The sequence below is a fragment of the Thermoflexus hugenholtzii JAD2 genome, from assembly GCF_900187885.1.
Classification (GTDB): Bacteria; Chloroflexota; Anaerolineae; order Thermoflexales; family Thermoflexaceae; genus Thermoflexus; species Thermoflexus hugenholtzii.
Genome location: NZ_FYEK01000029.1, coordinates 1 through 53,276, shown reverse-complemented (window position 1 = coordinate 53,276; position 53,276 = coordinate 1). Strand labels below are relative to the sequence as shown.

Annotated in this window: 52 protein-coding genes, 1 tRNA gene and 2 pseudogenes; 34 read left to right on the top strand and 21 right to left on the bottom strand. The window is 66.9% G+C overall.

Annotated elements, in window-relative coordinates:
* Positions 1-94 precede the first annotated feature (94 nt).
* From CFB18_RS08970 to CFB18_RS08955, 4 genes are all read left to right on the top strand, one after another.
* A complete protein-coding gene (locus CFB18_RS08970; RefSeq protein ID WP_143597567.1) occupies positions 95-337 on the top strand; it encodes a YLP-box putative sorting motif-containing protein in 243 nt (80 codons plus the stop codon).
* Complete coding sequence (locus tag CFB18_RS08965) at positions 331-1,053, top strand: CAP domain-containing protein (protein WP_088571475.1); 723 nt, start codon at positions 331-333, stop codon at positions 1,051-1,053. The genes CFB18_RS08970 and CFB18_RS08965 overlap by 7 nt, the downstream gene beginning before the upstream one ends.
* 34 nt (positions 1,054-1,087) lie before the next feature.
* Positions 1,088-1,930 carry a hypothetical protein gene (locus CFB18_RS08960; RefSeq protein WP_088571474.1) on the top strand — a complete coding sequence of 281 codons (843 nt, stop codon included), beginning with the start codon at positions 1,088-1,090 and terminating at the stop codon, positions 1,928-1,930.
* A gap of 215 nt (positions 1,931-2,145) precedes the next feature.
* Positions 2,146-3,567 carry a hypothetical protein gene (locus tag CFB18_RS08955; RefSeq protein WP_143597566.1) on the top strand — a complete coding sequence of 474 codons (1,422 nt, stop codon included), beginning with the start codon at positions 2,146-2,148 and terminating at the stop codon, positions 3,565-3,567.
* Between the two features lie 93 nt (positions 3,568-3,660).
* On the opposite strand, the gene alaS is transcribed toward CFB18_RS08955, so the two are convergent.
* The 7 genes from alaS to recJ all read right to left on the bottom strand — a co-directional run bounded on the left by alaS (position 3,661) and on the right by recJ (position 12,164).
* Positions 3,661-6,417 (bottom strand): alanine--tRNA ligase, encoded by a 2,757-nt coding sequence (alaS, locus tag CFB18_RS08950; protein WP_200808143.1) that lies wholly within the window; start codon positions 6,415-6,417, stop codon positions 3,661-3,663.
* 154 nt (positions 6,418-6,571) lie between these two features.
* Positions 6,572-6,805, bottom strand: a complete 234-nt coding sequence (locus CFB18_RS08945; RefSeq protein ID WP_088571472.1) for a type II toxin-antitoxin system MqsA family antitoxin — start codon at positions 6,803-6,805, stop codon at positions 6,572-6,574.
* Positions 6,802-7,086, bottom strand: a complete 285-nt coding sequence (locus tag CFB18_RS16525) for a DUF4258 domain-containing protein (RefSeq protein WP_088571471.1) — start codon at positions 7,084-7,086, stop codon at positions 6,802-6,804. The genes CFB18_RS08945 and CFB18_RS16525 overlap by 4 nt, the downstream gene beginning before the upstream one ends.
* Before the next feature lie 229 nt (positions 7,087-7,315).
* Positions 7,316-8,254 carry an ABC transporter permease gene (locus CFB18_RS08935; protein WP_088571470.1) on the bottom strand — a complete coding sequence of 313 codons (939 nt, stop codon included), beginning with the start codon at positions 8,252-8,254 and terminating at the stop codon, positions 7,316-7,318.
* A gap of 3 nt (positions 8,255-8,257) precedes the next feature.
* Positions 8,258-9,334: an ABC transporter permease gene (locus CFB18_RS08930; RefSeq protein WP_088571469.1), complete on the bottom strand. Its 1,077-nt coding sequence runs from the start codon at positions 9,332-9,334 to the stop codon at positions 8,258-8,260.
* Positions 9,335-9,420: 86 nt separating this feature from the next.
* On the bottom strand, positions 9,421-10,413 hold the full coding sequence (locus CFB18_RS08925) for a lysylphosphatidylglycerol synthase transmembrane domain-containing protein (RefSeq protein WP_088571468.1): 993 nt from the start codon (positions 10,411-10,413) through the stop codon (positions 9,421-9,423).
* Between the two features lie 26 nt (positions 10,414-10,439).
* Positions 10,440-12,164 carry a single-stranded-DNA-specific exonuclease RecJ gene (gene recJ, locus CFB18_RS08920; RefSeq protein ID WP_159461665.1) on the bottom strand — a complete coding sequence of 575 codons (1,725 nt, stop codon included), beginning with the start codon at positions 12,162-12,164 and terminating at the stop codon, positions 10,440-10,442.
* 190 nt (positions 12,165-12,354) lie between these two features.
* Between recJ and CFB18_RS08915 the strand changes: the two genes are divergently transcribed.
* From CFB18_RS08915 to CFB18_RS08890, 6 genes are all read left to right on the top strand, one after another.
* The gene (locus tag CFB18_RS08915; RefSeq protein ID WP_088571466.1) at positions 12,355-12,786 is read left to right on the top strand and encodes a DUF4870 domain-containing protein; all 432 of its coding nucleotides are present in this window, start codon (positions 12,355-12,357) and stop codon (positions 12,784-12,786) included.
* A 261-nt stretch (positions 12,787-13,047) separates the two neighbouring features.
* Positions 13,048-14,346: a BMP family lipoprotein gene (locus tag CFB18_RS08910; protein ID WP_088571465.1), complete on the top strand. Its 1,299-nt coding sequence runs from the start codon at positions 13,048-13,050 to the stop codon at positions 14,344-14,346.
* A 194-nt stretch (positions 14,347-14,540) separates the two neighbouring features.
* Positions 14,541-16,004 carry an ABC transporter ATP-binding protein gene (locus CFB18_RS08905; RefSeq protein WP_088571464.1) on the top strand — a complete coding sequence of 488 codons (1,464 nt, stop codon included), beginning with the start codon at positions 14,541-14,543 and terminating at the stop codon, positions 16,002-16,004.
* A gap of 34 nt (positions 16,005-16,038) precedes the next feature.
* Positions 16,039-17,124, top strand: coding sequence for an ABC transporter permease (locus tag CFB18_RS08900; protein WP_088571463.1), 1,086 nt, complete (start codon positions 16,039-16,041; stop codon positions 17,122-17,124).
* A complete protein-coding gene (locus tag CFB18_RS08895) occupies positions 17,114-18,109 on the top strand; it encodes an ABC transporter permease (RefSeq protein ID WP_088571462.1) in 996 nt (331 codons plus the stop codon). Before CFB18_RS08900 ends, CFB18_RS08895 begins: the two co-directional genes overlap by 11 nt.
* A gap of 248 nt (positions 18,110-18,357) precedes the next feature.
* A complete protein-coding gene (locus CFB18_RS08890) occupies positions 18,358-18,882 on the top strand; it encodes a DUF8743 domain-containing protein (protein ID WP_088571461.1) in 525 nt (174 codons plus the stop codon).
* A gap of 93 nt (positions 18,883-18,975) precedes the next feature.
* Here CFB18_RS08890 and CFB18_RS08885 read toward each other — a convergent pair whose 3' ends face one another.
* The 5 genes from CFB18_RS08885 to tpiA all read right to left on the bottom strand — a co-directional run bounded on the left by CFB18_RS08885 (position 18,976) and on the right by tpiA (position 23,040).
* Complete coding sequence (locus CFB18_RS08885; protein WP_088571460.1) at positions 18,976-19,380, bottom strand: hypothetical protein; 405 nt, start codon at positions 19,378-19,380, stop codon at positions 18,976-18,978.
* 538 nt (positions 19,381-19,918) lie between these two features.
* Positions 19,919-20,007 (bottom strand) — tRNA-Ser (locus CFB18_RS08880).
* A 51-nt stretch (positions 20,008-20,058) separates the two neighbouring features.
* Entirely contained in the window at positions 20,059-21,174 is a 1,116-nt protein-coding gene (locus CFB18_RS08875; RefSeq protein ID WP_088571459.1) for an ABC transporter ATP-binding protein, read from the bottom strand.
* A gap of 21 nt (positions 21,175-21,195) precedes the next feature.
* The gene (locus CFB18_RS08870; RefSeq protein ID WP_088571458.1) at positions 21,196-22,266 is read right to left on the bottom strand and encodes a ketopantoate reductase family protein; all 1,071 of its coding nucleotides are present in this window, start codon (positions 22,264-22,266) and stop codon (positions 21,196-21,198) included.
* Between the two features lie 9 nt (positions 22,267-22,275).
* Positions 22,276-23,040: a triose-phosphate isomerase gene (gene tpiA, locus CFB18_RS08865; protein WP_088571457.1), complete on the bottom strand. Its 765-nt coding sequence runs from the start codon at positions 23,038-23,040 to the stop codon at positions 22,276-22,278.
* A 650-nt stretch (positions 23,041-23,690) separates the two neighbouring features.
* On the opposite strand from tpiA, the gene CFB18_RS08860 reads away from it, so the two are divergent.
* The 5 genes from CFB18_RS08860 (at position 23,691) to CFB18_RS08840 (ending at position 27,359) form a co-directional block, all read left to right on the top strand.
* Positions 23,691-24,044 (top strand): 4a-hydroxytetrahydrobiopterin dehydratase, encoded by a 354-nt coding sequence (locus CFB18_RS08860; protein WP_088571456.1) that lies wholly within the window; start codon positions 23,691-23,693, stop codon positions 24,042-24,044.
* A 26-nt stretch (positions 24,045-24,070) separates the two neighbouring features.
* Positions 24,071-25,252, top strand: a complete 1,182-nt coding sequence (locus CFB18_RS08855; RefSeq protein ID WP_143597565.1) for a CpaE/TadZ family protein — start codon at positions 24,071-24,073, stop codon at positions 25,250-25,252.
* Between the two features lie 3 nt (positions 25,253-25,255).
* A complete protein-coding gene (gene nfi, locus CFB18_RS08850; RefSeq protein ID WP_088571454.1) occupies positions 25,256-25,957 on the top strand; it encodes a deoxyribonuclease V in 702 nt (233 codons plus the stop codon).
* A gap of 25 nt (positions 25,958-25,982) precedes the next feature.
* On the top strand, positions 25,983-27,062 hold the full coding sequence (locus tag CFB18_RS08845; protein WP_088571453.1) for a response regulator: 1,080 nt from the start codon (positions 25,983-25,985) through the stop codon (positions 27,060-27,062).
* A 69-nt stretch (positions 27,063-27,131) separates the two neighbouring features.
* Positions 27,132-27,359, top strand: coding sequence for a hypothetical protein (locus tag CFB18_RS08840; protein ID WP_088571452.1), 228 nt, complete (start codon positions 27,132-27,134; stop codon positions 27,357-27,359).
* Between the two features lie 133 nt (positions 27,360-27,492).
* Here CFB18_RS08840 and CFB18_RS08835 read toward each other — a convergent pair.
* The 8 genes and pseudogenes from CFB18_RS08835 to CFB18_RS08800 form a co-directional block, all read right to left on the bottom strand.
* Positions 27,493-27,687 (bottom strand): annotated as a pseudogene (locus CFB18_RS08835) (SelT/SelW/SelH family protein); the annotation flags it as partial.
* A gap of 104 nt (positions 27,688-27,791) precedes the next feature.
* Positions 27,792-28,256, bottom strand: coding sequence for a GtrA family protein (locus CFB18_RS08830; protein ID WP_159461664.1), 465 nt, complete (start codon positions 28,254-28,256; stop codon positions 27,792-27,794).
* Between the two features lie 32 nt (positions 28,257-28,288).
* Positions 28,289-29,674: an O-antigen ligase family protein gene (locus CFB18_RS08825; protein WP_159461663.1), complete on the bottom strand. Its 1,386-nt coding sequence runs from the start codon at positions 29,672-29,674 to the stop codon at positions 28,289-28,291.
* 90 nt (positions 29,675-29,764) lie between these two features.
* The gene (locus CFB18_RS08820) at positions 29,765-30,706 is read right to left on the bottom strand and encodes a UDP-glucuronic acid decarboxylase family protein (RefSeq protein ID WP_088571448.1); all 942 of its coding nucleotides are present in this window, start codon (positions 30,704-30,706) and stop codon (positions 29,765-29,767) included.
* Positions 30,707-30,766: 60 nt separating this feature from the next.
* Positions 30,767-31,426 (bottom strand): TIGR01906 family membrane protein, encoded by a 660-nt coding sequence (locus CFB18_RS08815; protein WP_088571447.1) that lies wholly within the window; start codon positions 31,424-31,426, stop codon positions 30,767-30,769.
* A 130-nt stretch (positions 31,427-31,556) separates the two neighbouring features.
* Positions 31,557-32,393, bottom strand: coding sequence for a DegV family protein (locus tag CFB18_RS08810; RefSeq protein WP_088571446.1), 837 nt, complete (start codon positions 32,391-32,393; stop codon positions 31,557-31,559).
* A 30-nt stretch (positions 32,394-32,423) separates the two neighbouring features.
* Positions 32,424-34,094, bottom strand: a complete 1,671-nt coding sequence (locus CFB18_RS08805; RefSeq protein ID WP_088571445.1) for a DAK2 domain-containing protein — start codon at positions 34,092-34,094, stop codon at positions 32,424-32,426.
* A 66-nt stretch (positions 34,095-34,160) separates the two neighbouring features.
* Positions 34,161-34,529 carry an Asp23/Gls24 family envelope stress response protein gene (locus tag CFB18_RS08800; protein WP_159461662.1) on the bottom strand — a complete coding sequence of 123 codons (369 nt, stop codon included), beginning with the start codon at positions 34,527-34,529 and terminating at the stop codon, positions 34,161-34,163.
* Between the two features lie 350 nt (positions 34,530-34,879).
* On the opposite strand from CFB18_RS08800, the gene pdxS reads away from it, so the two are divergent.
* The 19 genes from pdxS (at position 34,880) to CFB18_RS08700 (ending at position 52,153) form a co-directional block, all read left to right on the top strand.
* Complete coding sequence (pdxS, locus tag CFB18_RS08795; RefSeq protein ID WP_088571443.1) at positions 34,880-35,779, top strand: pyridoxal 5'-phosphate synthase lyase subunit PdxS; 900 nt, start codon at positions 34,880-34,882, stop codon at positions 35,777-35,779.
* Positions 35,780-35,814: 35 nt separating this feature from the next.
* Positions 35,815-36,408 carry a pyridoxal 5'-phosphate synthase glutaminase subunit PdxT gene (pdxT, locus tag CFB18_RS08790; protein WP_088571442.1) on the top strand — a complete coding sequence of 198 codons (594 nt, stop codon included), beginning with the start codon at positions 35,815-35,817 and terminating at the stop codon, positions 36,406-36,408.
* Positions 36,405-37,229 carry a hypothetical protein gene (locus CFB18_RS08785; protein WP_088571441.1) on the top strand — a complete coding sequence of 275 codons (825 nt, stop codon included), beginning with the start codon at positions 36,405-36,407 and terminating at the stop codon, positions 37,227-37,229. Before pdxT ends, CFB18_RS08785 begins: the two co-directional genes overlap by 4 nt.
* A 105-nt stretch (positions 37,230-37,334) precedes the next feature.
* Positions 37,335-37,868, top strand: a complete 534-nt coding sequence (locus CFB18_RS08780) for a hypothetical protein (protein WP_143597564.1) — start codon at positions 37,335-37,337, stop codon at positions 37,866-37,868.
* Positions 37,865-38,968, top strand: a complete 1,104-nt coding sequence (locus CFB18_RS08775; protein ID WP_088571439.1) for a CpaE/TadZ family protein — start codon at positions 37,865-37,867, stop codon at positions 38,966-38,968. Before CFB18_RS08780 ends, CFB18_RS08775 begins: the two co-directional genes overlap by 4 nt.
* 68 nt (positions 38,969-39,036) lie before the next feature.
* Positions 39,037-39,885: an SDH family Clp fold serine proteinase gene (locus CFB18_RS08770; RefSeq protein ID WP_088571438.1), complete on the top strand. Its 849-nt coding sequence runs from the start codon at positions 39,037-39,039 to the stop codon at positions 39,883-39,885.
* 247 nt (positions 39,886-40,132) lie between these two features.
* A complete protein-coding gene (locus CFB18_RS08765; protein WP_088571437.1) occupies positions 40,133-41,305 on the top strand; it encodes a cysteine desulfurase family protein in 1,173 nt (390 codons plus the stop codon).
* Between the two features lie 305 nt (positions 41,306-41,610).
* Positions 41,611-41,856 (top strand): DUF2283 domain-containing protein, encoded by a 246-nt coding sequence (locus CFB18_RS08755; RefSeq protein ID WP_088571435.1) that lies wholly within the window; start codon positions 41,611-41,613, stop codon positions 41,854-41,856.
* A 29-nt stretch (positions 41,857-41,885) separates the two neighbouring features.
* The gene (locus CFB18_RS08750; RefSeq protein ID WP_159461661.1) at positions 41,886-42,299 is read left to right on the top strand and encodes a Uma2 family endonuclease; all 414 of its coding nucleotides are present in this window, start codon (positions 41,886-41,888) and stop codon (positions 42,297-42,299) included.
* A gap of 72 nt (positions 42,300-42,371) precedes the next feature.
* Complete coding sequence (locus CFB18_RS08745) at positions 42,372-43,688, top strand: RNA-guided endonuclease InsQ/TnpB family protein (protein ID WP_088571433.1); 1,317 nt, start codon at positions 42,372-42,374, stop codon at positions 43,686-43,688.
* A 5-nt stretch (positions 43,689-43,693) separates the two neighbouring features.
* A complete protein-coding gene (locus CFB18_RS08740) occupies positions 43,694-43,963 on the top strand; it encodes a hypothetical protein (protein ID WP_143597563.1) in 270 nt (89 codons plus the stop codon).
* The gene (gene mnmA, locus CFB18_RS08735) at positions 43,960-45,087 is read left to right on the top strand and encodes a tRNA 2-thiouridine(34) synthase MnmA (RefSeq protein WP_088571431.1); all 1,128 of its coding nucleotides are present in this window, start codon (positions 43,960-43,962) and stop codon (positions 45,085-45,087) included. Before CFB18_RS08740 ends, mnmA begins: the two co-directional genes overlap by 4 nt.
* Positions 45,088-45,165: 78 nt before the next feature.
* Entirely contained in the window at positions 45,166-45,927 is a 762-nt protein-coding gene (locus tag CFB18_RS08730; RefSeq protein WP_088571430.1) for a dolichyl-phosphate beta-glucosyltransferase, read from the top strand.
* Positions 45,881-46,573 carry a ribonuclease HII gene (locus tag CFB18_RS08725; RefSeq protein ID WP_088571429.1) on the top strand — a complete coding sequence of 231 codons (693 nt, stop codon included), beginning with the start codon at positions 45,881-45,883 and terminating at the stop codon, positions 46,571-46,573. The genes CFB18_RS08730 and CFB18_RS08725 overlap by 47 nt, the downstream gene beginning before the upstream one ends.
* A gap of 7 nt (positions 46,574-46,580) precedes the next feature.
* A complete protein-coding gene (locus tag CFB18_RS08720) occupies positions 46,581-47,747 on the top strand; it encodes a glycosyltransferase (protein WP_088571428.1) in 1,167 nt (388 codons plus the stop codon).
* Entirely contained in the window at positions 47,744-48,430 is a 687-nt protein-coding gene (locus CFB18_RS08715) for a YveK family protein (RefSeq protein WP_088571427.1), read from the top strand. The genes CFB18_RS08720 and CFB18_RS08715 overlap by 4 nt, the downstream gene beginning before the upstream one ends.
* Positions 48,431-49,127: 697 nt before the next feature.
* The gene (locus CFB18_RS08710; RefSeq protein WP_088571426.1) at positions 49,128-50,429 is read left to right on the top strand and encodes a YveK family protein; all 1,302 of its coding nucleotides are present in this window, start codon (positions 49,128-49,130) and stop codon (positions 50,427-50,429) included.
* Between the two features lie 13 nt (positions 50,430-50,442).
* Positions 50,443-51,045 (top strand): CpsD/CapB family tyrosine-protein kinase, encoded by a 603-nt coding sequence (locus CFB18_RS08705; RefSeq protein WP_088571425.1) that lies wholly within the window; start codon positions 50,443-50,445, stop codon positions 51,043-51,045.
* Positions 51,046-51,091: 46 nt separating this feature from the next.
* A complete protein-coding gene (locus CFB18_RS08700; RefSeq protein WP_088571477.1) occupies positions 51,092-52,153 on the top strand; it encodes a glucose-1-phosphate thymidylyltransferase in 1,062 nt (353 codons plus the stop codon).
* Positions 52,154-52,655: 502 nt separating this feature from the next.
* On the opposite strand, the pseudogene CFB18_RS08695 reads toward CFB18_RS08700, so the two are convergent.
* Positions 52,656-53,276 (bottom strand): annotated as a pseudogene (locus CFB18_RS08695) (tetratricopeptide repeat protein); the annotation flags it as partial.

The following is a 53,276-nucleotide window of genomic DNA, read 5'->3' as shown; positions in this document are numbered from 1 at the left end:
GATGAAGCAGGAAGCGGCCGGTCGTTGGTTTCACCCTTCGGGGTGAAATCAATGACGATGCGCTGCGGAACGGTTGAAGGGGGTGATCATCGGGATGCTGATCCTTGCCGGTGGGTTGGGGAGACCGGCCCCCGGTCTGGGCGCCCGGGGGGCTGCGGAGAGCACGCCCTCCTATCGGGTGTTCCTCCCCTTGGTCATGCGGTCCCCCGCGGTCACCGCCCCGCCTCTGGAGTGGCTGCCCCGACTGAACGCCTACCGGGCCATGGCCGGCCTGCCGCCGGTGGTGGAGAACCCCGACTGGGGGATGGGTGCGAGAAGCAAGCCCGCTACATGGTGAAAAACGATGTCATCACCCATGCGGAGGACCCCGCTAACCCTTGGTATACCCCGGAGGGGGACGCCTGCGGACGGCACGCCAACGTCATGGTGAGCTCGAGCGCCACCGCCTCCGACGCCTATGCCATCGATGTCTGGATGCAGGCGCCTTTCCACGCCGTGGGCATGCTGGATCCCCGTCTCCTCCGGGTCGGCTACGGCGCTTACCGGGAGGCGGACGGCGGATGGCAGATGGGGGCCGCCCTGGATGTGCTGCGGGGATGGGAAGGGATCCCAGAGGGGATCGCTTTCCCGATCCGCTGGCCCGGGGAGGGGACCACCACCTTCCTGCGGGCCTTCGAGGTCGGCGAGTATCCCGATCCCCTGGCCCATTGTGGGTACTCGGCCCCCGCCGGGCTCCCCATCCTGATGCTGTTCGGCACCGGCTCCTTCACACCTTCCATCACCGCGCATCAGCTGCTGCGAGATGGGACGCCGGTGGCGCACTGCGTTTTCGACGAGACCACCTACACGCACCCGGACTCCGCCCAGCGATCCCTGGGCCGGGCCATCCTGAACAGCCGGGACGCGGTGGTGATCCTCCCGCGGGATCCCCTGGGCCCCGGCTCACGCTACACCGTCTCGATCACGGTCAACGGCCGGAGCTACACCTGGTCGTTCTTCGTCGCCGCCGGTGCCTCGGCGACCGCCATCGTGCCCGAGGCGCAGGTTCGCTGAAGATCCCCTGCGGAATCCACAAGGAGGGTATACGATGGACATCCGGAGAAGGTCATGGATCACCGGCCCGGGAGGACTGGGAGCCATCGGTGGGATGATCCTTTTCACCCTTCACGGTCTGGCAGGTGCCCCAGCGTCCTCCCCTCCCGTTCCATCGCCGGCTCCCTCCGGGACCGTCGAGGCGGAGGCCACTTACCGGGTCTTTTTGCCCCTGGTCCTCCGGAGCATCTGCGCGCCGATCCCGGGCGTCACCTATGAGGTCTTCCCAGTGATCAACCCGGTCTCTTTCAATGTGGCGGATAACCCGGACTACAATCTGCTGCTCCTGGGGTATGTGCCGGTGAATGAATACAAGGGCCTGGTCGATTACGGCGGAGGCTTCGATCCCGGTGCGCCCCAGCTTCGCTTCCTCTTCGGGGATCATCGGATCCCGGTCATCCTCAACACCTATAAGAACAACGGGTGGGACTGGGAGCGCCATCAGCGGCTGCCGCCTCCGCCGGGATGGCCTCCGGTCAGCGTCGTCGGCTTCGCCGTGAGCCCGGGGGAGATCCTCTATCTCCCGGACAGCGGCTATCGCATCGGGCTCGATTTCCAGGCCCACGTCCTTTACGCGGACGAGAACCAGATTACCTTGAAATACACCGCGGAGGACAGCACGGCTCAAGGATATACAGCGTATATCACGAACCTCTGCGTGGAACCCTCATTGCTGGCGCTGTATCGCCAGTGGAACGCGTGGGGGCGGAGTCGGCTGCCGGCGTTGCGGGGCGGCCAACCCCTTGGCCGGGCGCGGGGAACCCAAATCGATGTCGGAATTCGAGACAACAACGTCTTCATGGATCCTCGCTCCCGGAAGGACTGGTGGCAACGGTGAGCGCAAAGGATCCCATGGGGAGATGAGAAACCGCCTCCAGCGCGCTTCTGCTCCTCTATCCCTAACCGGAGAAGGCCCTCGGAATCCCCAGGCATCTGGATGGGATACCCGTGGGGCCACCCGCGTCCTCCCTCCTTTGCCACGCGCAGAGGATAGAGGATAGAATCGTTTTACCTTCGTGTCCTCTATCCTTCCCAGGAGCGGAGGCGGAGATGATGCCGAGACGATGGATTCCGATCGGCAGATGGCTTCTGGTCATTGGGATGCTTTTCAGCGTCCGCTTTTCCCCCAGCGCGGCCCCCGCGCAGGCCCAGTCGGCCCCCCATCTGGGTTACGGGGTGAACCCCACCTCCGCGGCTGATCCCGGCATCGGGGCCATGGGCTTCGATTGGACGAAGGTCTTCGGTCCCATTGGCACCCGGCTCCCGTATCGGGTCCTGCGCCGGCTGGATGTCGATGCGGATGTGCTGGGGAACCTGAGCGCATGGGGGGACTGGCTTGAGAATGAGGCGCGGACTCAGGCGGATTTCATCGAGGCCTGGGAGATCGGCAACGAGCCGAACCTCGACGCCTCTTACGGCTGGGCGGCGCCTCCCAATGCAGCGGATTACACCCGGGTCCTATGTGAGGCGTACCGCCGGATCAAGCGGGCGGATCCCACGGCCATCGTGGTCTCTGCCGGCTTGGCACCCACGGGCCGGGTTCCCTTCACCTGGAGCGGCCATCGCGGCTACTGTGCGCCGGGCGTGGGGTGGTGCCCGGGTTACTACCAGGATGAGCGGGAGTTCCTGCGGGAGATGCTTCAGGCCGGCGCGGCGAATTGCTTCGATGCGCTGGGCTTTCACCCCTATGGGTTCGCGGCTCCCGCTACCGCCGCCCCGGGCTCGCCGGAGTGCGGCCCAAACGACTTCTGTTTCCGGACGGTCGAGGTGATCCGGCAGATCATGGTGAGCGAGTTCGGGGTGGACAAGCCCATCTGGGCGACGGAGTTCGGCTGGCTGATCGATCCCGCCCAGGTGGGGCGGCCCGAGTGCCGAAATGATCCTTCTTTCAGCGGCCGGTTGTGGCAGCTGGTTTCTCCCCAGCAGCAGGCGGATTACCTGGTCCAGGCTTATCAGTGGGCGGAGACGAATTGGCCGTGGATGGGCGCAATGCTTCTGTTCAACTATGGCTTCTATAACCCCGGCAGCTGCGACCAGATGGGCTTCTATGACATCAAAGGCCGTCCGGCGGAGACCGCTCTTCGCAACATGGCCAAGAACCCGGTGCCGGCCCGCCCGGTCTGGAACAGCCCGCAGCTGCTCCTTTCAGATGTGGATGCGCCGGCCGTGCTCCGCGGGGCCTTCTGGGTGCACAACCGCTCCCCCGAGCCGCTTCAGTGGACCGTGCTGTCGGTTTCCTCCCCGGATTTCCCGCTCTGGGTGGATTCCTCTTCAGGGACCTATCGTCAGCCTCTTCCGTTCCGGGCAGATCCGTCTGGGAAGGCTCTGGGGGTGTATACCGCGACTGTCCGGGTGCGGGCGGCGCCGTGGGCGCCGATGAACCTTCCCGTCGAGGGGCGGGATCAGGACTTGACGGTGGTCCTCCGGGTGGTGCCGGAGGTCTACCGGGATTACCTGCCGCTGATCATGCGGTGATATGGGGATGGCTTGAGGATGAACCCGGGGAGGCCGTTGTCGCCTCCCCGGGCTTTTCGCAATCCTGTCGTGGGCGGAGAGAGGGCGCCGGTCTCAGGAGGCTGCTGAGCGCTTCAGCCATTCCGAGACCAGGCGGGGGGCCTGGTGGAGGGCCTCGCCGATCTTGCTCACGTCGCGGCCGCCGGCCTGGGCCAGGGTGGGGCGACCGCCCCCGCTGCCGCCCACCACCTGGGCCACCGCTCGCACCACCCGCACCGCATCCAGCCCCCGCTCGGCGAGGTCCGGCGTGACGGCGGCCACAAAGCTCGGCCGCCCGCCGATGATGGAGGCCAGCACGATCACCCCGTTGGTCCGCACCCGCTCCCGGAACCAGTCCGTCATCTCCCGCAGCTGCTCGATGTCCCCGACCCGGCTCTCGGCGGCCAGCACCTGAATGTCGCCCACCCGCTCCACCCGCTTCATCAGGGCCTCGAACTCCTGGCGCGCGACCTCCCGCCGCAGCCGGGCCAGCTCCTTTTCCAGGGATTGGATGCGGTCCAGCAGGTCCAGGACCTTGCGGTCCACCTCCTCCGGCCGCACCTCCAGGTAGGTGGCCGCGTGGCTCAGCCGCCGCATCCGGTCCTGGATCAGGCGCACCGCCTCCCGCCCGGTCACCGCCTCCAGGCGGCGGACGCCGGAGCCCACCCCGCCCTCGTAAGTGACCACGAAGGCCCCGATCTGTGAGGTGTTGTAAACGTGGGTCCCGCCGCACAGCTCCGCGCTGATGGGTGGCTCATCGGGCCACCCGATGCGGACCACCCGGACGATCTCCCCGTATTTCTCGCCGAACAGGGCCATGGCCCCGCTGGCGATAGCCTGTTGATACGGCTCGTAGCTCACGTTCACCGGGTAATCCATCAGGATGGCTTCGTTGATGTCGTAGACGATGGCGTCCAGCTCGTCCTGGCTGAGGATGGCCCCGTGGGTGAAGTCGAAGCGCAACCGGTCCGGCGCCACCAGGGAGCCGGCCTGGACCACGTGGGTGCCCAGCAGGGAGCGCAGCTCGGCGTGCAGAAGGTGGGTGGCGGTGTGGTTGCGCATGATGTCCCAGCGGCGCTCAAAGTCCACCACCGCCCAGGCCGGGTCACCCACCCGGGGGTGGCCGGACTTCACCCGGCCGATGTGAACAATGAGGCCGGGGATGGGCTGGCGGGTGTCTTCCACCTCGATCTCCCAGAGCGGGTCCCCGCCTCCCTCCGGGTAGCGGGCGATGTGACCGATGTCGCTCACCTGCCCGCCGCTCTCCACGTAGAAGCAGGTGGCGGGCAGGACGACTTCCACACGGTCGCCCGGGCGGGCCACCTGCACGGGCTCTCCGTTCACCAGGAGGGCGGCCACGGTGGTCTCGCGCTCCGTCCCGCTGTAGGGGTCGTATTCCACCCCCTGGTCGCCCACCAGTCCTTTGTCCTGGAGGGACGCCAGCAGCCGGCGATATCGGGCCAGCTGCTCGGTGTCCAGCTCGAAGCGCTCGGTGGCTCGCGCCCGTTCCCGCTGCTGGGCCATCGCCTGCTGGAAGCCGAGCTCATCCACCGCGAACCCGCGCTCCCGGGCCACGTCCCGGGTGATCTCCAGGGGGAGCCCGTAGGAATCATAGAGGCGGAAGGCTTCCTCGCCGGGCACGACCCGGGCCCCCCGGGTGGCCAGCTCCTGCAGCACCTCCTCCAGGCGGGAGAGCCCCAGGTCCAGGGTGCGCAGGAAGCGTTCCTCCTCCTGGGTGAGGGTGCGGAAGATGTGCTCCCGGCGGTCCACCAGCTCCCGATAGTGTGTGCCCATGATCTCAATCACCGCCTCCGCCACACGGGCCATGAAGGGCTCCTCGAAGCCGATCTTACGGCCGAAGCGGGCGGCCCGACGGATGATCATCCGCAGCACGTAGCCGCGGCCGACGTTCCCCGGCAGCACGCCATCCGCGATGAGGAAGGCGGCCGCGCGGGTGTGATCGGCGATCACCCGGTAGGCCACCATGTTCGCCTCCATCTCCGCGCGGGTGTGCCCGCGGATCTCCCGGGTCCGCTCGATGATGGGGACGAAGAGATCCGTCTCATAGTTGGAGAAAACTCCCTGGAGCACCGCGGCCAGCCGCTCCAGCCCCATCCCGGTGTCCACCCCCGGGCGGGGGAGAGGCACCCGCGTCCCATCGGCCTTCTGATCGAACTGCATGAACACCAGGTTCCACAGCTCCAGCCAGCGGTCGCATCCGTTGTCCAGGGCCACGCTGCAGTTCGGATCGCCGCATGTGCAATGCTCCGGCCCCCAGTCGTAGTGGATCTCCGAGGTCGGGCCGCAGGGGCCGGTGTCCCCCATCATCCAGAAGTTGGTTTTGTCCCCCATGCGGAAGACCCGCTCCCGCGGCGCGCCGATCTCCTCCACCCAGACGCGATAGGCTTCGTCGTCCTCCTGGTGGACGGTGAACACCAGCCGCTCCGGGTCCAGGCCGTAGACCTGGGTGAGGCACTCGAAGGCGTAATGAATGGCCTCGCGCTTGAAGTAATCGCCGAAGGAGAAGTTGCCCAGCATCTCGAAGAAGGTGTGGTGGCGAGGGCTGGGTCCCACGTTCTCCAGGTCGTTGTGCTTGCCGGATACCCGCATGCACTTCTGGACGGAAGCCGCCCGCTTGTAGGGGCGGGTCTCCAGGCCCAGGAAGACGTTCTTGAACTGGTTCATCCCGGCGTTGGTGAAGAGCAACGTGGGGTCCCCCACCGGCACCAGAGAGGAGCTGGGGACAATGGTGTGGCCCCGGGCCGCGAAAAAGTCCAGGAACGCTTGACGGATCTGCGCTGCGCTCATCCGAACCGTGTTCTGCTTTTCCATAACCCGCTACTCCTCCGGAGGGATCACAGGGTGTGTCCCGATTTTGGTGGGCCTGGCCACCTTGTAGGACAACTGCGAGCAGTTGTCCTACGATTTTGGGGCACACCCGGATCACAGATGGCCATCCGATTCGATCCCTGGCTTCGAGCCCCTGCTATGCCACCGCAGGCAGGAACTCTCGCACGTCGACCACCACCCCTGCCCGCAGGGCATCCTCGGCCTTCGCAAGGAGTTCCTGGGCCACCTCAGGGCTCAAATACACCTCTCCGCAGTTCTGACAGATTTCCCCCGGCACATTGCGAATCACCAGGGTTGCTCCGGCTCGTTGAAAGACGATCGTTGTGGTGCCCGGCCGGGTCTCTCCGTGTTTGCAGATCACACATTTCATTTGCGCCGCCTCCGGAAATCGCTTTCCCACAAAGCGGGATCAGGCTCATATACTGTGATCACAATCAGGACGTTTCCAACTGGATCATCTGCTACAACCACGTGAAGAGGGCGATCGCCGACCCAACCTAAGATCAGCCGGCTCGGATAAGGCTCGTCATCCGGATAGGTCGCAATCGTCTCTCCTGTTTTCAGTACGGATTCAACCTCTTCCATCGATATATGGCGTTCTAGCATCCGCTGCAACGCGTGGGCTCGGAAAACGATGTGCTTCGCTGTCATGTTCGGCTACCCGGCGGGAATCAGCCATCAACGGCTGGGCATGCCTTGGGGCCCGCTTCAGTCTTTTTGGCCCCTTCCTCTAATTTTATTCGAGAGGAAGAGGAATTCGCCATGTCATTTTTGCCCCTTGCTTACCCGGGTCTTCCTGATGGGTCCGGTCCGGGGAGCGTCTTTCAGCAGGCTGGGCTTTGCCCGGAGCAGCCGTCCGGCTCCGGCCAGCAAGGATTCCTCATCGTCGTTCATATCCTCGCCCGCTCAGCCGCGGGTCCAGGGCGTCCCGCAGGCCGTCTCCCAGCAGGTTGAAGGCCAGCACGGTGAGCATGATGGCGATGCCGGGGAAGAAGACCAGATGAGGGGCGTTGAAGACGCTGTTGCGCTCCTCCCCCAGCATCAGCCCCCACTCCGGCTTGGGCACCTCCGCCCCCAGCCCGAGGAAGGAGAGGGCGGCCGCATCCAGGATGGCCGTGGCGATCCCCAGGGTTCCCTGGACGATCAGGGGGGTCAGGGCGTTGGGCAGGATGTGGACGAAGAGGAGCCGCAGGGGCGAGGCGCCCACCGCCCGGGCGGCCATCACGTAATCCAGCTCCTTGACCGCCAGGACGCTGGCCCGGACGATGCGGGCATAGACCGGGATGGAAACGAAGCCGATGGCCAGCAGGGCATTGATCAGCCCGGGGCCCAGCACGCTGACGATGGCGATGGCCAGCAACAGGCTGGGGAAGGCGAGGATCACGTCCATCACCCGCATGATGGCGTTGTCCAGCCAGCCCCCCGCGTATCCCGCGATGGCCCCCAACAGCCCGCCCACGATGATGGCGAAGGTGATGGTGGAGAAGCCGATCTGCAGCGAGAGCCGCGAGCCGTGAACCACCCGGGAGAACAGGTCCCGGTTGTTCCCGTCGATGCCGAAGAGGTGCTGGGGCCGATCACGGGGGCAGCCGAGCAGATGGATGCAAGGCGGCGAGCGGCGCTGCACGTTGGGGAGGGGCTTGATGGGATCGTAAGGGGCGATGGCATCGGCGAAGATCGCCGTGAACACCATCAGGCCCAGCAGGAAGAAACCCACCTGGGCTGACCGATGGCGGATCAGACGGCGCAGCGCCTCCAGGGTCGGCGAGCGCCGGGGCAGGACCAGTTCCTGAGTCAGGGGTTGGGCGACCGCGCGCATCGTTCAATCCAACCGGATGCGAGGATCCAGATACGCATACGAAAGATCCACGATCAGGTTGATCAGAGCGAACATCACCGCCACCGCCAGGGTGAAGCCCTGGACCACCGGGTAGTCCCGGGCGAGGATGGCGGAGACCAGCTGGGTTCCCACGCCAGGGAGGGAGAAGACCGTCTCCGTGAGCACCGCTCCGGAGAGCAGGCTGCCGGTCTGCAGCCCCACCACCGTGACGATGGGGATCATGGCGTTGCGCATAGCGTGGCGGACCAGCACGATGCGTTCCCGCAGGCCCTTCGCCCGCGCTGTCCGGATGTAGTCCTCCCCCAGCACCTCCAGCAGGCTGGACCGGGTCATGCGGGCGATGATGGAAAGCGGGATGGTGCCCACGGCCACCGAGGGGAGGATGAGATGGCGGACTGCATCCCAGAAGGCCGCGAGGTTCCCCGTCACCAGGCTGTTGAAAAGCACCGAGTTCGAGAGGAAGATGAGCGCCACCCGGGGGAAGCCCTCTACATCCTCCAGCCCCCAGACCCGGCTCAAAGGGGGCAGGGAGAGGCCGGGGGAAAGGCGCCCGGAGGGCGGCAGGAAGAGAGGCGTGTCCTTGAAGACCAGCGCGAACACGTAAGCCAGCATCAGGCCCAGCCAGAAAACCGGCATGGAAACCCCGACGTTGGCCAGCACCATGGTGGCGACATCGATGGGAGAGTTCTGATGGATGGCGGAGAGGACCCCCAGGGTGATGCCCACGGTGGTGGCGAACAGGATGGCCCCGATGGTGAGCTCAATGGTCATGGGCAGCCGCTCCGCCAGGATCACCGCCACCGGCCGCCCAGTGCTGATGGAGGTCCCCAGATCCCCTTTCAGGATCTGGATCCCATAGCGGGCGAATTGGACGGGGAGAGGATCCTTGAGGCCGAAGCGCTCTTTGAAAGCCTCGCACTGGGCCTTGGTGGCCCGCTCCCCCAACATGACCAGACAGGGATCCCCCGGGATCAGGCGCACCATGACGAAGACCACCAGGAGGATCCCGAGGAACACCGGGATCAGCGCGGCCGTGCGACGAATGACGTAACGGGACATCCGGACTCCGTTTGGCTCCCTTCCCGTGTGCTTTCCATCTTACCTAATTTTACCCATCTCGACAGAGCGACGCTCCGTCTGACGCCTCAGGAGGGAAGATTGGATCCTTTCGGGAGCGGGCGATCGGCTCCGCGCAGTCCTTCCCGGAGGAACAGCAGGAGGCCGACCAGGGTGATGGGCAGCCAGAGGACCAGATGGAGGATCAGGGTATAGGCAAGGGCGACGGGGCCCGGGATCCCGAAGGCCCTCAGCACCGCCACCCCGGGCGCCTCAAAGGTCCCGATGTAGCCCGGCGCGGAGGGGAGGGCGGTGGCCAGGTTCACCGCCGCGGTCATCGTCAGCAGGGAGAAGAACGAGGTGCGGAATGGGAAAGCCATCAGAACCAGCCCGTAGGTCCCGGCCTCCGCCAGCCAAATCAGGGCAGTCAGCCCGGCCACGGCGAGGGCCCGCGAAGGCGCTCGCAGCACCTGCAGGCCGTCCATAAACCGAGAGAGGAACCCGAACAGCCATTCCCCGGGTCGCCCGGGCCACCGCTGGGCCATCCGTTCCAGAACCGTCCGCAGCCTTTCCGCTGCGTGGGCGATCCCCACGAGGAGCGCCAGCGCTCCGCCGAAGAGCAGGCTGCTCCCGATCACCGCGGGGCGCAGGAGGCCCGGCAGGGGGAAAGCAAGCAAGGCGGCCATCCCCAACAGCAGCATCATCCACCCGTCGAACACCCGCTCGACCACGATGGTCCCCAGGGACGCGCCGATGCGGATGCCGCTCCGGCGCTGCAACACATAAGCCCGCAGCACCTCCCCGGCCCGCGCCGGATACAGGTTGTTCCCCATATAGCCGATGGCCAGGGCAACGAAGCGGTCCCCGAAGCGAGCGGGCGGAAGGCCGTGGAGCAGGATCCCCCAGCGCCACGTGCGCAGGAGGACGGGGATGAAGTAAAACATCGCCCCCGCTCCAAGCCATTCGATCCGCAGGCTCCACAGGATCCGCGCCGTCTCCTCGAGATGCATCCCCCGCAGGGTCCACGCCAGCAACGCTGCGCTGAGGAGAACGCCGAGCAGCAATCCGATCCGTCGTTGCATCGGAACGCTCCGGTCTTCGGGTGGGCTCAGGAAGCGGGGGCGAAGTCCTCCACGTGGAGGGTCAGGCGGGGCTCTCCGTTCCAGCGCTCCGCCCGCAGCTCGAACACCAGGTCCAGCCGCGTTCCCGGGCGGGCCTCTGCGGCTCGATCCCCCTGCCGGAAGGCGATGGCGTCCCACACCGGTCCGCCCTCGGGCAGAGTGAGCACCATGCGCAGGTGCTGGCCGTCGTTCCCCACCGTCCGCGCCTGGCGGACGATGGCGTTGCGGCACAGGAAGCGGGGAGCCGGGTTGCCGTAACCGTAGGGTTCCAGGCTGGCGATCCATTCATACAGCTGCCAGTTCACCTCCTGGAGGGGAAGCACCGCTTCAACGGTGAGGGCGGGCTGCAGCTCGCGGGCGCTGAGGGCCTGCGTCGCCAGCTCCATCAGGCGCTCCCGGAGCCGCTCCAGGTTCTCCCGCCGCACCACGAACCCTGCGGCTGCCGCGTGGCCCCCGTGGCGCACCAAGAGATCCGCGCAGGCGTCCAGGGCCTGGGTGATGTGGAACTCCGGGATGCTGCGGGCGGAGCCGCGGCCCTCCTCCCCCATCAGGCTGACGATGACCGCCGGGCGGTAGAACGCCTCCGCCAGCCGGCCGGCAGCCAGCCCCACCACCCCCGGCCGGAAGGCCTCGGAGGCCGCGAACAGCAACCAGGGCACCGTGTCTCCTGGGATCGCCAGGGCACGCGCAGCCTCCTCGGTGATCTGGGTCAGGGCCTGTCGCTCCCGGTTCTGGCGGTCCAGCTCCTCGGCGATGGCCCGGGCCTCCGCCGGGTCCGATGTGGTCAGAAGCCGGTAGGCGGCCTGAGCGTGCTCCAGCCGCCCCGCGGCGTTCAGGCGGGGGGCCAGGATGAAGGAGATCGCCCAGGGATCCACCCGGGAGGGCTCCAGACCGGCCACCTCGCAGAGGGCCCGCAAGCCCGGGCGGGCCGGATCCCGCAGCCGCTCCAGTCCTTCGGCGACCAGACCCCGGTTCTCCCCCAGCAACGGGACCATATCAGCGACCGTTCCCAGGGCCACCAGATCCAGGAAATCCTCCGGCGAGAAGGGCGCGCGCGGATGTTGCGCCTTCAACGCCTGCACCAGCCGGAAGGCCACGCCCACCCCGGCCAGATCCTTGAAGGGATAGGGGCACTCCGGCTGCCGCGGATTAATCAGGAGGGCCGGGGGGAGGACCGGGCCGGGCAGGTGGTGGTCGGTGAGGATAAGCTCCAATCCCAGTTCACGGGCCAAGCCGGCCTCCGCCACCGCCCGGGCCCCGCAGTCCACGCTGATGACCACCCGCACCCCCGCCGCGGCCAATCCTCTGAGGGCCTCCCCGTTCAGGCCGTAGCCTTCCGTCTCCCGGTGCGGGATATACGGGCGCACCCGCGCGCCCAGGGCCTGTAGCGCCTGGACCAGCATGGCGGTGGCCGTGACGCCATCCACGTCGTAGTCCCCGTAAACGGCGATGAGCTCTTCCTGACGGATGGCCCGCTCCAGGCGCTCGAGGGCTTCGATCATCCCCTTCATCTGGAAGGGATCGCCGGCCGTCCCGGCGCGACGCCGGAACGCCGCGGCCTCGGCTGCGGAGGTGATCCCCCGATGATAGAGGAGATCCTGGAGCAGCGGAGGCCATCCGGCCAGCGCTGCCCGAACGGCCTCCGGGGCCGGCGGGGCCAGTTGCCAGACCCGACGTCCTCGCCCGACGATGGGAGCCTCCGGTGGGCGCATCCTTCCGCATCCTGAGGGCAGGATCATCGGTCCTGATTGTAGAAGCGCGTGCGGCCACGCGTCAACAGGCGGCGAGATGCCGCTGTTGGACATCCGGCGCTTTTCCGCTCTCAGAGATCAGCTGTGAGGGACTTGTCAAAGCCTTCGGCGCATGGGAAGATGAGGGCATCCTGGAGCGGGAGGGATTCCCATGGGCGAAGCGATGCCCCTTGCAGGCCCGGAAGCAGGGCCCTCCGCCGAGGAACGGCAGTGGGCGATGCTGGCCCACCTGAGCGTTCTGCTGAACCTGGTCACTGCCCTGGGCGGCCCCATCGCGGCCTTCCTGATCTACCTGTTTTACCGGGAGCGATCCCGCTACGTGGCCTCCCAAGCGCTGCAGGCGCTGATCTTTCAGCTGTTCGCCTGGGTGGTCGCTGGGGTGATCGCAGCGGCGCTGTGGGTGGTTTCTCTGCCGCTGACCGCCGTGATCATCGGGTTCTGCCTCATGCCGGTCGCATGCCTGGCGTCTCTGATCCCCCTGGGGGCGCTGGCGTATGGGGTGGTGGGGGGAGTTGCGTGCAGCCGGGGGGAGGATTTCCGCTACTGGTTGATCGGGGACTGGGTCGCGGCCACCTTCACGTAAGGGCGGATCCCGATGGGGTGGGGGAGGGATTTCACCGGACATGAGACTTGCCATGGGATAGTTGCCGCTGGGGCACGCAAGGGCTGTCCACAAGGCCTGGTGCCTAAGGATCCTTTTTCTCCTACGCGTAATCGCGGATGATCCTGATGATGCCGGTGTTGCTCTGGTGCCCATAGATCGGGTTATAGTCTGTAGATCGGTTGCGCGGTCCATAGGGGCTCGATAAAATATAGGCTAAGATCCCCTTTGTGGGAGGAGAAGATGGTTCCTCATCGGCGGCACTGGATCGTGGTCAGCCTGTTCCTTGGTGTGTCCCTGATCCTCGCGGCGTGTGCCCAGACGCCCACGCCTGCCCCGGCAACCGCCACCGCTCCGGCCGCGCCTCAGCCGACCCCCACGCCCGCCCCTGCCCAGCCCACCGCCACCCCCACCGCCGCGCCGAAGGAGATCATCTTCGGGATGTTGCTGGTGGGGCCTTACAACGACCGGGGCTGGAGCCAGGCCCACTATGAGGCCGGCAAATACGTGGAGCAGAAGCTCCCTGGGGCGAAGATGCTTTACATCGACAAAGTCAACCCCGCCGATCGTCCGGGGACCACTGCCTCCCAGCTGGCCGAAGAGCTGGTGGCCAAAGGCGCGAAGGTGATCATCTTCAACTCCGATGACCACAAGGACGAGGCCATCAAGTTCGCCAAGGCCCATCCGGACATCGTGGTCATCCACGCCTCCGGGGATGACGCCTGGAAGGAGGGGAAGAACTACAAGGGCATCCCCAACCTGGCCAACGTGATGGGCCAGATGGAATACGGCAAGATGATCGCCGGGTGCGCGGCAGCCCTGACCACCCAGACCGGCAAGATCGGGTATCTGGGGCCGCTGATCAACGATGAAACCCGCCGTCTGGCTGCCTCCGCCTATCTGGGGGCGAAGTATTGCTGGGAGAAGTATCTCGGCAAGCCGGCCAAGGATCTCAAGTTCAAGGTGACCTGGATCGGCTTCTGGTTCCACATCCCGGGCGTGACAGCCGATCCCACCCAGGTGGCCCAGGACTTCATCAACTCCGGCTACGATGTGATCATCTCTGGCATCGACACCACCGAGGCCCTCCGGGAGGCTGCCAAGGCGACCCAGGCCGGGAAGAAGGTGTGGGCTATCCCTTATGATTACATCGGCGCCTGCGAGGAGGCCCCCGACGTCTGCCTGGGCGTCCCGTATTTCAACTGGGGTCCTTCCTACCTGGCCCATATCAAGGCCGTCATGGAGGGCACTTGGAAGCCGTCCTGGGACTGGGTGGGGCCGGACTGGAAGGATATCAACAACCCGGACACCAGCCACGTGGGGTTCCTGAAGGGCAAGGCCCTGAGCCCGGAGGCTTCGGCGAAGCTGGATGAGTTCATCAAGGGCCTGGGCGATGGCTCCATCCAGCTGTGGAAGGGGCCGATCCGCCTGCAGGATGGGACGCTCTACGTGGAGGAGGGGAAGGTGGCCACCCCGCAGCAGATCTGGTATCTGCCGCAGCTGCTGGAGGGAATGGAAGGCCAGAGCGTCCCGACGCAGTAGCCACCGCCAGGCTCAGAGGGTTGGGTCCAAGGAGCAGGAGGGGCGGTCTGGAACCGCCCCTCCTGTGTAACAGGCGTAAAATAAAACGCGGAGGTCTCTTGCCCGGTCCTTGGGGTCAAAGCCGCAGGAGGGCACGGGCTCTAGGGAGGGGCTTTGGCAGCAGACGGAGGCTTGATCCGGAGGCGCCTCTTCATATGAAAGTCGAAATGCGCCATATCTATAAGTCCTTCGGGCCGGTTCGGGCCCTCCAGGACGTCAGCCTCACCGTCCAGGCGGGCACGATCCACGGCCTGCTGGGGGAGAACGGGGCCGGCAAGACCACCTTGATGAAGATCCTCTCCGGGTATCTGCGGCCGGATCGGGGGGAGATCCTGCTGGATGGCCAGGCGGTTCGCTTTCGATCCCCCGCGGAAGGCCTCCGGCATGGGATCGGGATGCTCCACCAGGACCCCATGGATTTCCCCGCCCTCTCCGTCCTGGACAATTTCATGATGGGCCATGAGGGTGGGTTGTGGCTGGACCGGCGGGGAGCGCGGCGCGCCCTGAAGGAGCTGGCCGATGCCTTCGGGTTCGACTTGGATCCAGATGCCCGGGTGGACAGTCTGACGGTGGGCGAGCGTCAGCAGCTGGAGCTGCTCCGTCTGCTCTGGCGTGGGGTGCGGGTGCTCATCCTGGATGAGCCGACCACCGGGATCAGCGCGCCTCAGAAGGTTCGCCTCTTCGCCACACTGCGCCGCCTCGCCGAGGAGGGGAAGGCGGTGATCTTCGTCACCCATAAGCTGGAGGAGGTGGAGGAGCTCTGCCATCGGGTCACCGTGCTGCGCCAGGGCCGCCTGGCCGGGGAAGTCATCCCTCCCTATTCGCCCGCCCGCCTGATCGAGCTGATGTTCGGTCGGCCGGTGCCCATGCCGGAGCGGGAGCGGATCCCCCTTGGGGAGCCGGTCCTTGAGGTGCAGGACCTGGTGGTCGGGGATCACCGGCTCCGGCTCAGCCGGGTTCGGCTCACCGTGCGGGCCGGTGAGATCATCGGGCTGGCCGGGATGGAAGGCAGCGGCCAGCAGTTGCTGATGCGCGCCTGCGCCGGCCTCATCCGCCCCTGGGAGGGCACCATCCGGGTGTCCGGCCGGGATCTCACCGGGAAGCCCTACTCGGCCTTCCTGGAGGCAGGGGTGCTCTATGTTCCGGCCAACCGCCTGGAGGAGGGGCTGATCCCCGGGCTGACGCTGACGGAGCACTTCCAGCTGGTGTATCCCAACGGCCGCCATTTGATCGATTGGGAGCAGGCCCGGGCGGAAGCCCAGCGCCGCATCCGGGAGTTCCACATCCGGGGGAGGCCGGAGACGCCCGTGGAAGCCCTCTCCGGCGGGAACCAGCAGCGCACGCTCCTGGCCCTGATCCGGACGCCCGCCCGGCTGCTGCTCCTGGAGCATCCCACCCGGGGACTGGATGTGGAGTCCAGCCTGTGGGTCTGGGAGCGGCTGAAGGAGCGGGCCCGCCAGGGCACCGCGCTGATGGTCGTCTCTTCAGACCTTCAGGAGCTCATGCAGTATTGCCATCGCATCGTGGTGTTCTTCAGCGGCCGGGTTTCCGAGCCCATTGACGCCGAGCAGCTCACCCTTGACCGGCTCGGCCACATGATCGCCGGGCGAGGGTGGTGAGAGATCATCGTCGGATGCGGAGCGCATTGATCCGATGAAAGAGATCCTTCTGCCTCGCGTGCGGACCTCGCGCTGGCTGGCGGTCGGATGGCAGGGCCTTTCCATTCTGATGGCCCTGCTGTTCACCACGCTGGTCCTGCTGCTAACAGGGGCTCCTCCCCTGGAGGCCTACCGCCAGGTTCTGGAGGGGGCCTTTGGCTCCCTCAAGCGGGCCACCGACATCCTGGTGGCCTGGGTGCCGCTGATGCTGGTGACCTCCGGCCTGCTGCTCACCTTCACCGCCGGGCTCTGGAACATCGGCGTGGAGGGGCAGATCGTGCTGGGGGCCATCGCCACCACAGGGGTGGTCCGCGCGCTGCAGCATACGGACCTGCCTCCTCCGATCATCCTGGTCCTGGCGCTCCTGGCCGGGATGGCGGGGGGCGCGGCCTGGGCCGGCCTGGTGGGCCTGCTGAAGGTCTACGGCGGCGTCCACGAGATCTTCGGGGGGCTTGGGCTGAACTTCGTGGCCACCACGCTTATCCTCTGGCTGATCTTCGGGCCCTGGAAGCGGCCGGGGATCGGCTCGATGAGTGGCACCGAGCCCTTTCCGGAGCGGCTGATGTTGCCCACGCTGCCCGGCCTGCGTTTGAGCCCGTGGGCCCTCGGGATGGCCCTCCTGAGCGTGGCGCTGGTTTATGTGCTTCTCCGCAATACCTATTTCGGCCTCCGGTTGAAGGCCATCGGGAAGAACCTGCGGGCGGCCCACCTGCTGGGGGTGCCCACCACCCGTTATCTCTTCCTTGCCCTGCTGGGTTGCGGCGCGATGGCCGGGCTGGCCGGATCCATCCAGGTGACGGCGGTGTATCACCGCCTGATTCCACCCATCTCCAGCGGCTATGGATACCTGGGCCTGCTGGTGGCCATGCTCGCCAACTACCGCGTAACCTGGTCGGTCCCCGTTGCTTTCTTCTTCGCTGCCCTCAACATCGGAAGCATCCAGCTGCCGATCACGCTGAAGCTGGACTCCACCCTCTCCGGGGTGATGCAGGGAGCGCTGGTCCTCTTCGTGCTCTTGATGCAGGGTGTGCGTGCCCGCTGGCAAGCGAAAACGACCGTGGAGTCCGATGATGGCGCCTGAGTGGATCATGGGTCTGGCAGGGGTGCTGGCCGCAGCGGCCCCGCTCCTCATCGCGGTGATCGGGGAGACGTTCTCCGAGCGGGCCGGTGTGGTCAACCTGTCGGTGAACGGGACAATGCTGCTGGCGGCGATGGCCGGCTTCGCCGTCGCCGTGCGCACGGGCAGCCTGGAGCTGGGCTTCCTGACAGGCATCCTGGTCGGGGCAGGGATGGCGCTCGTGGTGGCCTTCGCCAGCCTGACCTTGCGCCAATCCCAGGTGGCCGTGGGGCTGGTGCTGGCCCTCCTCGGGCGGGATCTGGCGTATTTCCTGGGCAACCCGTTTATGGGCGTGCCCGGGCCCCGGGTGGGGGCGCTCCCGGTGCCGGTGCTGCAGGATCTCCCGCTCCTCGGCCCCTTGCTTTTCCGCCAGAGCCCGCTTGTTTATATCGCCGTGCTGAGCGTGATCCTGGCCTGGATCTGGATCTTCCGCACCCGGCCTGGGCTGGTGCTCCGATGCGTTGGAGAGCGCCCGCCGGCCGCTTTCGTCCGAGGCATCCCGGTGACCCGAGTGCGTTATGCCTACGCGGTCCTGGGGGGGGCCATGGTTGGCTTCGCCGGAGCCGCCTACACCCTGGATCTCAAGGGCGGCTGGCAGGGCCCGATCTCCGGGATCGATGGAGTGGGCTGGATCGTGTTGGCCATCACCATCTTCGGGGGCTGGCATCCCGTGCGCGGAGCCTTCGGCGCCCTGCTCTTCGCCCTCCTTCAATGGCTCAGCCTGGTCCTCCAGCCACAGCTCCCTGGCGTTCCTTCTCAGGTCCTGAACGTCGCGCCGTTCCCTCTGATGATCTTCGCGTTGTTGCTGACCAACCTGGGCAGCACGGAGTGGGTCCAGACGTTGCTGGCCCGCCTGCCGGAATCCGGTCGCCGCCTGGCCCTGCGGATCCTGCGCAGCCTCCAGGTCTCTCCACCCGCTGCCCTGGGCATGGCCTTCGAGGAAGAGTAAGCCCGGACGGGCGAAGCCCTGGCGATGGGCAAGGGGGGCCTCGTTCCGTGTGCGGGGAAGGGATAGGGGCCGCCCACGAACCGGGGCGCGAATGCACGGATCCGGCTTTCGGAGCCCCGCCCATACGCTCATTCGCGCCTCCACATGTGGATGGCCCGCTGCTCCGGGGCGGAGGGAGGGGAAGCGATCCGCGAAGTGGCTATCATCATGATAGAGCGCGACGGTGAGGCGTCCCCGGAGCCCTCGGGATGGAGCTCTTCCCGGAAGCGATGGTGTTGGTGGCCGTGGTCCGCAGCCCGCGGGACTGGCGCTGGATCCAGACGCATCAGGCATACCGGATCCCCGTTCGCTATGCGCCGCCGCTGACCCCTATGGTGGATTTCCTGGCCTTCTACCACACCGCCGCCTTCGAAGCGGAGCGCTGGTCCGTGCGGCACTACGCCCCGGTCCGGGGCCACGAGCTGGTCCGACGACGGGATGTGCTCCCGGAGGAGCCCAATCATCCGCGGGCGGAGGAGCTCTATTATCTCTTGCAGCTGGGCCCGTTGCGATCCCTCCCTCATCCCCTGTTCAGCCGGCGCTGGCGGCGGTTCACCTTCCTGCTGACCACGGGGGAACGCCTGCTCGGGGCCCAGGATCTGTCGGAGCTTCCTCTCGAAGGGGCGGAGCGTCAGCTTCTCCTGCGCCCCTTGCGCGAAACCCGCTCATGGCTTCTTGACATCGGGGCGATGAGCGGGTCCTCCCATCGGCTCATCCGCTGGGATCCCGGGTGAGGATGCGGCGCCCTTCAGGGCCAGAGGCACGGGGGGACGGACGCCGAAGGCGTCCGTCCCCCTTCCTGCGTGGGCCTGTCGCCCATCCCCTGCTTACACCTTCAGCTGGTAGACCCCGCGCCGAACCCGCTGGAACAGATCCTGGTTCTTGCGGAAGATCAAGGTCAGCCGGGCGCGCTGCATCTGCTCGTTCTTCCCGGGGACCTGGATCCCGCGCTCCAGCAACGCCTTGCGGATGGCCTCGAGCTCCATCCCCTGAGGGCTGGTCTTCAACACATCCATCAGCGCGTTCACCAGCTCTCGGGTGCGGCGGCGGCGCGGCATCGTGGTCTGCCGGAACAGACCGACCAGTCCCTCCCCCAACGTGGGGTATTTCTCGAGCAGCTGGGCGATATCCTCCAGCAACCGCAACTGCGCCTGCACGTAATCCCGACGCTGCTCAATGTCAGCCAGCTGCGATCGCAACAGATTGATGCGGCTTTCCAGGATCTCCTTCATGGCAGAAACCTCCGGTTCGATAGGATGGGATCAAGGGTTTTGAAACAGACCACCGTCTGCCCTTACTTCACCTCAGGAGGGCGCCCTCGCCCTCCCACAGGCGCTCTTCATTATGAACACTCCGGAATTCTTCCCTTCTCGACCTTCGAAATGATGAAAATCCTTCCCGATGCGATCGGATGATATCGGCCCTCCTGTCCGCCCAAATCCGGCCTATTTAAACCTATCACAGGATCCGGAAGACGTCAAGAGGGAGCGTAGATGGATCGGCCTCTCTCGATTCCCCGGATTTGAGGGCGTTTTCGGAGTGGTTTTCAAAGAGGTCTCGAGAAAAGTGCATGACCTTCATCCCATGGACGAATTTGAGATGGAAGGAAACGATCCTGTGCTCAGAGGTCAAAGGATCCGAGGGCATAGGGATGGTGAGGGAGCGAAGTGCTCTTCAGACAGATAGGGATCGCGCGTTCTGAGAGAATAGCGGAACAAAAAGCGGGCTCCGGAGGCTGGAAGCGGCGAACTCCGGAGCCCGAAGGTTCAGCGGAGGGGGTGGGATTCGAACCCACGAGGGGCGAGAACACCCCTACGCGCTCTCCAGGCGCGCGCCTTCGTCCACTCGGCCACCCCTCCTGGCGCTTTTAATTATACACCATGCTGCTCGCGCCGCGAGGGGGGTCTTTCTTATCCGGAAGATCGGGTGCGTTTCGCGTCCCTCGGCCAGATCCGCACGGCATCCGCCGGGATGTGGATCCGGATGGATTGTCCCGGATGGATCCGGAGGCTCCCTGCGGGGAGGAGCTGGCGCAGCATCCCTCCCGCCACCTGCACCCGAAGCTCCACGTAGAGCCCTCGAAAGCGGCGCTCGAGGACCTCCCCATCCAGGACGTTTACGGGGCCGCCGGGTTTTTCGCTTTCATCGTAAGGGGCTCCCTGAAGGATTCGCGTTGTGCCTTCGTAATGCGGGAGGAGCACCCAGGCCCGCATCCCCGCGTGGATGGTCCCGCGGGGGCGTCCCCACAGCTTCCCTACCGGAGTTTCGACCTCCGCGGGATCTCCCCCGCTGAGGATGCGACCCTCCAGAAGGGTGCCCACATCCAGGAAGCGGGCCACGAAGGGTGTGGCCGGATCCCGGTAGAGCTCCTCCGGAGCGGCGATTTGCTCAATGCGCCCCTGGTGCAGGATCAGCACGCGATCGGCGATGGCCATGGCCTCCGCCTGATCATGGGTCACATAGAGGGCGGTCATCCGTTCCGCTTTGAGGAGCGATCGGATCTCTCCCATCAGCTGCTCCCGCAGGGCTCGATCCAGAGATCCCAGGGGCTCGTCGAGCAGCAACACCGCCGGGCGCGGGGCCAGGCTGCGGGCGAGGGCCACCCGCTGTTTCTCCCCTCCTGAGAGGGTATGGACATCCCGGCGTTCATAGCCGGGCAACCCAACCTGTTCCAGCAGGGCGCGAACCCGTGCCCGGATCTCCGGCTCCGGGAGCTGTTGCATGCGCAGGCCGAAAGCCACGTTCTCGAAAACGTTGAGATGGGGGAAGAGCGCGTATTCCTGGAACATCATCCCGATGCGGCGGCGATGTGGTGGGACCTCGGTGATATCCTGGCCGTCGAGAAGGACATGTCCCTCATCTGGAGGCTCCAGGCCGGCGATCAGGCGCAGCAGGGTGGTCTTGCCGCTCCCGCTTGGACCCAGGATGACCAGGATCTCCTCATCTGCCACCTCGAAAGAGACATGGTCCAGGACCGTTCGGCCTTCATATCGTCGGGTGAGGGCGAGAACCCGGAGGCGCGCCATGTGGGTTCCCCGATGCAAAGGTCAGCGGCGAGGGATCGGCGCCAGGCCGGCGCGTTCCAGCAGGGCGGCGGGGTTCCCACGCCATGTCTCCGGGCGTTCCCGGCCATCGGCCAACCCGGTCAGGATCTCCGTGAGGGCCTGATGGACCGGCGTGGGCACCCCGAGGCGGGTCCCGTGACGGACCACAGCCCCGGTGTAAGCCTCTACTTCCAGGCGGGTTCCCCGACGCAGGTCCATGTGAAGGGAAGGCAGCTTCCCCCCGCGTCCCCGTGCGCCCATCGCGCTCAGGATCCGACGGAGCAGGGCGTCAGGCCCGTGCGACATGGCCCAGGCCAGGAGGGGAACCGGATAGCCGGGCAAGGAGACCGGCCGCAGGCCGAGCGCCCGCATGACGGCCAGGGCTTCCCGGAAGGCCGCCCGTTCGATGGCGAAGGCCTGGGGATCCCGCAACACCTGCTCCGTGCTCCAGTCCAGGATGGCGCACGTGGCGTTGGCGATCAGGTTGAGCAGGAGCTTTGACCACTTCATGGCCATTGGGTCCGCATAGAGGCGGGTGGGGAAGCCGGCCAGACGCAGGGCCGCGGCCCACCGCCGGAGATCGAGATGCCGGTCCATGGGGGCCAGCCCGACGCCTCCCCGGAGCCGTTCCAGGCGGACGATCCCCGGGGCCACGACCGAGACGGGTTGGGTCAGTGTTCCGGCCACCACCCGCTCGGCCCCGAAGGCCTCGGCCAGCTGGGTCTCTCCATCCACACCGTTCTGCCAGCAAAACACCAGGGCCCGGCCCCAGCCTTTCCGCCGGAGCGCGGCGATCGCCGCCTCCATGTCATAGGCTTTCACGGTGAGGAAGAGAGCGTCCACCTCCCCATCTATCGCTTCCGGCTCTGAGACCGCGTGGGGCCGAACGGTGAGGGTCAGGCCATCGGGGCGCTGCAGGGTGAGTCCGCGTCGCCGGATCGCCTCCGCAACCGGTGGGCGGCCCAGGAGGATCACTTCGTGCCCGAAAGCCTGGAGCATCGCCCCCAGGTAACCGCCCACCGCTCCCGCGCCGAAGATCAAGATCCGTTGAGGGGATACGCCCTCCGGAGGCATCGGATCCTCTCACGCCTTCGCCCGTGCGGTCTCATGGATGATCCCCAGGAAGCTCTCCGCCCGGAGGCTGGCTCCCCCGACCAGGGCACCGTCAATGGAGGGACGGCATACGAACTCCGCGATGTTCTCCGGGGTGACGCTGCCCCCGTAAAGCACGCGCACCCGCTGGGCCACCTCCACGCCGAAATGCTCCGCCAGGGTTCCCCGGATCCAGCGCCGGATCACTTCCTCTGCGTCGGCTCCGGTGGCCGCCCGTCCGGTCCCGATGGCCCAGACCGGCTCATAGGCGATGACGACTCCCATGGCCTGTTCCGGGGTGAGCCCCTCCAGGGCGCGGCGGGTCTGGGCGGCGACCACCGCACCGGTCTCCCCGGCTTCCCGCTGGGCCAGCGTCTCCCCCACGCAGAGGATGGGTGTCAAGCCGTGGCGCAGGGCGGCGGCCACCTTGCGGCGGATCATCTCATCGTCCTCGTGGAAGTGCTGCCGCCGTTCCGAATGGCCGAGGATGACATACCGGCACCATTCCTTCAACATCACCGGGGAGATCTCCCCGGTGAACGCCCCCGCGTCCTCCCAGTGCATGTTCTGAGCCCCCAGCCGGATGGAGGAGCCATGGAGGACCGCATGGACAGCGGACAAGGCGGTGAAAGGTGGGCAGAGCACCACCTCCACCTGATCGGTTTGAAGGCCTTGGCGGATCGCTTGAGCGAGGGCCTGCCCCTCCGCGGCCGTCTTATGCATCTTCCAGTTCCCGGCGATGAGCGGCTGCCGCATCGTTCACCTCGCTTCGGGAGGATGAGCCTTCATCCTAATCTTAACCCAGGTCGGCCCATGTTCCTCTCCCCCAACCGGTCGCGGCGGAAAAGAACAGGTCCTTTTGCAGGGGGGCTTTCGCCCCGAACCGGCGTCCCGATGGCAAGGGGGATCGTTTCTGGAGGGAGAGCCTTCAATCCCAAGTCCCTCTTTCTCGATCCCGCAATAGTCGCGGCGAAAGCCGCTCCTGCAGGAAACGTTTTTTTCGGTAGGAGAGGCTTCAGCCCCGAACCGCTGTCTCCACGACAACGGTGATCGTTTCTGAAGGGAGAGCTTTCAATCCTAAACCCCCTTTCCTCGATCCTGGAATATTCGCGGTGAAAGCCGATCCTACGAAAATCGGTTTTTGTAGGAGGGGCTTTTCGCCCCGAACCTCCGCCTTCGATTCCACTCTTGGAGTCACGGCGAAAGACGCTCGGACTGTCCCGGGTGGGATGGGAGGGGTCCGGCCGGGCGATTCGGAAAAGGGTTGCGGGGGCTCCCCCCTCGATTCCCCGCAAGGGATAGGGTTTGACGGTCCCCTTTCCCGATGCTAATTTACGAAAGCAAGGATTGCTCTTCCTCCCCGCCGGACGAATCCGGGATTTCAAAGGGCCGAGGGAGGCCAGGCGATGGAATTGACCGAGATGAGGTGCGTGCCGTGCCGGGGCGGGGAGCCTCCGCTGACGGAGGAGGAGATCGCCGCCTGGCTTCCTCATGTCCCGGGATGGCAGGTCGTGGTGCGCGAGGGGATCCCGCAGCTGGAGCGGACCTTCCGCTTCCCCAACTTCCGGGAGGCCCTGGCGTTCACCCTTCAGGTGGGCGAGCTGGCGGAGGCCGAGGGCCATCACCCCGTCCTGATCACCCGTTGGGGGTCCGTCACTGTGATCTGGTGGACCCATAAGATCCGTGGGTTGCATCGGAACGACTTCATCATGGCCGCGAAGACCGACGCCCTCTTCTCCCGGCGGTCCGGAGGATCGTGAAGGATTCGGCTTCGGAGCATCCCGGCATGGCCGAGACGATCCTGGTGGTGGATGATGATCTGCAGACGGTGAAGCTGATCAGCCTCCTGTTGCAACGCAAGGGCTATCGGATCCTCCCGGCGACCAGCGGCGCCCAGGCCCTGGCCAAAGCGGAGACCGAGCAGCCGGACCTGATCATCCTGGACGTGATGATGCCGGATATGGATGGTCTGGAGGTCTGCCGGCGCCTGCGGGCCAACCCGCGCACCTCCGCCATCCCCATCCTGATGTTCACGGCGAAGACGGCGGTAGGGGATAAGATCGCCGGCTTCCAGGCCGGCGCGGATGATTACCTGACCAAGCCGGTGCATCCGGCGGAGCTGATCTCCCGCGTGGAGGCCCTGCTCCAGCGGGCCGCCCGCCTGAAGGCGGAGGCCACGGCGCGGGTGCATGCCGCTACCATCGGCTTCCTGGGCGTGAAAGGAGGGGTGGGGACCTCCACGGTCGCCTTGAACACGGCGGTGACCCTGGCGCTGGGGGGCGGCCATCTGCCGCCCACGGTGCGCACGCCGCCCCCGGATTTCCGATTCCCCCAGGTGCTTCTCGCGGACCTGGCTCCCCATGGCGGCCTGGCGCATTTGCTCCGCCTCTCTCAGGCCCTGGGGCTGCCCAGTGTCCTGGCGTATCCCCCCCAGGAACTGGACCCTCCGACGATCGGGAAGCACCTGACCCCGCACGTCAGCGGGCTGCGAATGCTGCTGACCCCTTACACGCCCCGGCCGGTCATGCTCTCCACCGCCCACATCCGGGTCATCGCCCGCCACCTGGCTGCCCTCGGCGATTACGTGATCTTCGAGATGGGACATACACTGGATGATGGGGCGCGGGCCCTGCTGGGGGAGCTGCGGTATCTGGTCTTGGTCATGGAGCCGACCTCCCTGTGTCTCCTCCATGCTCGGGAATTGATCCAGGTCCTGCTCCAGGTCGGCTGGGTCCCGCAACAGCTCGGTCTGGTGGTGGTCAACCGGGCCGCCTCGGGGGTCGCCATGACCCGGCGCCAGATCGAGGAGGCCCTCTCCCTGGAGCCCATCGGCTTCATCTCCCCGGCTCCCGAGCTGGCCCATCAGGCGGTCGATCAAGGGGTGCCGATGGTGATGATGCAGCCGGAGGGCCTGGTGGCGGAACAGTTCCGGGAGCTCGCCCGACGTCTGGTCGCGCTGACGAGGTGAGCGATGCCCCTGCCGGTTCGTCATCCCCATCCATGGAACGTCTCCCCTGAGGAGGCCGTGGCGATCCAGCAACGGCTGCGTGAGCAGGTGATCCGGGAGGGGCCCATGCCGGGGCCGGGGACGGTGATCGTAGGGGTCGACGTGGGCTTCCGCGGGGAGCTCGCCCGCGCCGCCGCTGTTGCGGTCCGCTTTCCGGATCTCACTCCACTGGCCCAGGCGGTGGCGGAGGTCCCGGTGACCTTTCCCTACATCCCAGGCCTGCTGGCCTTCCGGGAGGCCCCCGCCATCCTCGCCGCTCTGGAGCGCCTGCCGCTCTCCCCGCAGGTGCTGATGGTGGATGGCCATGGGATCTCCCATCCCCGGCGGATGGGGATCGCCACCCATCTGGGGGTCTATCTGGATCTTCCCTCCATCGGGTGTGCGAAGTCGAAACTGTGGGGGCGCTATGAGATGCCGCCGGATGAGCCTGGCGCATGGTCACCGCTTTGGGATGGGGAGGAGATGATCGGGGCGGTCCTGCGCACCCAGGCCGGAGCCTCCCCGGTGTTCGTCTCCATCGGCCACCGGATCTCGCTGGAGAACGCCATCGCCACGGTGATGGCCTGCGTGCGGGGCCACCGGCTGCCGGAGCCCACCCGACTGGCTCACCTGGCCGCTGGCGGAGCCGACGTCCTCGCTGCCGGCCGTCAGCCTCGTCTGTTGTAATTCGAATCCACCGCGGGGGAAGGCCATGGCCCGCTTGCTCATTGTGGACGATGATCCGGATGCCCGCCGGCTGATCGGCCTCGTGCTCCGGCGCGCTGGTCACGAGCCCCTCTACGCCGAGGATGGGTTCCGGGCGCTGGAGCTGATGGAGCGGGAGCAGCCCGACCTGGTGATCCTCGACCTGATGCTGCCCGGGATGGATGGCTTCGAGGTTCTGGAGGCCATGCGGCAACGGCCGAGCCTGGCGACGATGCCGGTGGTGGTTCTGACCGCCAAGGCCCAGCTGGAACCCATCGTGGAATCGAAGCCGATGAACGTCCACGCCTATCTCACCAAACCTGTCTCCGCGGAGACCCTGGTCCGCACGGTGCAGGAGGTGCTGACTGAGGTTCGGATCCCGGCATCAGGGGAGCGCTGGGCTCTGGAGATCGCCTGCGTGGAGAGCTGGCCGGGGTGCGCGGGAGAGCTCCTGGCCGCCGCCCTGGCGGCGGCGCTGGCCGAACATGCCCCCACGTTGCTGATCGATGTGGAGGGGAACGGACGGGGCGCCTTCGTGTTTGATCTCGAGCCCCGGATGAGTCTGGAGGAGCTGGAGGCGGGCGTGGATCCCACGCGGGGTCTGGGCGCTCCACGGGAAGGGCTTCAGGTGTGGTCTGTCGATCGCCCACTGGGTCCGGCGCTGGTGGACCGAGTGGCGGAGCAGCTGACCTCCCAGGCCCGGTTTGTGGTCTGGATGCCGGGGGAGCCCCTAGGACCGGTGGCTGCGCGGGTGCTCCCCCGATGCCAGCGGGTTCTCCTCACCTTTGAGAGCCATGGGCCGGGGTTGCGGCGGGCCCGGGCGGTGCTCCGCGGGCTGGAGGGGATCGGCATCGGTCTGCCTGCGGTCGAGCCGGTCTGGGTGCGCCGCTGGGCGGTCCCGGAGCCGTGGACCGAGGCGCAGATCCGCCATCGCCTGAACGATGTCCCGATCCGGACGTGGCCGGTGGACCCGGTGACCGCCTACCGGGCGCTCCAGGAAGGCCGGCCGATCCATGAAATCGAGCCTGAAAGCCCCACCGCGCGACGAATCCGGGAATGGGTGGCGGAGCTGGTTCCGTTGATTTAAGTTGTTCCCCTTTTTTATTGGCTCAAAGGGTGCATCTCTGCGGTCAGAAGGAGAGAGGCCCTGAGGAGCGTGGCGGTCCCTCGTGAGACCATCCTGCAGGAGCTGGAGGGACTGCCTGAGGACCAGCTCCGGGAGGTGCTGGAGTTCATTCTTTTCTTGAAGTTCCGCCGGGAGATGGAAAGGGCCTGGCAGCACTTTGCCGTCGCTGTGAAAGAGGCCCGGGCGATCACCCAAGAACGCGGCATCACCGATGAGGAGGTCCTGGCGGAAATCCGAGCGGTAAGGACCAAGCAATGAGAAGGGCATTGCGAGTCTTCTTAATACCTTTAGGCTATTGAGGATCGAGACAAAAGTCCATGAGCGGGATCTTTGTAGCACAACGATGCAAATGGCACAAAGAAGGGGGGGCGGGCGCTTCGCCCACCCCCGGTTATGGACGCAGCCGGGCCGCCAGCGCCTGGCGGATCTCCTCCACCTCCGCGTGACGCCCCAGCTGCTTCTTCGAGAACACCAGCTCCCCGTTCACCCGGACCTCGAAGACGCCCCCGCTGGAGGGAATCAGCGTCCACGAGGCCACCTGGCCCTCAAACTCCTTCAACAGCTCCTCGGTCAACCTGACCGCTCGAGGGAGATACCCTCAGACCGCGCAATACTCGATCTCCACCCGCAGCATCTTTACCCTCCTGCGTGAAAGGTTCTTAGCGCTCGAGCTGGCATCCGTTCCCTCGATCAGGGAACGTCGTTGAAAGTCCAGAAGCGGTTCACAAAGAAATTCCAGAAGAGGGCGACCCCCACGGCGAGGATCTGAGACAGGTTCACCCCCCATTTCATCCCCAGACGGGGGATCAGAAAGGCGGAGGCCGTCCCGAACACCATCAGGTTGATCCCCAGTCCCGCGGTGTTCACCACAAAGAACTGGGAGATCTGCTGCCAGAGGGGCTTGGAGCGGGACTCCGGGTAAGTCCAGTAACGGTTCCACAGGAAATTGTTGGTCACCGCGGCGATGAAAGAGATCGCCTTGGCGATCACCGGGATCACCCCGCCCAGGAAGATCAACCCGTTCAGGAGCCCGGTGTCCACAATGAACCCTACTGTCCCCACCACGCAGAACTTCAGGAACCGACGCAACTCTTTTCGATAAGTCGGGGGGACGAGATCGATGGCGGCGAAGCGGATGACCTCTTTTCTCTCCACGATGGGATCCTCCTGAGATGAGAACAGAATGCTTAGCCTCTCTTTCCCGGCTTCCCCTCTGAGATCAGGATCTCGGCCCACGCTCCGTAGAGAGCCAGCAGCAGGGGCAGGTTGGCCACATACAGGTTATCGAAAATCTGATGGATATGCAAGTGCGCCCAGGCGGCCATCAGCCCGGCCGCCAACCCGCGACGCCATCCCACATTTCCCCGCCATGCCGCCCAGGTCCGGGCCCCGATCGCGGCCCAGAGCAGCAGATAGAGGGCCAGCCCGATAAGGCCGGTTTCGGCCGCTACGTTCAGATAGATGTTGTGGGCATGTCCCAGGGGGTTCGGCCAGCGGATCAGCGCGTAGGCCGGGTAGGCGGCGGCGTAGTTCCCGAACCCCACCCCCAGCCAGGGGTGAGCCCGGAACATCTCCACAGCCGCCTGCCAGTGGGCCAGCCGCTCGATCACCGCGAAGTTCGCTTCATTCACCTCCACCCCCCGCACATCTATCACCCGGATCTCCTCCAGGGCCCCAGCCAGCCGGGCCTGGATCGGCGTCGGGATCATCCCGGCGGTCCAGGCCAGCGCGCTCAGCAGCACCAGGAGGCTCCCGACGGCCAGCCCGTGGCGGGCGCGGGCCGGCAGCATCAGCAACAAAACCAGCCCGGCCATCCCAGCCCCCAGCCACGCCCCCCGGGACCACGAGGCCAGCAGGCCGAGGAGGGACAGAATGCCCACCCCCAGCGCGCCCAACCCGACAGGCCGGGCCCACCTCCAACGCTGCATCTCTGGATCCCGCCACAGGCTCCATCCCAGCCCCAGGGCCACCGGGGCGATCAACCCCATCATCCCGGCGAAGGGATTGGGCTGCTGGAAGGTCCCATAGGCCCGGTAGAAGGGGAGCCCAGGGAGGCGGAAGTGTTCCGGGCCTGTCCCCCGCAGGACCGCTTGCCAGAGCCCGACGCCGGCCTGAAGGGCGCCGGAGAGGAGCGCCGCCCCCAGGAGCCCGCGCTGAACGGGAGGCTGGGCCGTTCGAACCAGGATCACCACCAGCCCAATCTGGACCCACTTGATCCACTCCGGCAGCCCTTCCTCCCAGGAGGCGGCCCACAGCAGGGAGAGGAGGATGTATCCCAGGTAGAGCCCGTAAGCCCATCCCCAACCCCAGGAGGGGACGCGCAGATCCCGGCGGGCCAGCCCCCTCCAGGTCCAGGCCAGCAGCGCCAGGCCGAGGAAGACCTGGGCGCTGTTGAGGGGAGGACGGGCGATCTCGTTCTCCAGGGGGGCGAAGGGCCCGGCGATCAGCGCCAGCCCCAGCCCGGCCTCCGGGACCCAGAAGATCCCGATGAACAGAAGGAGGGCCAGGAGGACCCCCCCGAGGATCCGGGGATCCGGGCCGAGCAGCGTCAGCGCGCCTGTTCCGAGGGCCATCAGGCCCCAGAGCGCCTCCCATCCGAATAAGCGGATCCGCCACCGAAGCATCTGCATTCGATGATTCGCTAAGTCGAAATGGATTCCGACCTACCTTTGCAGCCGTTCCGCAAACCAGCGGATCGTTCGCCGCAGGCCTTCCTCTAAGGGGACCTGGGGGCTCCACCCCAGCCGCTGGCGTGCTTTCGTGATATCCGGACAGCGGCGCTGGGGATCTCCCGGGATCCGACGATCCGGCAAGAAGCGGATCCCGGCCGGGTTCCCCGTCAGCCGGTTGATGATCTCCGCGAACGCGCGGATGCTCACTTCCTCCGGGTTCCCCAGGTTCACCGGCTCCGGCTCCTCCACCTCCAGCAGCCGGACGATCCCCTCCACCAGGTCGTCGATGTAGCAGAAGCTGCGGGTTTGGGAGCCGTCCCCGTAGACCGTGAGGGGCTCCCGACGCAGGGCCTGGCCGATGAAGTTCGGGACGACCCGGCCGTCATCCAGCCGCATGCGGGGGCCATAGGTGTTGAAGATGCGCACGATGCGGGTGCGAAGGCCGTGGACCCGGTGATAGGCCATCACCATGGCCTCGGCGAACCGCTTGGCCTCGTCGTAGACGCCGCGCGGGCCGATGGGGTTGACATGACCCCAGTAGGTCTCCGGCTGGGGGTGGACCTGGGGGTCGCCGTAGACCTCGCTGGTCGAGGCCAGCATATAGCGGGCGCCCTTGACCCGGGCCAGGCCGAGGGTGTTATGGGTTCCCAACGCGCCCACCTTGAGGGTCTGGATCGGATACTTCAGGTAATCCACGGGGCTGGCCGGGGAGGCGAAGTGCAACACCGCGTCCAGGGGGCCCTCCACATACAGGAAGTGGGTGACGTCATGCCGGATCAAGCGAAAGCGCGGATGCCCCATGAGATGGGCGATGTTGTCCGGGCTCCCGGTGAGGAAGTTGTCCACCCCGATGACCTCGTGGCCCTCGGCGATGAACCGATCGCACAGGTGGGATCCGATGAAGCCGGCGGCGCCGGTGATCAGGATACGCATGGGGCTTTCCTCAAATGTGGGTCTCATTCTGCGTGAGGGACGGGATCTATCCTCCGTTCGTCAGGACACCGGCCGCCCCCTTGTGACCAGGATCAACACGGCGGCCTCCAGCATGGTCAGCCCGCCGATGAAGAGGGCCGCGTCGAACCAGAACTTCTCTGGATACAGGCGGATCAGGGTGTCGCTGGGGAGGAAGAGCCAGGTGTCCCCTTCGAAGAACAAGCGGTGGAACAGGGTGAAGGCGGTATCGAAGGCCAGGGCGAAACCCAGGGTGAGCAGCAGCACCAGCCCCAGGGTGAGCCAGCCGCCCCAGCCCAGGCTGCGCCAGGCCAGAGTTCGGGTTCCCGGGGAGAACCACAGGCACAGCCACGCGCCCAATAGAAGCAGCGTTAGGATCCCGCCGACCCGGAAGGCGAGGCCCTGCAGGACGTAGACATCCTGCATGTGGCGGACCTCCCGCTCGTTGAAGGCCGGCCGTCCGTCGGCGAACCGGACCTCCCGCAGGATGCTGGCCCCAGGGGGCTGAGTGACGGAGCGCAGGCCGGTGAGGGCCAGCGAAAGCCGCTCCTCCCGGCTCATCCCATAAAGGTCGGGCGGGAAATCCGGGCGGGCGTATTCCAGCCGGATGAACCAGTCGTTCATCAGCAACCGGACGTTGAGGAGAAGCAGCACAACCGGAACAGAGATCACCACGATCGCCGACAGCACCCGGGAAAGCATCGATCTCCCTCCTGATGGTTCCGCCAAATGGATGGCGAGGATTCCTTCCGCCTGCTCACTCCGGCGACGATGCGCCCATAGCCCGTCCGGGGCGGGAGGGATGTGGCGGGGCCTGACGCCCCCTGCGCCTCTACTCCTGGATGGTCACGCCCAGGCCGTCGAAGCCGATCCAGGCGGCCAGGGAGGGCCCGTAGGGATACACCCGGAGCTCCCGCGCCCGAAGGACCTCCTGAAGGCGCTGGGCGAAAGCGTGGGCCTCCTGAGGGGCGCGCGCCGGGCCATACAGAACCGCCACCCGTTCGGCCCGGGAGAACTCCGCGGCGAACTCCAGCAGCTTCTCCAGGGCCTTCTCCGTAGAGCGCGCTTTCTCCAGAGGGAGCAGGGCCCCCTCTTCCATCATCAGGAAGGGGCGGATCCCCAGCATCGTCCCCAGGATCCGCTGGGTCTTGCTCAGCAAGCGGTTCCGCTCCAGGGGCTCCAGGCTTTCGGTGATGAAGACAGTGTAGATCCGGGAGAGCATCCCCCGCAGGCGTCGGACGATCTCCTCCGCGGGCTGACCCTGGGCAGCCAGCCGGAGCGCCGTCTCCGCCATCCATCCCTGCCCCGCCCCCAGCGTCTGGGTGTCCAGCACATGCACCGGGCACCGTCCCAGCACCGCCGAGGCGGCCGCCTGGGCCTGCGCCACCAGCGGCGAGAGCCGACCGGAGTGCAGCACCGCTACGATGGCGGAGGTGCCGGGGGCCAGCCGAAGATAAAGCTCCCGCAGCGCCTCCTCGCCCGGCGGTTCCAGACGGAAACCGATCGAACGATCCGCCGGTGGCCACAGATCCGGCGGGATCTCGTCGATCCCTTCCCGAAACGCCCGGTGATCCGCCCGGATAGTCAGGGGGATCCGGATCAGGAGCTCCCCCGGCAGGTCGGGAGCGTCCAGAAGGGCCGCGCTATCCACCAGCACCCGCACCGGCATCGATGACGTTCTCCTTTGAGGATCCGCGCTCTATTCCGCGCTCAGAATATAAGGATAATGAGGCTGCCCCGCTTCCACGATCTCAACCTGACAATCCGGATAGCGCCTCCGGATGGCCTCCGCCAGGGAGGCGGTCTGGTCGGGCTCCGCCTCGGCGCCGACGTAGAGGGTGATCAGCTCGGCGGAGGCCGCGCCCATTTCTTCCAGGGTCTTTCCGGCCACCGCTTCCAGGTCGTCCCCGGCGGCCACCAGGTGATCCTCGACCAGTCCGATCCACTGGCCCCGGCGGACGGTCACGCCTTCCAGCACGGCATCCCGAGTGGCCCGGGTAAGGGCGCCGCTGCGCACCCGACTGATGGCCTCCTCCATCGCCCGCCGGTTGTCCTCGAGATCCGCTTCCGGCCGGTAGGCGACCATGGCGGCCACCCCCTGGGGAAGGGTGCGGGCCGGTAGGATCTCCACCTGCTTCCCGGGGGTCAATTGGGCTGCCTGCTGAGCGGCCATCATCACGTTCGGATGGTTCGGCAGCACGATGATCCGATCCGTGGGGAGGGCTTCCAGGCGTTCAATGAACTGCTGGGCGCTGGGATTCATGGTAGGCCCGCCGGGCAGAACCGCGCTGGCCCCCAGGCTCTCGAAGATCCGTCCCCAGCCGGCGCTGGGGACCACCACCAGGGTGGCCACCTGGCCGGGCGCCACCCGCGGGGCGGGGGGCTCTGGGGTCTGCGCCCGCTCCCGGATGAACGCCTCATACTGAGCCTGCATGTCCTCCACCACCACATCCCGCAGGCTCCCCCATCGGACGGCGTAGCTCAGCGGGCGGCCAGGGTCATGGACGTGCAGGTGCACTTTGACCGTGTTGGCATCCCCTACGACCAGGACGCTGTCGCCCATCGCCTCCAGGTCGCGGCGGATCCGCTGGACGTCCAGGTTCCGGCCGACCAGGATGAACTGGACGTCATAGCCGTAGCCCTCCGCGCCGGGCTCCAGCGCCTGAGCGACCGGGGCGCCGGAGGGCAGGGACTCCGCCGTCGGTTCTTCCGGCTCCACGGGCTCCCCGCGCAGATCGCGCAACATCCCCTCCAGGATCAGGTAAAGGCCCTGTCCGCCCGAATCCACCACGCCTGCCGCCCTCAGGATAGGGAGCAGCTCAGGGGTGCGGCGCACCGCTTCGCGCGCGCGATGAACCACCTGCTCCAGCAGCTCTACGATGTCCGCGCCCCGGCCCAGGGCTTCGGCAGCGGCCTCGCTGGCCTCGCGGATCACCGTGAGGATGGTTCCCTCCACCGGCCTCATCACCCCTCGATAGGCCGTGCGGGTGGCTTCTTGGAGGGCTCGAGCCAGATCCTCGGCCGTCATCGTGGGGCGGTGATCCATGGCCTCCGCCATCCCGCGCCAGATTTGAGAGAGGATCACCCCGGAGTTCCCCCGGGCGCCCATCAGGGCCCCGCGGGCCATCCGCTGGAGGACGGCCCCGACCTCCCGGTCCGGCATCCCGGCGATCTCCTGCCAGGCCGCCTCCATGGTCAGGAGCATGTTCGTCCCCGTATCCCCGTCCGGCACCGGGAACACGTTCAGGGCGTTTACCAGGTGGTGGTGCCGGCGGAGCCAGAGCAACCCGGCCCGGAACATTCGTTTGAAGGTCTGTCCATCCACCTCGTGCAGCGGACGGCGGATGGGTCGAGCCTCTCCTGCCTCCACATTTTCCTCCGGGTTCGTAAAAGTTTATGCCTCCTGTCTCTTCCATCCCGCATGGGAAGCGTTCCCTCATCCTCGCCCCGGGCGGGAGGAAGGCGGTGCTTGCAGGCCCTGGATGTGGACGTTCACCTCGGCGACCGGCAGGCCGACGATGCGCTCCACCTGATATTTGATGGCCTGCTGGACGCTGTGGGCGACGGCGATCAGGCGGACGCCGTGGGCCAGGATGAGATACACGTCGATGACCAGACCTTCCGGACGTTCCCGGATCTGGATGCTGCGCCGGGCGTCGGGCGCGAAGAAGTTGGCCACCGCGTCGGTCATCCGATGGGGAGCCAACCCCACCACCCCGTAGCACTGGGTGAGAGCCCGGGCGACCACTGTCGCGATCGCGGAAGGCAGGACCTCAATCCGTCCCAGCGCGCTCTGTTCGTGCATGCCTTGCGCTCCTTCCTGCTTGTCAGGAAACCCTTGAGACCACCCCATGGCGCTTTTCCCTGGGTCCGGTGTCCGGGCGGGTGTGCCCGCTCAGCCGGGTCGACCGGCGGCGATCTCCGGACATCCGGTTACTATCTTAACCTGAAGTTGCCATCGTTCCGCCTGGGAAGGTTTGGGAGCGGGGCGGCAGGCCCTGGAGAGAGGGCCGCTTCCCGGGAGCGCTTGCGTTAAAATAGAAAAGCACTTGCGGGACGGATCATCCCTTCGCTTCTCCTGCGGGCCATCCGGAGGGGCGGAGGCTGTGAGGAGAGCGGCCGGCGAAGGAAACCGAGATCCTGAGGGAGGCGACCATGGCGCAGGAAGTTCAGCGCGCTTATGGGACGGTGACGGTGAAGCGGGGGCTGGCCCAGATGCTCAAGGGCGGCGTGATCATGGATGTGACCAACGCGGAGCAGGCGCAGATCGCCGAGGAGGCAGGGGCCGTCGCGGTCATGGCCCTGGAACGCGTCCCCGCGGACATCCGGGCTCAGGGCGGGGTGGCCCGTATGGCGGACCCCGAGAAGGTCCTGGAGATCATGGAGGCTGTGACCATCCCGGTGATGGCCAAGTGTCGCATTGGCCATTACATGGAAGCCCGCATCCTCGAGGCCCTGGGCGTGGATTTCATCGATGAGTCCGAGGTTCTCACCCCCGCCGACGAGCAGTATCACATCAACAAGTGGGAGTTCAAGGTCCCCTTCGTCTGCGGCGCGCGGGATCTCGGGGAGGCGCTCCGGCGGATCGCCGAAGGGGCGGCGATGATTCGCTCCAAAGGGGAGGCGGGGACCGGCAACGTGGTGGAGGCGGTGCGCCACGCCCGGGCCATCATGGGGGCCATCCGGCGCATTCAGGGAATGGGGGATGAGGAGCTGGTGGCCTACGCCCGGGAGATCGGCGCGCCCTACGAGCTGGTCCTGGAGACCAAGCGCCTGGGCCGACTGCCGGTGGTGCTCTTCGCCGCCGGGGGGATCGCCACCCCTGCGGACGCCGCCCTGATGATGTGGCTGGGGATGGACGGCGTCTTCGTGGGGAGCGGGATCTTCAAGAGTGAGAACCCCTACAAGCGGGCGCGAGCCATCGTCGAGGCGGTGACCTACTGGCAGGAGCCGGAGATCCTGGCCATGGTCAGCCGCAACCTCGGCGAGCCCATGTATGGCATCGACATCCGGCAGCTGACTGAAGCTCAGCGCCTGGCCCTGCGGGGCTGGTGAGCGCCTGTCCGGGATCCTGGATCGGGAGGTGAAGCGTGAGGATCGGCGTGTTGGGCCTGCAAGGGGATTATCTGGAGCATCACCAGGTGCTCCGCCGCCTGGGGGTGGAGACGGTGGACGTGCGCCTCCCGCAGCATCTGGAAGGGGTGGATGGCCTGATCATCCCGGGCGGGGAGAGCACGACCATCGGAGCCCTGGCGGAACGCTACGGGTTGATGGATCCCCTCCGCCGCATGGCGGAGGCGGGGAAGCCCATCTGGGGCACCTGCGCCGGCATGATTTTCCTGGCGAAGGACGTGGGGCGGCCCCAGCCCACCCTGGGGCTGATGGACATCCGGGTGCGGCGGAACGCCTTCGGCCGGCAGATCGACAGCTTCGAGGTGGACCTGGAGATCCCGGCCCTGGCCCGCCTGGGCGACCCCCGTCCGTTCCATGCGGTGTTCATCCGGGCGCCCCTCATCGAAGCCGTGGGGCCTGGGGTGGAGGTCCTCGCCCGGCTGGAGGACGGGTCCATCGTCGCGGCGCAGCAGGGGCACCTGCTGGCCACCGCTTTCCATCCGGAGCTGACCGAGGACACTCGGTTCCATCGGTATTTCCTGGAGCTGGTCCGTCAGGTAGCCCGCGGATGATCCGGTTCTTCCGGTTGCGGGATGGGCCGCGGTTCCTGGCCGTCCTCCACGAAGGCTTCTATCTCGACGAGCGGGCGGCACGGGTGGGCCGCTTCCGACCGGTGGAAGCGGCCACCGCTTCGTTGTTCTTCCCCGATCTGATCCCGGTGCGGACGGTGACCGACGGCGAGGGTTCTCGCTTCCTTCAGCTGAGCGATCGGCGAAAGGGGGAGGAGCTGCGCCTGTTGTTCGGAGCCCCTATTCCCTCCTCCCCGGATCCGGAGGCGGTGGCCGGGTGGGAAGCGCTGTTTCACGCGCTGGTGGAATGGGCCGCGAGGAGCGGCACCCGACGGCTGATCGCAGAGGTCGGTGGGGACGAGCTCCGGCTGGCCTTTCTGCGTCAGGTGGGGTTCCAGCCCCTGCGACGCGATCCGGTATGGGCCGGCTCCGCTCAGGTTGTGGAGCATGCCTTCCAGATCCCTGCGGATCCGGAAGGCTTCTCCCGATGGGCGCTCCATCGGGGGCCCGGAGGGGCCTGGCTGGAGGAGCTGCGTCATACCCGGGAGGATCCCCTCTCCACCCTGGCCGGTTGCATCCGGGAGCTGGGCCCTCGGTGGCGGCATCCGGTCTACGTGCAGGTGCGACGGGAAACCCCGGAGATCGCGAGGGCGTTGCGAGAGCTGGGCTTCCAGCCGGCCTTCTCGCTCTGGCGGATGGTCCGCTGGATCGCGATCCCGGTGCCTGCCTCGGTCCCAGAAGATGTGGAAGCCGGGGCATCGGTGTTTCCCGCTTTTCCCTGCCAGACGCATCTCTGGCCATGCGGCGGCATCTCGAGGAAGTGAGCCCTCTCCCCCTGGATCTGGAGGAAGGCTGTTGCCGGTATAATGGGGGTGTTCCAGCCTGAGCGGCGGGGGCGGTCGGATGGGCCCTGGAACGGGGGTTCCTTCATGACGCAGCCTGGAATCCGATCCGGAACCATTACGGTGGATTTCCTTACGCCCACCCATCGGATCTCAGCCCAGATGACGCTGAGAGGCCGTGTGCTGGCAGACGTCCTGAACGACGTCCGCACCTCCTTCCTTCCCCTGGAGGCGGTGTTCCTCTCCCGTTTGGAAGAGCCTGCCCGCATCCTCAAAAGCTTTGGAGCAGCTATCCTCAGCAAGAACCATATCACGATGGCGATCGTGAACGTGGGCGTCGAGCTGGCGGTGAAGGCCATCTCCCCCACCTATGGCACCCGTAAGGTGTATGGCGTGTTCGTCACGATACCGGGTTTCGAGATCGAAGGGACGATGGAGTTCCACGGCCGTCCGGATCTCCACGCCCTCCTGGTCACCAATGTCGAGCGCTTCCTCCCGATCCTGAACGCCCAGGCGGTGATGACCGGGCGGCCGGAGAGCCGTTTCTCCGGCGAGCTGATCTTCATCAACCGCGATTTCATTGGCCTGTTCTCCCTCAGCGGAGAGGTAGCCCAGGGATGACTCGGATCCTGGTGATCGATGATGATCTCGAGTTGTTGCAGATGATCCGCCTGATGCTGGAGCAGGACGGATACGAGGTGTTCACCACCGCCGATGGGGCGGATGGGATCGCCAAGACGCGCCAGCTGCAGCCGGATCTGGTCATCCTGGATCTGATGATGCCGGAGGTTGACGGCTTCCAGGTGCTCCAGGCCATCCGCAACGATCCGATCGTCAGTGACACGCCGGTCCTGGTGCTCACCGCCCGGGCGCAGCCGGTGGATCGGGAGGCTGCCCTGGCTGCCCGAGCGGATGATTACCTGGCCAAGCCGGTCTCCCATAAGGAGCTCCGGGATCGAATCCGGGAGCTCCTGAACCGACGCCGGCGTGCGGGTGAGGCGGGGCATGTGGTGCTCTTCCTGGGCCTGCGCGGGGGGACGGGGACGACCACCCTGGCGGTTAACACCGCGCTGGCCCTGGCTCGGAGCGGCCCCACGGTGCTGTGGGACGCGAGCCTGAACTCCGGACACGCCGGGTTGCATCTGCGGCTGGCCCCTCGCTCCTCCTGGCTGGACTGGTGGGAGAGCGGGCGGTCGCCCGTCGAGCTGGAAAACTACCTGATGGCGCATCCCAGCGGGCTCCGCCTGCTCCCGGCTCCTCTGGTGCCTCCGACCGGGATGCTGGATGAGACTCAGGTGGGGCCGACACTGGATCTGCTGCGCGAGCGGTTCGTCTTTGTGGTGGTCGATGGCCCGGCCACCCTGCTGCCCATCGGCCTGGCCTTCTGCCGGCTGGCGGATGCGCTCTTCTTGGTGATGAGCCCCGAGGTGGGGGCGCTGCAAACGACCGTGATGACCCTACGGGCCCTGCAAGGGGTGGGGATCTCGATGGAGCGGGTTCAGGTGGTGCTGAATCACGCCGCCGGTCCGGGCACCCTGACCCCTCAGGCCATCGAACGGGCGCTGGGCCGCCCGCTCCTCCTGACCATTCCCTTCGATCCCCACCAGGCCACCGCTCTGGTCCAGGGGACGCCCCTGATCCTCAGCCATCCCAGCGGGCCCGTGGCCAGCGCGGTCCAGCGCCTGGTCGGTCAGATCGTCTCCGCCGTGCGCCCGTTGTAGAGGTGTCCCGCGCATGATTCGTGTGGTGTCTTTGGGCTCGCTGTGATTGCCGTCCCGGAGGGCGATGAATGAGCGTCTTCGACCTGTTCTGGATCTTCCTGATCTTCAGCACCATGTTCCCGGCCTTGCAGCGGCGCCTGCTGGAAGAGGCCCGCACGCGGCTCATCCGTCAGATTGAGCGCCGACGAGGGACCCGGCTCATCACCATGATCCATCGCCAGGAGACCATCGGGTTCTTCGGTCTCCCGATCTCCCGCTACATCGATATCGAGGACTCTGAGCAGGTGCTGCGGGCCATCCGCCTGACCCCTCCCGACATGCCCATCGATCTCATCCTCCACACACCGGGCGGGCTGGTCTTGGCCGCCGAGCAGATCGCCCAGGCCCTGGTGCGGCACCCGGCGAAGGTCACCGTCTTCATCCCCCACTATGCCATGTCGGGCGGGACGCTGATCGCCCTGGCCGCCGATGAGATCGTGATGGATGAGAACGCCGTCCTGGGGCCGGTGGACCCCCAGCTGGGCCAGTATCCCGCGGCCTCTATCCTGAAGGTCGTGGAGACCAAGCCCCTGGCCCACATCGAGGATCACACCCTGATCTTGGCGGATATCGCCCGCAAGGCGATGGCCCAGGTCCGCTCCACGGTGATCGAGCTGCTCACCGCCAACGGTATGGAGGAAGAGCGGGCGGCGGCCATCGCCGAGGCCTTAAGCAGCGGTCGCTGGACCCACGATTACCCCATCTCGGTGCGGGAGGCTCAGGCCCTGGGCCTGCCCGTCCGGGTGGGTCTGCCGGAGGAGATCTACCACCTGATGGAGATGTTCCCCCAGGCCACCCCGCGACGGCCTTCGGTGGAATACATCCCCATGCCCTACCGCCATGAGGGGCCCGGCCCTCGCCCGACTGCCGGCCGCTGAGCGCTCCCCGGACAGGCCGGCGGAGGCCAGGTCCGGGCGCCGGGTTCCCCTCCTCTCTGAAAGATTGTTGCCCCTTCTCTACGGATTTAAAATGACATAGCAGCCCGAATTTGTCCCTCAAATGGATTGGGTTCGGAAGGGCTCCCTCTCGGCGTGTGCCCAGAAGGGGGCCCTCCTGATCTTCTCTCACAGGAGCCCATTACCGCCGGGCCTTGTCGGGAGCGAGGCCTGGAAGGAGGGAGCGGCCATGGGGATGCGGTGGATCTATCTCGATCATTCCGCCACCACGCCGGTGGATCCTCGGGTGGTGGAGGCAATGCAGCCCTATTTCACCGAGATCTACGGCAACTCGGCGTCCATCCATCGCTTCGGCCGGGCGGCGGCCAGGGCCCTGGAGGAGAGCCGCCGGACGGTCGCGGAGATCCTGGGTTGTCATCCCACCGAGGTCGTGTTCACCGGGTCGGGGACCGAGAGCGACAACCTGGCCCTGCGGGGGGTGGCGTTCGCCCAGCGCCGGGCCGGCCGGGGCCATCATCTCATCGTCTCCTCCGTGGAGCATCATGCCGTGCTCAACACCGCCCGCCAGCTGGAGGAGGTCTTCGGCTTCGAGGTCACCTACCTGCCGGTGGATGAATACGGCATGGTGGACCCCGATGAGGTGGGGCGGGCGATCCGCAAGGACACCATCCTGATCAGCGTGATGTATGCCAACAACGAGGTGGGCACCATCCAGCCCATCGCCGAGATCGCCCGCATCGCCCGGGCCCGAGGGATCCCCTTCCACACCGATGCGGTCCAGGCGGGGGGGATGTTGGACCTGGACGTGAACCGGCTGGGGGTGGATCTGATGACCCTGTCGGCCCACAAGTTCTACGGCCCGAAAGGGGTGGGAGTGCTCTACATCCGCCAGGGGACGCCGTATCTGCCGGTCATTACCGGGGGCGGGCACGAGCGGGGCCGCCGGGCCGGCACGGTGAACGTAGCCGGGATCGTGGGGCTGGCCACGGCCCTGCGCCTGGCCCAGGAGAGCCGAGAGAGCGAGAACGCCCGGCTGCGGCGGCTGCGGGACCGCCTGATCCAGGGGATCCTGGAGCGGGTGCCGGAGGCGCGCCTGACCGGCCATCCCACCGAGCGCTTGCCCCATCACGCCAGCTTCGTGTTCCGGGGCATCAACGGCGAGGAGCTCCTGCTGGCTCTGGATGTGGAGGGGATCGCCGCCAGCACCGGCTCCGCCTGCACCAGCGGCCGGCCCGAGCCTTCGGAGGTGCTGCTGGCGATGGGCCTGCCCCACGAGTGGGCTGTCGGCTCCTTACGGCTCACCCTGGGCAAGTCCAACACCGAGGAGGACATCGAGACCGTCCTGGAGGTGCTGCCCCGGGCCGTCGCCCGCCTGCGGGAGATGCAGGCCATAGAGGTGTGAGGGCCACCGATGCTCGCCCAAGTCTGTTCCCGAAATGGGATCCCTATCCGCCTCACACAAGAGCGCTGGTTGCATATTCTGAGAGGACATCCGGAGCTCGCCGGCTGGGAACAGGAGATCCTGTATACCATCGAGCATCCAGAACAGATCTTTGCTGGTCCACTTGACGAGTTGCTCGCGCTCCGAGAAGTAGAGGCAGGCAAATGGCTTGTGGTTGTTTATCGAGAGTTTGAGCACGATGGTTTCGTTATCACGGCTTTCTTTACCAGAAAAATTAGCTCAATACGTAGAAATAAGAGGCAGATATGGCCATGAAAGAGATAGAGATTTATCTCGATCTATTGCCCTACATCCGGGAGACTCCGCAGCAAACAATCCAGCTCTCGTATGATGCAGAGGCGGATGTGTTGTATGTGAGTTTCGGCGATCCTCTTCCGGCTACCGAGAGCGAGCTGACGGATGAGGATATCATCGTTCGTTATCGCGAGGGACGTGTGATCGGTTACACCATCCTTCATGCCAGCCGAAGGGGCTTCCTCCGGGGGGAATAACCTGGGTCTGGATGTACGGAGGAGGGCCGATGCGCGTGGAGCGGATTCAGGGGGCGCTGGAAGACGTTCATTACCCGGAGGGGGATGGGCGGCCGGTGGCGGAGACGGAGATCCATCGGGACAACCTGTTCAACCTCCTCTTTGCCCTTCGTCACTTTTTTGAACATCGCCCGGATGTGGTGGTCAGCGGCAACCTGCTGATCTACTACGTGGAAGGGAACCCGCGGGCTGTGGTGGTGCCGGACCTCTTTGTGGTCTTCGGGATCCCGCGTCGGCCCCGTCGGATCTATAAAGTGTGGGAGGAAGGCAAAGGTCCCGATGTGGTGATCGAGCTGACCTCGGCCTCCACTCGCTGGGAAGATCTGGGGTCCAAGAAAGGCCTCTACGAGGCCCTGGGGGTTGCCAGCAGCTGCCGTTTTTATTATCATCGATTTCGGCCATGAAGCGCTCCGACCGGACCCGGAAGCAGAGTGGCCCGCCCGGAACCGGGCCCGGCGGGCGCCGGAGGCGCTGGCATGCGGGTGATGCAGGCCTTTCGCTTTGAGCTGGACCCCAACCAGGAGGCCCGAATCGCCTTGGCGAAGCACGTGGGCGCCGCCCGCTTCGCCTACAACTGGGGCCTGGCCCGCTGCCGGGAGGCCCTGGCACACGGCGAGCGGATCCCATCCGCGATGGACCTCCACAGGATGTGGAACGCGTGGAAGCGGCAGCACGCCCCCTGGTGGGTGGAGGTGTCCAAGTGCGCCCCCCAGGAGGCCTTCCGGGACCTGGAGCGGGCTATCCGCAACTGGCGGGATGGTCGGGCCAGCTTTCCCCGCTTCCGGCGCAAGAAGGTCCTTGAGGACAACGGGGCGAGACTCACCGGCTCCATCCGGGTCACCCCCCGGCACGTCCAGCTTCCCCGCATCGGCAAGGTGCGCACCAAAGAGCGGACCGACAGGCTGGTCGCCCTCCTCCACGATCGGAAAGCCCGCATCCTTTCGGCCACGGTTTCCCGGGAGGCGGATCGCTGGTTTGTGAGCCTGACCTGCGAGGTGGAGCGCCTGGATCCCGAGCCCCGGGAGGCCCGGGGGCCGGAGGACGTGGTGGGCATCGATGTGGGGCTGGATTCGTTCGCCGTGCTCTCCGATGGCACGCGGATCGAGGCGCCGAAGCCGCTGGCGAGGGCTCTGCGGCTTTTGAAGCGCCGTTCGAAGCAGCTCTCCCGCAAGCAGAAGCGGACGGTGGTGGAGCAGGATCCGGAGACGGGGGAGGAGCGGAAGCGGACGGTTTTCCCCCGCAACTACGAGAAGGCCGCCCTGCGCTTGGCCCGATTGCACCGTCGGGTGCGGAACATCCGCCGGGACTTTCTCCACAAGGTCACCACCGAGCTGGCGAAAGCCAAGCCGGTTCTGGTGGTGGAGGATTTGAACGTGCGGGGCCTGGCGCGGAGCCCCTATCTTTCCCGGTCCATCTCGGATGTGGGGTGGGGGTCCTTCCGGCGGATGCTGGAATACAAGTGCCGCTGGTATGGGTCCGTATTGATTACGGCGCCGTGGCATTTTCCATCCACCCGGATGTGCTCGCGGTGCGGCTGGATTGGCCCGGCGCTGCCGCTGTCCCGGCGGGTCTTCCGTTGTGAAGCCTGCGGGCTGGAGATGGACCGGGATCTCAACGCGGCCCTCAACCTGCGAAACTATGGGCTGGCCGTCCTGAAAGGCCCTACCGGGAGTTCCCCGGGAAGTGACGCCTGTGGAGACCCCTCTGGCGGCGGAACGGCCTCTGGTCGGTCTACGAGCCACGGGTCGAGGAAGCAGGAAGCAGCCGGTCATGGGTTTCGCCCCTCGGGGTGAAACAAATGACAATGCGCTGCGGAACGGTGCAGGAGTATTTCCTGTTCGATCCCTTCGGGGAATACCTGAATCCGCCCCTGCGGGGGTTTCGCCTGTCTGCGGAAGGCTACCGTCCCATCCCGCCGCAGACGGCGGAGCCCCTGACTCTGCGCAGCGAGCTCCTGGGCCTGGATCTGCGAGCGGAGGGGGAGTGGCTGCGGCTGGTCGAGCCCGGAAGCGGCCGGAAGTTGCCCACGCCGGATGAGGTGTGGGCCGCCTGGAAAGGAGCAGGATGACCCGTGTGGTGGTGGCGATGAGCGGCGGCGTGGACAGCAGCGTCGCCGCCGCCCTGCTGGTGGAGCAGGGCTACGAGGTGATCGGCATCATGTTGCGTCTGTGGGGCGAGGGAGAGAGCGCCGGCGCCTCGACCAACCGCTGCTGCACCCTGGAGGACATGGAGCTGGCCTACCGGGTGGCCGACCATCTCGGCATCCCCTTCTACGTGCTCAACGTGGCCGATTTCTTCAAGAAGACGGTGGTGGATTTCTTCATCGCCGAATACCTGGCCGGCCGCACGCCGAACCCCTGCCTCCGGTGCAACCGCTTCGTCCGCTTCGATTGGCTGTTGCGGCGGGCCCTGGCCCTGGGAGCGGAGTTCCTGGCCACCGGCCACTACGCTCGGGTCCGCCAGGTCGATGGGCGCTACCAGCTCCTGCGGGGGGTGGATCCCCGCAAAGATCAGTCCTACGTGCTCGCCGTGCTGGGACAGGCGGAGCTGCGCCACGCCCTGTTCCCCGTGGGCGAATACACCAAGGAGCAGGTCCGGGAGCTGGCCCGCCGCTTCGGGCTCCCGGTGGCCGAGAAGCCGGAGAGCCAGGACCTGTGCTTCCTCTCGGACGGGGATTATCGGGCCTTCCTGCGCCGCCACGCCCCGGAGGCCCTCCGACCGGGCCCGATCCTGGACACCCGGGGTCGGGTTCTGGGGGAGCACCAGGGGCTGGCCTTCTACACCATCGGCCAGCGTCGCGGCCTCGGGATCGCCGCCGGGGTTCCCCTCTACGTGGTGGATCTGGATCCGGAGCGCAATGCGGTGATCGTGGGGACGGTGGAGGAGCTGGGCCGCCGCGTCGCCCTGCTGGAGGGCCTCCATTTCGTCAGCGGCGAGATTCCCTCGGAGCCCTTCCGAGCCACCGTCAAGATCCGGTATCGGGCCCGGGAGGTGCCCGCCTGGATCCTGCCCATGCCCGACCGCCGGGCGCAGGTGATCTTCGACGAGCCCATGCGGGACCTCACGCCCGGGCAGGCGGCGGTGATGTATGAGGGGGAGGTGGTGCTGGGTCTGGGGATCATCGTCCGCGCGGAGCGGGAGCCGCCTCCTGAGGCCATGGAGGCCATCGCCGCGCGCGCCGCCCTCCTGTGAGGGTCGAGCCTTCTTCATTGCGCCTCTGATTCCCCCGTGATATCCTGGGCTCCCGGCGAGACCCATAAGGGAGGCCGGATGAGCGAGCCCTTTCTTTCGATTATCATCCCCGCCCACAACGAGGAGGGCCGGCTCCCGCGGGCCCTGGAGCAGATCGATCGTTTCCTGCGGGCGTGGGACCGCTCCGCCGAGGTGATCGTGGTGGAGAACGGCAGCACGGATCGCACGGCGGAGATCGCCGAGGCCTTCGCCCGGGATCACCCCTACGTCCGTTTGATCCGGGAGCCCCGCCGGGGGAAGGGGCTGGCCGTCCGCCGGGGGATGCTGGCCGCCCGGGGCCGTTATCGCTATATCTGCGATGCCGACCTCTCCACCCCCATCGAGGAGGTGGTGAAGTTCCTCCCCCCGCAGCTGGATGGCTTCGACATCGCCATCGGGAGCCGGGAGGCCCCCGGTGCCCGCCGCATCGGCGAGCCCCTCTATCGCCATGTGATCGGACGGGTTTTCAATGCCATCGTCCGCTTCCTGGCCCTCCCGGACTTTCAGGACACCCAGTGCGGCTTCAAGATGTTCCGGGCCGAGGTGGCGGAGGATCTCTTCCGAGTCCAGCAGCTGGACGGCATGAGCTTCGACGTGGAGGTGCTCTTCATCGCGCGGCAGCGCGGCTATCGCATCGTGGAGGTCCCCGTGACCTGGTATTTCAACCCGGAGAGCCGGGTCCGGCTGTTCCGGGACAGCCTGAACATGTTCCGCGATCTGTTTCGGATCCGCTGGAATGCCTGGAAAGGCCGCTATGCCCGGCCGGAAATCCGCCTCCCTTCCGCGTCCGACCCTGGTTGAGGAGAGGGCCTTCTGGCGGCAGGGCTATCGAAGGGTCGCCGGCCTGGATGAGGCGGGCCGGGGCGCGTGGGCGGGGCCGGTGGTGGCCGCCGCGGTGATCCTCCCGCCGGAGCCGGCGCGTTTGCGCGCGGCGCTGGCCGCGGTGCGGGACTCCAAGATGCTGACCCCGGCGGAGCGGGAGGCGCTCTTGCCGGAGATCCTGCGGGTGGCCCTCGCGGTGGGGGTGGGGATGGCCGGACCGGAGGAGATCGACGCCCTGGGCATCGTCCCGGCCACCCGCCTGGCGATGGAGCGGGCGCTGCGGGCTCTTCCGATCCCCGCGGAGGCCCTGATCGTGGACGCCCTGACCCTGCCGGTCTCGCTCCCGCAGCGGGTTCTGGTGCGGGCGGACGCGCGCTGCCTCTCCGTGGCGGCCGCCTCCATCGTGGCCAAGGTGACGCGGGATCGGTGGATGGTGGAAGCGGATCGGCTCTACCCGGCCTACGGCTTCGCCCGGCACAAGGGCTACGGCACCCCGGCCCACCGGCGCGCCCTCCGCCTCCACGGCCCCAGCCCCATCCACCGCCGAACCTTCGCCCCGGTCCATGGCCTCCTCTTCCGCGAGGGGGAGGAACCGTCCTTCTGTGGGGACATTCGAGGCGGGTGATCCGAGGATGCGCGTCGCGCTGGTCCATGACTGGCTGAATCAGATGGGCGGGGCGGAGGTGGTGCTGGAGGCCCTGAAGGAGATCTTCCCCGGGGCCCCCATCTACACCAGTATCTACGACCGCCACCGCATGCCGGCCCGCTACCGGGAGTGGGAGATCCGCACCACCTGGCTGGACGCCCTCCCCTTCATCCACCGCCATCATCAGCTCTATCTTCCCCTTTACCCCATGGCCTTCGACGCCCTCAACCTCTCGGATTACGATGTGGTGCTGTCGAACAAGAGCGGGTTCTGCCACGGGGTGGTCACTGGCCCCTCCACCGTCCACGTGTGCTATTGTCTGACCCCCACCCGTTACGTCTGGGGCTACGAGGAATACGTGGCCCGGGAGCGGCTGCCCCGCTTCCTCCGGGGCGGGTTGCGGCCGCTGATCGCCGCCCTGCGGCTCTGGGATCGCCTGGCCGCCGATCGGGTGGATCTCTTCATCGCCATCTCCTCGGAGGTGGCCCGGCGCATCCGCAAGTTCTACCGGCGTCCGTCCCTCCTCCTGCATCCTCCGGTGGAGGTGTCCCGCTTCCAGCCCGCCTCCCAGGTCGAAGACTACTACCTGATCGTCTCCCGGCTGGTCCCTTACAAGCGGATCGACCTGGCCATCCAGGCCTTCAACCGGCTGGGGCGGCCCCTGGTGATCGTCGGGGACGGTCGGGATCGGCCCCGGCTGGAGGCGATGGCGGGCCCGACCGTCACCTTCCGGGGGCGCGTCTCCGATGCGGAGCTGGCGGAGCTCTACGCCCGGTGCCGCGCGTTCATCTTCCCGGGGGTCGAGGACTTCGGGATCGCCCCGGTGGAGGCCATGGCGGCGGGACGGCCGGTGGTCGCCTTCGCCGCCGGCGGCGCCTTAGACACCGTGGTGGAGGGGGTGACCGGGGTGTTCTTCCGGGAACCCACCCCCGAGAGCCTGGCGGAGGCGGTCCGGCACCTGGAGGAGCTCCGCTTCGATCCCTGGGACATCCGCCGCTATGCCGAGCGGTTTGACAGGCGGAGGTTCCAGGAAAAAATAGAGGAAATTGTGGAAGCGGCGTGGGAAGCTGCCCGCCGGGGCCAGGAGGTGGAATCCACCCTGCTGGCCCGGTTTCAGGATCTCACCGTTGCGCTCCGGAGCCCTGTGGGATGACCCTGGAAGATCTGGCCCGTGTCCTGAAACGCTGGGGATGGCTGGCCTTGATCCCGACGGCGATAGGGGTTCTGGCTGCGGCGTTGGCCCGGCCCGCCCCGCCGGCCTATCAGGCCTCCATCCGCTTCGCCGTGGGGGTTCGGCCGGGAGGGTCGGCCGACTATGATTACGACGGCTACTATCGGTGGCTGTCCAGTGAATACCTGGCCGCCGCCGCCTCGGCCTGGATGCGCAGCCGGGATTTCGCGGAACGGGTGGCGGCGGTCCTTTCCGCGCAAGGCCCCGCGCTCTCCGCGCCCGCCGTTCAGGGAGCGATCGCCACGGATTACCAGCGCTCCCTGGTGGTCCTGTATGTCACGGCTCCGGATCCCCGGACGGCCGAGGCCATCGCGCAGGCGGCGGCCTGGGTGGCCCGCGAGGAGGTGGGCCGGGTGTGGCCCCAGGCGGTGGGGACCGGGACCCTCACGCCGCTGGATGTGCCGGCGGCCTCGCCGACGGCTCCCTCCCTGCGCGCCCGCCTGGAGGGGCTCTTCCGGATCGCCCTGGGGCTCCTGCTGGGGCTGACCCTGGCGTTCCTGGCCGATTTCACCGATCCGCGGATCTGGGATCGCCGGGACGTGGAGCGGCTGGGCCTGCGGGTCCTGGGGGAGATCCCCAAGGGAGGAGGGATAGGCGCCGAATGAATCCGGCCTGGCGAGGTCCTTCGGCCGGCGGTCGGCCTTGGGTGTCGAATGAATTCGACCTCAAGGGCCTTGGGCCGGCGGTCGGCCTGCGCCGACCGATACCGTTGCGTCGGCGGAGGCCGACGCCCGGCGCGGAGCGCCTTGGGAGGCTGATTTCAATCAGCGCAAAAGCCTTCGGCCGAGGGTCGGCCTGCGCCGACCGGGAAAGCATCTTTTGCGTCGGCGGAGGCCGACGCTTGGCGCGCAAGCGCCTTGGAAGGCCGATTTCAATCGGCGCGAAGGGGCCGACGCCCGGCGCAGGGCAACCCTGGGTTTGTGGCATGAGCCGGGGCAGCGTTCGGCGCGGCCTTGCTCGTAGGCCGAAAGAAATTTCGGTCTCCATCCTCAGGATCGGTTCGGAACAGGGTTTGAGGGTGAAGGAGGCCAATCCCTGTAGGAGCGGCTTCCGCCGCGACCTTGTGGGATCGAAGAAGATTGGGATTGCAGGCTGAAGGCCTTCCCTTCAGATAAGGATCGCTGTGGCCCTCGGGAGACCGGTTCAGGGCTGAAGCCCCCCTTCAAAAGTGGCTGGTTACGCCATTGCGGGCAAGGGTTCGGGGCCGAAAGCCCTCTCTACGGAGAGGTTGTCGCCGCGGCCGATGCCGGGTTGGCACAAGCAGGACCAAGAGGGGATCCCGGACAGGAGGTCAGCGGATCGATGAGCCTGTGGGATCTGATCTACATCCTGCGCCGATGGGGCTGGCTGATCCCGGTCCTGGCCGGGGCCACCGCCTTAAGCGCCTTCGTCTTCAGCCGGTTGCAGACGCCGGTTTATCGGGCGGTGGCGACGATCGCCGTGCAGCCCGCCCGGCCGGACTTCGGCCAGAGCCAGGCGGCCAAAACCCTGCTCAGCAGCTACGTGCAGATCATGTCCAGCACCTACGGCGGGGGGGATCTCCACCAGCCCTCCGCCAGCCGCGTGATCCAGGCCCTGCAGCTGGACATGACGCCCGAGCAGCTGAAGCGGAACGCGATCTTCTCCGCCGATGAGCGCAGTCTGCTCATCGAGCTGGAGGTCCGCTCCTATGCCCCGGAGGTGGCCCAGCAGATCGCCCGCACGTGGGCGGAGTTGTTCGTGGAATGGCGGCGGACGGAGAACCAGCGGCTGCGCCAGGAGGATCAGATCGATGCCCTGCTGGTGGATCAGCCGGTCGCCGGCCGGTTCCGCCCGCAGACGACGTTCAACGTGGCGGCCGGAGCCGTGCTGGGGCTGGTGCTGGGCGGAGCCCTGGCCTTGCTGGCCGGATGGCTGGAGCTGGGGGCCGCCCGGGCCTCCGAACAGTGGCTGCTCCTCCAGCACTACCTCCGGCTGTTGCGTCGGCGGGGCTGGGCCCTGGTGGCCTTCCCCGTGCTGGCCGCCGGAGCCGCTTTCGTCTTCAGCCGGCTGCAGACGCCGGTTTACCGGGCGGTGGCGACCATCGCCGTGCAGCCCGCCCGGCCGGACTTCGGCCAGAGCCAGGCGGCCAAAACCCTGCTCAACAGCTACCTGGCGATCCTCTCCAGCGTCTACGGCGGCGACCATCCCGATCAGCCCTCGGCGCGCCGAGTGATCCAGGAGCTGGGGCTGACGATGGCCCCCGAAGCGCTGCGGCGGAACATGTCCCTCTCCCTGGACGAGCGCAGCATGGTGATCCGCCTGGAGGTCCGGGCCCCGGACGGCGAGCTGGCGAAGCGGATCGCCAAACGGTGGGCGGAGCAATTCGTGGAGTGGCGGCGGAGCGAGAACAAGAAGCTCCGCCAGGAGGACCGAATCGACGCCCTGCTGGTGGATGAGCCGATCTACACCCGGTTTCGGCCCCAGACGCGGGTGAACGTCGCCATCGGCGGGCTGCTGGGGTTCGCCCTCGGGCTGGGGGTGATGTTCTTCCAGGAAGGCCTGGAGAACCTGCGCCGGTGGATGGCGGCCCCGGCGGCCGCCCGCCTCCCTGGGCCGATCCCTGGCCCGACCCCCCGGCCATAGGGGAGGCTTCCGCATGGAACGGTCGCTCCCGCAACCCGTCGCCGAGGCGTATCGCATCCTGCGGATGAACCTGGAGGCCCTGCGGCTGGAGCATCCGCTGCAGGCGCTCCTCCTGGCCCCCGCCTCCCCGGGGGAGGCGGCCGACGCCGTGGCGGCCCATCTGGCCATCGCCTTCGCCGAGGCCGGCCGCCAGACCCTCCTGGTGGACGCGGACCTGGAGCGCCCGGGGCTGCACCGGCGGTTCGGCCTTTCGCCTGCCTCCGGGCTGGCCGCCCTGATCGGCGAGGGGGGCGGATCCATCGACGCCAGCCTGATGGCCACGGGGGTCCCGGGGTTATGGCTGCTGCCGGCCGGCGCCGCGGAGCCGCCTCCGGCCGCCCTGCCGGCCCGGCGGGCGGGGGAGCTCGTGCAGGCCCTCCGGCGGCGGGCCGAGCGCATCCTGATCTGCGCGCCTGCGCCCCAGCGCTCCAGCCGGACCCTGGCTCTGGCGGAGCATTGTGACGGGGCCCTCCTGGTCGTCCGCGCCCGCCGCACCCATCGGGCCGATCTGCTCCGCGCCCGGGAGGCCCTGGAACGGCTCCACGTCCCGGTCCTCGGTGTGATCCTGTGGCATTGAGCGATTTCGAGAACAGTCCGAACAAGGAGGGAAGAGGATGAGCGGGATCAAAGCGCTGATCCTGAGCGGGGGGAAGGGGACCCGCCTTTACCCCCTGACCTTCACCAGCGCCAAGCAGCTGCTCCCCATCGCCAACAAGCCGGTGCTCTTCCGAGTGATCGAGACGGTGAGAGACGCGGGGATCACCGACGTCGGGATCGTGGTGGGGGACACCGCCCCCGAGGTGATGGCGGCGGTGGGGGATGGGAGCCGCTGGGGCGTGCGGGTCACCTACATCCGCCAGGAGGCGCCCCTGGGCCTGGCCCACGCGGTGAAGATCTCCCGGGATTACCTGGGCCAGACCCCCTTCGTGATGTTTTTGGGCGACAACGTCATCCAGGGCGGGATCCGCCACCTGGTGCGGATGTTCCTGGAGAGCGAATACGACGCCCAGATCGTCCTCAAGGAGGTCCCGGACCCTCAGCACTACGGCGTGGCGGAGCTGGAAAACGGGCGCATCGTCCGGCTGGTAGAGAAGCCCCGGGAGCCCCGCAGCAACCTGGCCCTGGTGGGGATCTATCTGTTCCGGCCGCCGATCTTCGAGGCCGTCGAGGCCATCCGCCCCAGCTGGCGGGGCGAGCTGGAGATCACCGACGCCATCCAGTATCTGGTGGAGAAGGGCTACAAGGTCTATCCGTATATCCACACGGGGTGGTGGATCGACACGGGCAAGCCCATCGACCTGCTGGCGGCCAACAGCCTGGTGCTGGAGGAGCTGGAGCCGCGGGTGGAGGGCTATGTGGATCGGGACTCGGCCCTGGAGGGGAAGGTGGTGATCGAGCGGGGGGCGGAGATCATCAACAGCCGCATCCGCGGACCGGCCATCATCGGCGAGCACACCCGCATCATCAACAGCTACATCGGCCCCTTCACCAGCATCTATCATCACTGCGAGATCATCAACAGCGAGATCGAGCACAGCATCGTCCTGGAGCACTGCCGCATCGAGGACATCCCCCGCATCGCCGACAGCCTGATCGGCCGGCGGGTGGTGATCACCCACTCCCCCATGAAGCCCCGGGCCTATAAGTTCACCCTGGGGGACTACAGTCAGGTGGGGATTCTTTGAGGGGCATCCTGTCCTCGAATCGGGCGTGAACACGCGGATGAGGCGGCTCGGCCTTATCGGGGGCTTGCCGGGGAGCAGCCGGGCGGGATTCCTTTCGGCCCCTCGCGGTGCCTTCTCGCGCCCTGCGCCTTCGCTCCGGGGAGGGGGTCCCGATGGCACCGGCGATCGTTTCTGAGGGAAGGGCTTTCTGCCCGCAATGGTCGCTTTTTGTAGGAGGGGCTTTAGCCCCGAATCGGCGTCCCGATGGCAACAGTGATCATTGGGAAGGAGGAGCCCTTTATCCCAAACCCCTTCTCCTCGATCCCGCCATGGTCGCGGCTAAAGCCGCTCCTACCGATTGAAATCGGCCTTCCAAGTCGCTTGCGCGCCAAGCGTCGGCCTTTGCCGACGCAAATGACACCTCCCGGTCGGCGCAGGCCGACCGCCGGCCGAAGGCCTCACCAGGTCGAATTCATTCGACGCTTAGGGCCGACCGCGGGCCGAAGGCCTCCGGAGGCCGCATTCATTCGGCGCTCTGCTCCTCCTTCGCGAGCCCCTGAAGCAGCGCCCACACCTCCTCATCCGCCACCGCTCCTTCCACCAGCGCCAGGGCTTGCTCATCGATGGCATCTAAGGCCAGCCCCTGGCGCAGCGCCTGGGGGTCCCGCTCCCCCGCCCGCAGCCGCCCCAGGGCCTCCGCCAGCGCCCGCCACTCCTCCCGCTGGCGCATCCCGGCCAGCGCCTCCTCCACCGCCTGCACGACTTCCAGCCCCGCCGTGCCCCGCGCCACGGCCGCCACCGCCCGCAGCAGCGGCGCCAGCCCCATGACCGTGGGGGAGAGCGCGAGGGAAGGGTCGACCCAGAGCGTCTCCTTCACCAGTTCCCAATCCGGCTCTCGTTTCGCCCGCCCGCACGCGGACAGATAGTTGCGCAGCATATATCGCATGTCATCCGCGAACGCCGCGGGCAGGTGCCGGAAGAACGGCAGCAGGGTGCGCACGGCTTCCTCATAGGCCGCCAGGGCGTTCTCCGGCTCTCCCATTTCGGAGAGCCTATCACCCAGGTTGTTGAGGCTCGATGCCAAGTTGGGGAGGAAGGCCTGGGGGTGTTGGACGGCCAGCTGGCGGTAGAGTTCCACCGCTTC

What these genes read in the sequence shown, in the direction of transcription:
- CFB18_RS08970 (WP_143597567.1), top strand. Translation starts at nt 95, where the DNA reads ATGCTGATCCTTGCCGGTGGGTTGGGGAGACCGGCCCCCGGTCTGGGC.
- nfi (WP_088571454.1), top strand. Translation starts at nt 25,256, where the DNA reads ATGCCCCTGCCGGTTCGTCATCCCCATCCATGGAACGTCTCCCCTGAG.
- CFB18_RS08935 (WP_088571470.1), bottom strand. Translation starts at nt 8,254, where the DNA reads ATGCGCGCGGTCGCCCAACCCCTGACTCAGGAACTGGTCCTGCCCCGG.
- CFB18_RS08800 (WP_159461662.1), bottom strand. Translation starts at nt 34,529, where the DNA reads ATGCACGAACAGAGCGCGCTGGGACGGATTGAGGTCCTGCCTTCCGCG.
- CFB18_RS08930 (WP_088571469.1), bottom strand. Translation starts at nt 9,334, where the DNA reads ATGTCCCGTTACGTCATTCGTCGCACGGCCGCGCTGATCCCGGTGTTC.
- CFB18_RS08755 (WP_088571435.1), top strand. Translation starts at nt 41,611, where the DNA reads ATGGCCATGAAAGAGATAGAGATTTATCTCGATCTATTGCCCTACATC.
- CFB18_RS08945 (WP_088571472.1), bottom strand. Translation starts at nt 6,805, where the DNA reads ATGAAATGTGTGATCTGCAAACACGGAGAGACCCGGCCGGGCACCACA.
- CFB18_RS08780 (WP_143597564.1), top strand. Translation starts at nt 37,335, where the DNA reads ATGACGCAGCCTGGAATCCGATCCGGAACCATTACGGTGGATTTCCTT.
- CFB18_RS08710 (WP_088571426.1), top strand. Translation starts at nt 49,128, where the DNA reads ATGAGCCTGTGGGATCTGATCTACATCCTGCGCCGATGGGGCTGGCTG.
- CFB18_RS08860 (WP_088571456.1), top strand. Translation starts at nt 23,691, where the DNA reads ATGGAATTGACCGAGATGAGGTGCGTGCCGTGCCGGGGCGGGGAGCCT.
- CFB18_RS08715 (WP_088571427.1), top strand. Translation starts at nt 47,744, where the DNA reads ATGACCCTGGAAGATCTGGCCCGTGTCCTGAAACGCTGGGGATGGCTG.
- CFB18_RS08960 (WP_088571474.1), top strand. Translation starts at nt 1,088, where the DNA reads ATGGACATCCGGAGAAGGTCATGGATCACCGGCCCGGGAGGACTGGGA.
- CFB18_RS08770 (WP_088571438.1), top strand. Translation starts at nt 39,037, where the DNA reads ATGAGCGTCTTCGACCTGTTCTGGATCTTCCTGATCTTCAGCACCATG.
- CFB18_RS08765 (WP_088571437.1), top strand. Translation starts at nt 40,133, where the DNA reads ATGGGGATGCGGTGGATCTATCTCGATCATTCCGCCACCACGCCGGTG.
- CFB18_RS08965 (WP_088571475.1), top strand. Translation starts at nt 331, where the DNA reads ATGGTGAAAAACGATGTCATCACCCATGCGGAGGACCCCGCTAACCCT.
- CFB18_RS08785 (WP_088571441.1), top strand. Translation starts at nt 36,405, where the DNA reads ATGATCCGGTTCTTCCGGTTGCGGGATGGGCCGCGGTTCCTGGCCGTC.
- CFB18_RS08875 (WP_088571459.1), bottom strand. Translation starts at nt 21,174, where the DNA reads ATGGCGCGCCTCCGGGTTCTCGCCCTCACCCGACGATATGAAGGCCGA.
- CFB18_RS08845 (WP_088571453.1), top strand. Translation starts at nt 25,983, where the DNA reads ATGGCCCGCTTGCTCATTGTGGACGATGATCCGGATGCCCGCCGGCTG.
- pdxS (WP_088571443.1), top strand. Translation starts at nt 34,880, where the DNA reads ATGGCGCAGGAAGTTCAGCGCGCTTATGGGACGGTGACGGTGAAGCGG.
- CFB18_RS08725 (WP_088571429.1), top strand. Translation starts at nt 45,881, where the DNA reads ATGCCCGGCCGGAAATCCGCCTCCCTTCCGCGTCCGACCCTGGTTGAG.
- CFB18_RS08870 (WP_088571458.1), bottom strand. Translation starts at nt 22,266, where the DNA reads ATGCCTCCGGAGGGCGTATCCCCTCAACGGATCTTGATCTTCGGCGCG.
- CFB18_RS08890 (WP_088571461.1), top strand. Translation starts at nt 18,358, where the DNA reads ATGGAGCTCTTCCCGGAAGCGATGGTGTTGGTGGCCGTGGTCCGCAGC.
- mnmA (WP_088571431.1), top strand. Translation starts at nt 43,960, where the DNA reads ATGACCCGTGTGGTGGTGGCGATGAGCGGCGGCGTGGACAGCAGCGTC.
- tpiA (WP_088571457.1), bottom strand. Translation starts at nt 23,040, where the DNA reads ATGCGGCAGCCGCTCATCGCCGGGAACTGGAAGATGCATAAGACGGCC.
- CFB18_RS08955 (WP_143597566.1), top strand. Translation starts at nt 2,146, where the DNA reads ATGCCGAGACGATGGATTCCGATCGGCAGATGGCTTCTGGTCATTGGG.
- CFB18_RS08740 (WP_143597563.1), top strand. Translation starts at nt 43,694, where the DNA reads ATGACAATGCGCTGCGGAACGGTGCAGGAGTATTTCCTGTTCGATCCC.
- CFB18_RS08915 (WP_088571466.1), top strand. Translation starts at nt 12,355, where the DNA reads ATGGGCGAAGCGATGCCCCTTGCAGGCCCGGAAGCAGGGCCCTCCGCC.
- CFB18_RS08745 (WP_088571433.1), top strand. Translation starts at nt 42,372, where the DNA reads ATGCGGGTGATGCAGGCCTTTCGCTTTGAGCTGGACCCCAACCAGGAG.
- CFB18_RS08815 (WP_088571447.1), bottom strand. Translation starts at nt 31,426, where the DNA reads ATGCTTTCCCGGGTGCTGTCGGCGATCGTGGTGATCTCTGTTCCGGTT.
- CFB18_RS08895 (WP_088571462.1), top strand. Translation starts at nt 17,114, where the DNA reads ATGGCGCCTGAGTGGATCATGGGTCTGGCAGGGGTGCTGGCCGCAGCG.
- CFB18_RS08900 (WP_088571463.1), top strand. Translation starts at nt 16,039, where the DNA reads ATGAAAGAGATCCTTCTGCCTCGCGTGCGGACCTCGCGCTGGCTGGCG.
- CFB18_RS08925 (WP_088571468.1), bottom strand. Translation starts at nt 10,413, where the DNA reads ATGCAACGACGGATCGGATTGCTGCTCGGCGTTCTCCTCAGCGCAGCG.
- CFB18_RS08905 (WP_088571464.1), top strand. Translation starts at nt 14,541, where the DNA reads ATGAAAGTCGAAATGCGCCATATCTATAAGTCCTTCGGGCCGGTTCGG.
- CFB18_RS08855 (WP_143597565.1), top strand. Translation starts at nt 24,071, where the DNA reads ATGGCCGAGACGATCCTGGTGGTGGATGATGATCTGCAGACGGTGAAG.
- CFB18_RS08885 (WP_088571460.1), bottom strand. Translation starts at nt 19,380, where the DNA reads ATGAAGGAGATCCTGGAAAGCCGCATCAATCTGTTGCGATCGCAGCTG.
- CFB18_RS08750 (WP_159461661.1), top strand. Translation starts at nt 41,886, where the DNA reads ATGCGCGTGGAGCGGATTCAGGGGGCGCTGGAAGACGTTCATTACCCG.
- CFB18_RS08820 (WP_088571448.1), bottom strand. Translation starts at nt 30,706, where the DNA reads ATGCGTATCCTGATCACCGGCGCCGCCGGCTTCATCGGATCCCACCTG.
- CFB18_RS08720 (WP_088571428.1), top strand. Translation starts at nt 46,581, where the DNA reads ATGCGCGTCGCGCTGGTCCATGACTGGCTGAATCAGATGGGCGGGGCG.
- CFB18_RS08730 (WP_088571430.1), top strand. Translation starts at nt 45,166, where the DNA reads ATGAGCGAGCCCTTTCTTTCGATTATCATCCCCGCCCACAACGAGGAG.
- CFB18_RS08810 (WP_088571446.1), bottom strand. Translation starts at nt 32,393, where the DNA reads ATGCCGGTGCGGGTGCTGGTGGATAGCGCGGCCCTTCTGGACGCTCCC.
- CFB18_RS08705 (WP_088571425.1), top strand. Translation starts at nt 50,443, where the DNA reads ATGGAACGGTCGCTCCCGCAACCCGTCGCCGAGGCGTATCGCATCCTG.
- alaS (WP_200808143.1), bottom strand. Translation starts at nt 6,417, where the DNA reads ATGGAAAAGCAGAACACGGTTCGGATGAGCGCAGCGCAGATCCGTCAA.
- CFB18_RS08825 (WP_159461663.1), bottom strand. Translation starts at nt 29,674, where the DNA reads ATGGCCCTCGGAACAGGCGCGCTGACGCTGCTCGGCCCGGATCCCCGG.
- CFB18_RS16525 (WP_088571471.1), bottom strand. Translation starts at nt 7,086, where the DNA reads ATGACAGCGAAGCACATCGTTTTCCGAGCCCACGCGTTGCAGCGGATG.
- CFB18_RS08775 (WP_088571439.1), top strand. Translation starts at nt 37,865, where the DNA reads ATGACTCGGATCCTGGTGATCGATGATGATCTCGAGTTGTTGCAGATG.
- recJ (WP_159461665.1), bottom strand. Translation starts at nt 12,164, where the DNA reads ATGCGCCCACCGGAGGCTCCCATCGTCGGGCGAGGACGTCGGGTCTGG.
- CFB18_RS08910 (WP_088571465.1), top strand. Translation starts at nt 13,048, where the DNA reads ATGGTTCCTCATCGGCGGCACTGGATCGTGGTCAGCCTGTTCCTTGGT.